This window comes from Blastopirellula retiformator (assembly GCF_007859755.1).
Classification (GTDB): Bacteria; Planctomycetota; Planctomycetia; order Pirellulales; family Pirellulaceae; genus Blastopirellula; species Blastopirellula retiformator.
Map to the genome: position 1 here is coordinate 115,343 of NZ_SJPF01000005.1, position 57,671 is coordinate 173,013.

The window sequence follows — 57,671 nt, forward strand, 5'->3', positions numbered from 1 at the left end:
TGGCAGGGAAAAGGGAGCGGTTACGATCTGAGAGAGGCCTACGCTTGGGCGACCAATAGTTTCGCCAGGGTTGCGGCGAGTTTTTCCAGGGCGCTGTCGTCAGGAAGCGTAAACCGGACTTGCAATCGCCCCGCCTCGTCACGATCGGCGCATTGAGCCAAACCAGATCGAATTTGCTGAGCGACTTGCGGATCAGCCGCCTGGCCGTTTTCGACCAGCTCGCCGACCAGGTTCATCGCAGCGCCCAGCAGTTCTCCGGCCGCGGCCGCGACTTTGTCGCGGCGACCGGCGACCTGTTTCGCCTCGGTTTCGACTGCGGTTTGCATCGAGACGTCGACCGGAGCGGCCGGTTTCTCGCCGAGCAGCTGTTCTAAGCGGCGTTTGAGTTCATCCATGCCGCTACGAAGTTCTACCTCACTCACTTCAGAGTCGACGTCCAGGGCGGCTAGTGCCAAGTCGTGCTTGGCCGAAAGGGTGGCCAGCATCCGCTCTTCAATCGTGTCTTCCGTCACCAGCAGATAGACTTGAACCGAACGCTTTTGCCCCATACGGTGTGCTCGGGCGACGCGTTGTTCCAGCACCGCCGGATTCCAGGGGAGATCGACGTTGATCACGGTGTTGGCGGCTTGAAGATTGAGGCCCGTGCTGCCGGCGTTGCTCATGATGATGGCCCGGCAATCGTCATCGTGCTGGAATCGATGCACCAATTGCTGCCGTTTCTTCTGCGGCACGCTGCCGTCGAGCCGTACGAAATCGATTCCGCATTTGTTTAGCAAATCCTCAATCAGCCCGAGCATCGTCGTCCATTCGCTGAACAAGACGATTTTTCGATCTTCCTCGGCCGCCAACTGTTCGAGCAGTTCGGCCAGGGTCGCCAGTTTGCTGCTATAGGCCGGCTCTTCTCTATTCACCAGGAAGGTGCTGTCGCACGCCATGCGGGCCATCAGCAAGAACTTTTGCAGGCGAATCAGGTCCATCTCGGTGAGGTACTTCTTGGCGGCGATTTTTGCGGCTTGCTGGACGTACTCCTCGCTCATGAAGAGCTGTTCTTTGGTCGGCTGAATGCGAACCACTTCGGTGGTGCGCTCCGGCAGATCGCGCATCACGCTGCCGCGCGTGCGCCGCAAAAGAATCGGCTTCAGCGTTTCTCGTAGTTCATCCAGATTTCGGTAGCCTTTGACTTTGCCCCGATCATCCACAATGCGATGTCGGTGCAGGAAGCGATAAGCGGGCCCCAGGCGCCGGTCATCGACAAAGCTGGCGACCGTAAAAAGCTCTTCCAGACGGTTTTCTAGCGGCGTGCCGGTCAGCACCAACGCGAAACGAGACTGGAGTGCGGTGATGATGCGCGAGGTTTTCGATTCCCAGTTTTTAATTCGCTGACCTTCGTCCAAGATGATCAGATCCCAGGCGACTCGTTCGACCGTTGGATGGTCGCGCAGGATTTGCTCGTAATTGCAGATGGTGAAAAAGGCGTCGCTAGCGTATTGCTCGGCCCGTTCGGCGCCTCGGCCGATTACCAGTTGGCTGCTGCGTCCACAGAATCGGTTGATTTCGTTTCGCCATTGGCTTTTTACGGACGCCGGGCAGATGACCAGCACCCGGCGAATGTCTGAGTGCTGGGCGAGCAACTCGGCGACGCCGATACCCTGGATCGTTTTACCCAGTCCCATGTCATCGGCCAGAATCGCTCGTCCTGCACCGACGGCGAAGGCGATGCCGTCCATTTGATAAGGGAGCAGTTCGGCGTTGAGAAGTTCCTTCCGCAGAGGATGACTGCCGGGATCTTTGCGGATTTCGGCTGCGATGTCGAACAACCGACGCTGCAACAGACCTTGTTCGATGAACTCTTCCGCATCAGGATAGACGTGGACCGAGTGCCCGGCTCGCTCCAGCTTTCGTATGACGGCGACGGCCTTGTCGACCTCGTCGAACGTGCGATCGCGCAGCGGCCCCAGAATTCGTTTGGCCTGGGCGTCGAGATGGTGCGGCAAGTTAAATCGCAGTCCCAACTCGGCGCCATAGTCGAGTCGTAGCGATAGATTCCGTCGCTTATAAGGTTGACGGAGCCGTCTCTGCGAGAACCGCTTCCTGATTTTGGTCTGCGCATGCAAGATATGTTTGCAGACGCCAAGATGATTCACTCGAAAGTCTGGGCAGCTGCAATACGATTGGCCCGGCTCAAAGCCGCGCAGCGACACGCGATACGATTTGCCCGATTGTCGGCTGGTGATGGTATAGTCGGCCCAAGGTTGCTCGGGATCGAGCGACTTGAGAGTCATCTTCTCCGATACGGCCCGCTGCTCTCGATCGGCCAGCGCGCGGCGAAACAACTCTTCTTCGGTTAAGTTCTCGATCGGTTCCGCCGGGTCTGGCGGCGCCGACAAGCCGAGCGACAGTTTTTCTTCCAGTACCATGCCGAGCGCCGCGGCGAGATGATCGCACTTGGTCTCGCAGGCGTCGCAGTGGAGATGGAGGCCGCTTGGCTTGTTGGTCTTTTCGACGATCGTTACGATCGGAGTGCCAGCGGAATGCTCCGCATCGGGGACATTCACACGCAACATGTCGCCGCCAAGATAGACGTCGCGCGCCAGCTCGATTTCAAATCGCCCACCGCGACGCAGACGGACATCGCCATCTTCGTCTCCCAGCAAGCGACAGGCGGCGCGATACGTAAGCTGGCCTAAGCGATCTCGAATACCAATCCGGCGGTTGCGGCGTCCACTTTTCGACACGGTCAGGCTCCATCCCTTGGAAAACGGAGAGTTCAACGTTGGGGGGCGTTGCGAAACCTACCATTCTCACCCTTTTCATCGTTCCAGCAAGCCAAGCACCCTGGGGGAGCGGCGAGAATACATCCCTGCGAAGAATTTTCAACCTCGCCACGCTCAGAGCGTAGCTCTTCGCGGCTCGCAAAATAGCTACTTACGTCGCTATTTAGGGATCGCATCCCTGCGATCACGCAGTCCGTCGAGAAAATCAACGGACCGCTATGCTTCCGCCAAGCGAAAAATGGTAGAATACCACCAAGCCTTACGAATGAATTTCTATCGCCGCAACTGCGTCCCATGATTGTTCGTCTGACCCAAAAGCTGGGCAAAAAAATCGACGCCTCACCAAAGAAGTCGTATCCGCTAGATGACAATCCGCTGGCGGATTGGAGTGCGCATCTATTTACGGTTTCTCGAACGCAATTCATCCTGGTCACGAACACCGCCACGCTCTACTCGGCGGTACTGTATGGGCGAGGCATACCGGATGGCGGGCGGTTTCTGGACGCAATGCTGAGTACGATTCGCGAGGTCTTGGATGATGACGGTCTGAGTATTGCGTACCAGAAGCTCATCGCCCCAGCGACGGCGACGGTGTACTTTTCGAAGGCGTTCAGCCGCTCGGTGACTGGCTCGATGAATGACCATATCATGGGGGCCAAGATCTATCTGGGTGAAGCCGATCTTTCGCCGCATGAAACGTCGTTTAAGTTGAACTGTACGCCACTGTCGGCGATCGATTATGAGAATCCAAGGAAGGTGATGCAGGCGCTTTGTGCCGATCGGGTTAACGAGCGATAGGGGGAGCGGGGAAAAGGAGGGGCGACGTGTGCCGCTATCGTCCGCGATAGTCTCTTTCGGCAGAGCCTCAGTTCGGCGCGATATCGCTTCGCCCGTGGGAAGTCAAAAAAATCGCACGGTGGTAGATTTCTGAAATCGGTCACAGTCGACATTGGCGCAGTCGCGAATCTTCTAGTCCAAACAGCCACGCTTCAATCTCTTCCTGGCCGGGTCAGAAAGAACGCCAGCCAAGGCCCGGGCTGACGCCGCGGACGATCAGCTCTTCGCGAGCAAGCGTGGTCAGATGCATCCTGTTTGCCTGCGACCAGATGGGCGGTGGATGACGAGCAGGCACAAAAAAAGCCTGGCGAAATCGCCAGGCTTTGGAAGGCTCCCCGTGCAAAATGCTATTCGTAACAGTTCTCTGTTTGTTCTGAGCGAGTAACTGGGTGGGCCAAAGGGATTTAGGAATTCAGAGTGCCTTGCGCCACAGCCGAGCTGGCCGAACAATTCTCGGAATTTTGGGAGGTTGGGAATACCAATACCTTCGTCGAGCGGTTTATCCAGACTGGGCAGGCGACCGTTACAAAACTGCCGTGACGCAAGGTCTTACCTACGCGAAATGGCGAATTACAGGTGTCTTTACGCTGGACTAATGGGGCGCACTTGCAAACGGAACAAGACGCATTCCCTCCGCGCAATTCTTGCAACGAGGATCGGCGTTATTTCGACACCAGTTTTAGCAAATCGCCGATATTTCGATGCGATTCAATCGGATGGCGAAGGCTACGGTCGAGAATGATCCGATAGGTGTTCTGTCGCCCGATTTTTTCCTTCACGAGGAAACCTTCTTCTTCCAGGTCGGCGATGATTCTTTGGACGGCGCGTTCGGTAATACCGACCTCCGTCGCCACATGCCGAAGCACCATGGTGGGATCGCGTGACAAGACGATTAGGACGTGGGAATGATTCGTCAGGAAAGTCCAGCGATTGACGGCAGGCGACGGCTCTGGGCTTTCCGCCTCTTTGACTGCTTTCGCTGGCGAAGGCTCACGGCTTGCTGCCGGAGCCTTTTTTCCACTTTTTTTTTCCGTCGCGTTCATTTGCGTATTGCGAAGACAGGGTCCTGCCCCAGGGCGTGAGGCTCAAGCCGTAAACCGAGTGCCCATAACGCTTTATTCTAGCTTTCGAGTCGGGAAGTCGCAATCCGGAATATTCTTTCCGGACTCTCGAGACGCATTTCAACTCAAGCCGTCCGCAGAATTTACCGAATTTAAAGGCGACGCACGATTGACGATAAAAATGTCGCGTATTAAATTTCACGAACTTGGTTTTGCGTGTTCGCGAATTCTCGAAACTCTTGGAATGGTGGCGTTCAATGGGATGTTATTCTGCGATCCTGACCTCAGCGATCTTGCTGCTGATAACGCCGGGGCTAATTCCGAGCGGCTGGGCGAATCGGCATGCCGTCGCTATGCGGCGAATGGCGATCTTTCTCGCAGCTACCTCGTTCACCTTGATTGTCTGCGGAGTAGCTCTGCTGCTCAAGTTTGGGCCCATGGAGAGGAACGCAGCGATCGAGTCGTCGACCAGTTTGCTGGGGAGCGGGTTCTATTGGGACGCGCTTTCGGCAACGATGGCGCTGCTGATTGGAGCGGTTGGCTGGACCATCCTCGGGTTCGCCTGTCGCAACTTGGATGGCGAGGCGACTCAGGGGAGATTTCTTCGCTGGACCCTATTTACTCTCGGCTCCGTTCTCATGCTCGTGGTCTCGGGCAATCTTCTTGTGGTGCTGTTCGCCTGGACCCTCACGAGCTTTGGCCTCCATCAACTGCTGCGACACTACGGCGACCGAAATTGGGCGGTCTGGACTGCTCGAAAGAAGTTCGTGATCAGCCGTCTCGGAGACCTGTTTCTGCTCGCAGCGATTTGGCTCACTTATCACGAGTTCGGTAGCTTTGGCTTCGCCGAAATCTTCGCATCCGCCGACCACGCCCGACGGATGGGAGACGCAACCTGGAGCATCACGATCATCAGTACGCTTTACGTATTGGGAGCGATGACGAAATCAGCGCAGTTTCCGTTCCATACCTGGCTGCCGGATACGCTTGAGACCCCGACGGCGGTTTCGGCCCTGATGCATGCGGGAATTATCAATGCTGGCGGGTTCCTGATCATTCGACTCAGTCCCGTCGTATCGCTGTCGCCGGTCGCGCTTGGGTTTCTGGCGTTCGTCGGCGGTTTCACCGCACTTCTAGGAGGCGTAATGATGCTGACGCAGTCCAGTATAAAACGTCAACTGGCTTACAGCACGATCGCTCAAATGGGCTTCATGATGCTGCAGTGCGGTCTCGGCGCGTTTTCGACAGCAATGCTGCACCTCGTCGCCCACTCAATTTACAAGGCCTATGCGTTTCTACGCTCCGGCAGCGCTCTCGAAGAGGCTGGGCGAACGGACCCGAAACTGTTGACCGACAGAAAGCTCTCCTTCCGTCTCGCCGCTACCGCGGGCGCTATCTTGGTGAGCGCCGTCATTTGCACGGCGATCGCCTGGTTGTTCCAACTGGATCTGACTCAAAAGAGCGGCGGCCTAGTGCTGGGAATCGTCCTGGTGCTGGCCTTGGCGACCTTACTGGTGCGGAGCTTCGCTACCGGATCGATGCAAATTTCATTGCAGTCGGTAGGAATCGCGACGCTCGTCGCCGGATGCTATTTCGCCGCGTTTATTGCGATGAACGCCTGGTTGGGGACTTCCGTCGCACATCCGTCGCCTGGAGATACGCTTACTCAGGCGTTCTCGATCGTTCCTCTTTCCATCGGCTTTGTCGGCTTGTTCGCACTGGAATCGATTCTTTCCTGGACGGAGCGAAATCGAATGCTGCAGATATTCTACGTGCACTCATTAAACGGCTTTTACCTCGACATTCCAGCTCGACGGCTGACAGGAATTTTCTGGGCGCGGTTCAATCCGGTCCCGTAATTCGACCAGCGATACGAAGCAAATCACATTCACGAAAAGGGATAGGTGCGATGGAAATGACCTTGAATGCGTCGTTAGGCGGAACGCGATCGAGCGAATCGATTTCGCAGCAAGTTGCGAATTCTCGCGCTCCCCATCTCAGCAGCCTATTGGCGGACGTCGAGAAAATGACGCCGCCGCTCTGGTCGCTGGCGGATTACGTGGCGGTCAATCCGTTTCTCGGACTCAGCGAAGAAAAGTTTCTGACCGCGCGGCGAATGATGGCGGAAGTGCGAGATTGCGAACTCCTACCTTCCATGGATACTTTTCGGAAACAGTTTCGAGAGAATGGATTCGAGCGGACTGATCTCGAACAGGCGCTAAAGCAAGCCGCACACGAATACCCAGAGTGGTATCAGCAGATCGATCTCGCCGAGATTGAAGTCATTCTGAACGGCAATGCCTCGCCAACGGAGGCCCCTGAACGAACCGCTTGGACAATTGCGGAACTTATTGATCAAAGTGAGGGGTCTGACTGGAACAGCCATATCATTAACGACATTTCTCGTAACGTCGCCAGCTACTTCGACCAAGGACAGGCGTCATGGACGAATCCCTGGAAAAGTGAGTCGCTGTTCACTGCCTGGCGAAACTCCGCCACGATAAGTCGACGCATGGAAATGTTAGGCGTCGCAGATTTTCGTCAGTTCGTCAAAGGGTTGCCCGCGAAGCCGAGCGAGGCGATTCTGCAACTTCTGACTCGACTGGGGGCGGCCCCTGCCCGATGGCGATGCGTGTTGTTGAGTGAGATCTTCTCTGTCGCAGGCTGGGCCTCGTTCATCAAAAACCAAGGGGGAAGTCGTCGACACGAGTCTCACGGCGAAGGCGATTTGATTGGGTTGTTGGCGATTCGCCTCGCTTATGACGCGGCCTTAGTTGAGCGTCAATTGCCAGCTGCGGCTTCAGCTTCGTACCACAGCGAGCGATGGAAGCATTTGTTGGAGCGTTCGGATTTGAGCCCCAACGCGCCCAGCGCTCCGGTCCTCGCCAGATACGTTTGCCAAACTGCCGTCGAGATAGCTTTCCGACGAAGACTTTGCGGGCAGCTGTCCGACGGGGAAAAGTCTCAAAGCGTTGCGACTCGCAAAGCGGCGCAGTTTGTCTTCTGCATCGACGTCCGTTCGGAAGTAATGCGACGCAATCTTGAGAAGGCTGCGGAAAACGTGGAATCGTTCGGCTTCGCAGGCTTCTTCGGGATTCCGATGCAGTACGTTTCGCTGGGTGGAGGAAAGGGCTCTGCTCAGTGCCCCGTGCTCCTTCAGCCCACATTCTCCGTCCACGAGATCGAATCGGGGGCGTCGGAAGCCGAACAGGCGGCGGACGGTCGACGACGGCTGGCGGCTAAGAATCAACGTGCGATTTGGAAGTCTTTTCAGTCTTCCGCCGCGTCCTGCTTCAGCTTTGTCGAAACGGTAGGAGCGTTCTTCGTAGCGAAGTTGCTGAAGGACTCGCTGAATTCGTTGCGGTTCTTCGCTTCCAGCAAATTCGCGACCGATGGACGGCTTACGCGTACTCAAAGTGGAGACGGCACATCGATCGAATTCGACTCGGAATTCTCGATCGAGAAGCGGTGCAGCATTGCGGAGAACGTTCTGCGAAACCTGGGGCTCACCGACAACTTCGCGCGGATCGTGGCATTTTGCGGTCATGGGGCCGAAGTCACGAATAATCCTTATCACGCTGGACTCGATTGTGGAGCGTGCGGCGGGCATTCCGGAGCGCCCAATGCTCGCGTCGCCACGAGGCTGTTGAATGACGACGTGGTTCGTCAGTACCTGCGCCTCCGTGGAATCGTCATCCCCGAGGATACCTGGTTTGTTCCGGCGTTGCACAAGACCACCACGGACGAGATTCAAATCCTCGACGTCGATCTGCTGCCGGATACTCATCGAGAGGAGTTGACGCAATTGCAGGAATCGATGCGAACCGCCAGCCAACTATGCCGCGAAGAACGGAGCGGTCGGATGGACGCATCTTCGCCGCAGGACCTAATCCGCCGCAGCCAAGACTGGGCGGAAACGAGACCTGAGTGGGGCCTGGCGGGCAACGCTGCATTTGTCATCGCGCCCCGCTGGCGAACCGCAGGTATTGATTTGGGCGGCCGAATCTTTATGCACAGCTATGACCCGGAGCGGGATGTCGAGGGAAAAGTCTTGGAGCTAATCCTGACCGCGCCAACGGTCGTCGCTAGCTGGATCAATCTTCAGTATTACGCCTCCACGGTCGACAACCAGGCGTTTGGAAGCGGCAATAAATTGCTTCACAACGTCGTCGGCAAGTTCGGCGTCTTCGAGGGGAACGGAGGCGATTTGAAGACCGGACTTCCCTGGCAGTCGGTACACGACGGATCCAAGCTTCAACATCAACCGCAAAGACTGCTCGTCCTCGTCGATGCGCCGCGAGAGCGGGTGGAAACGATTCTGCAGAACCATACGGGAGTACGGGATTTGGTCAGCAATGGCTGGGTGTCGCTCGTCGTGATGGAAAACGATGGCTACTACCGCTGGACGGAATCGCACGCTTGGCAGATCTGTCCGCCGACCGAGTGTTAACAGTCCGTTGATTTTCTCGACGGACTGGTGATCGCATGGATGCGATCCCAAAATAGCGACGTAAGTCGTTATTTTGCGAGCCGCGAAGAGCTACGCTCTGAGCCTGGCGAGGTTGGAAAATGCCACGATGGCATTTTTCAACAGGCAGTTAAGCCTGGCATTAAACGACTTTTTGGCGATCGGGAAACGCTATGACCAATACCTTGCGAGAAGTGACGGAACACGACGCCACAGAGAGCGTCTTGCCGAAAACCCACCTCCGGCAACTGGAGGCGGAGAGCATTTACATCATGCGGGAAATGGCGGAAGAGTTTGAAAACCCTGTTCTGCTCTACTCCATCGGCAAAGACTCGAGCGTCCTGCTCCATCTGGCCAGGAAGGCTTTCTTTCCCGAGAAGCCGCCGTTTCCGCTCCTGCACATCGACTCCACCTGGGAATTTCGGGAAATGATCGAGTTTCGCGAAAACTATGTGCGGAGTGAACTTGGTTTGGACGTATTGGTGGAGATCAATCAGGAAGGAGTTCGAGATCAGGTCAATCCCTTCGACCACGACGGTCGCATCTACACCGAAGTGATGCGAACGAAGCCTCTCAAGCAAGCCCTGACTCGGTATCGCTTTGATGCGGCGCTGGGAGGAGGGCGGCGCGAGGAGGAGCGTTCGCGGGCAAAGGAGCGGGTCTTCTCGTTTCGCGACCGCAATCATCGTTGGGACCCCAAGAATCAGCGTCCTGAGCTATGGAACCTTTACAACACTTGGATTCATCGTGGCGAAAGCATGCGAGTCTTTCCATTGTCCGACTGGACGGAACTCGATATCTGGCAATATATCCAGCTGGAGCAGATCCGCCTGGCGCCCCTCTATTTTGCGAAATCACGTCCTGTCGTCGAACGTGATGGAAGTCTCATCATGGTCGATGATGAGCGAATGCGATTGGCTCCGGGGGAAGAGCCGACGTATCGAAACGTCCGTTTTCGCACGTTGGGGTGTTACCCCGTAACGGGAGCGACCCTCTCAAACGCCGCTTCGGTCGCTGAGATTGTCGACGAGCTGCGGTTAACGCGAGATTCCGAACGAAACGGTCGAGCGGTCGATCGCGAAGAAGAGGCGGCGATGGAACGAAAGAAACGCGACGGTTATTTCTAGCGCCAAGTGCCCGCTCCGCTAAGTCGACGGTTTACGGAATTGTTCAACTGAGAATGCGTATGTTCCCATCTAGCGAAACCCTGGATTTGCTGCAGACTTCCCAGAATAGCTCGGCATTGACGTCAACGCGTACGCTGCTTCGCTTTATCACTTGCGGCAGCGTCGATGACGGCAAGAGTACGCTTATCGGACGGCTGCTGCTGGATTGCGGCGCCGTCTTCGATGATCAAATTGAATCGCTTAGGAGCGAATCCAAACGTTTCGGATCGACGAGCGAGGATATCGATCCAGCGTTGCTGGTTGACGGTCTCGAGGATGAGCGGGCTCAAGGAATTACGATCGACATCGCCTATCGCTACTTTCAAACGTCCCAGCGAAAATTCATCATCGCCGATTGCCCAGGGCATGAACAATACACCCGTAACATGGCGACGGCGGCGTCCAAAGCGGAGGCGGCGGTATTGGTTGTCGACGCGCGAAAAGGGTTACTGACCCAGACGCGTCGACATGCCGCCATCGCCTCGCTGATGGGCGTCCGAAAACTGATTCTGGCGATCAACAAGATGGACTTGGTTGGATGCGACCAGAAAGTCTTTGACGGCATTCGAGAGCAATTCGAGGCGGCCATCAGTAAGCTGACTGGCGCCTCGATCATCGCCATTCCGGTTTCCGGACTGCGCGGCGATAACGTCGTTAAATCGAGTCAAAACATGCCGTGGTACGACGGCGTCACCCTCTTACAGGCCCTGGAAGAGTGCCCGGCGAATTCCGAGCGGAACGACGCCCCTTTGCGGTTTGCCGTGCAACGCGTCACGCGGCCAGATTCGGAGTTCCGAGGTTACAGCGGATCCGTTTTTTCGGGAACGCTACGAGTTGGCGACGCAGTTCAAGTCGTTCCAGGGGGGCAGATGAGTCGCGTTCGTTCGATTGTCACGTTTCTCGGTCAGCAGACCGCTGCTGTAGAGGGCGAAGCGGTCACCTTGACGCTGGAGGACGAGATCGATATTTCGCGAGGGGATTGGCTCGTTCATCCCACCTCGCCTCCCCAAGTGAGTCATTATTTTGATGCGCACTTGATTTGGATGTCGCAAGAGGCGCTGGCGCCGGGCAAATCGTATTGGTTGAAACAATCAACCCTTCGCACCAGCGCTGAAGTGGAAGACGTCTTCTCCCGTCTCGACTTCAATACGAGCGAAAGCATCCCAGTCAATACGCTCCAGCTTAATGACATTGGGCGCTGTAGAATCCACGCCCATCGTCCGATCCCCTATGACCCTTACTGCGAAAATCGAAAGACTGGCTCGTTTATTCTGGTCGATCGCGTCTCGCACGAAACCGTGGCGGGAGGGTTAATCCTACCTAGCGAAGGAGACTCCTTCGCAAGCGGCGCAGACAAGCGTCGCAGAAATGGCCAGGGCTTAACCTTGACCGCCAGCCGCGTATCGCAAGTGTCACGCCGACGACGCTCGGGGCATGACGTGGCGACCGTGCTGCTCAGCGGTCTCAGCGGTTCGGGAAAGACGACGATTGCGTACGAACTGGAACAGCGCTTGTTTTCCAAAGGGATGGGGGTCGCGGTGCTCGATGGCGAGAACTTGCGATTCGGGATCTGCCGCGACTTGGGGTTCTCAGCGGAAGAACGCTCCGAGAATCTGCGGCGCGCCGCAGAAATCGCGAGAATTCTAAATGACGCTGGCGTGGTCTGTTTGGCCGCATTCGTGGCGCCAGAAGAGCGTACGCGATCCCAAGCCAAGGAACTGATCGGTCCGCAGAGATTCTTGCATGTTCATTTAAAGTCCACCGTCGAAACTTGTCGTCAGCGCGACTCTTCGGGACGCTACGCCGCTGCGGAACGTGGAGTAATCCGTAACTTTCCCGGCGTAACAAGCCCGTATCTGGAGCCTACGGACGCCGATTTGATTGTCCCAACGGACGTTTGGACGTGGGAACAGTGCGTTGACGAGATTGAACGTTGGATCTTAGCGCGAATCGACGTTACCTAACCGAACGACAAGTTTGAAATTTTCTCAGCAAGTCTAACTAGGACGAAAGGCATGATTCACGAAACCAGAGGTCCGGGCTACTTCATGATGCAAGACTTGGAGCGACAGTACGACCAGTTGGCGGGACGCAGAGGTGCGCTCCGACTTTGGATCGCATCGTCCGATCCGGCAATCGACCGTGCGATGGAACGAGTCGGCGACTCTTTCGCAAACCTGGTCTTGCGAGTGCCGACCGAGCATCTGATGAAGGCGCCCGTCGATGGATCTCCGGTCTTAAGAGTACTCGACTTTTCGATTGAGCGATTCAGGCTCCGCGGAATCGTCGTTTGTGGGCACGCATCAGAAGACGTAATTTCGACGCGTTCGCAAGTTCCAAGGCCCGATTTCGCTGGGGCTTCCGGCGATAAACTGCTTCAAGGCGCTCGCGAACGAATGGCGAAAAATCGCTTGTGGAAGAGCCGCACCTTGAATTATGCCGCTGCCCTAAAGAACTCTAGGCTCATTACCGAACGGCGGGAGCGAGACCTTCTTGAAGTCACGACTGTTTTCTACCTGAAAGAGACTGGCGTCTTTAGCGTTTACAAAGACGCGAGCAAAGAATTTGAGGCAAACTTCGGGGAGACAATATTCCAATGAATGACGTTTTGAAGCCGCGAGTAGGTGTTGTCATGGGAAGTCGGTCCGACTGGGAAACGATGCGACGTGCGGTAGAAGTTCTCGAGCATTTTCGGATTCCGCACGAATGTCGCGTCGTTTCCGCGCACCGAACTCCGCAGTGGATGTTTGAGTATGGGGAGTCCGCGGAAAGGCGCGGCTTGAGAGTTATCATCGCCGGCGCTGGAGGGGCTGCTCACTTACCCGGGATGTTGTCGTCATTAACAATGTTGCCCGTACTTGCGGTACCGGTCCAATCGAGGGCTTTGTCAGGCTTGGATTCATTGCTATCGATCGTACAAATGCCCGGCGGCGTTCCCGTAGCGACATTCGCAATTGGTGAAGCGGGGGCAAAAAACGCCGGGCTGATGGCCGTGCGGATTCTATCGAACAATCATCCGGAACTCCGCTCACGTCTGAGAGACTTCGTGAAAGCGGAAGAACTCAAAGTAATGGAGACTTCAGTATTATGACGCCGATCATTTCCCCCGGCGCAACAATCGGGGTCTTAGGAAGCGGTCAGTTAGGTCGAATGTTTACGCTGGCCGCTCGCCGCCTTGGCTATCATGTACACGTGTTTTCGCCCAGCAAGAATACCCCGGCAGGCCAATTGGCGGACTTGGAAATTCAAGCCCCGTATGATGACTTTGAAGCGATTGAAAGCTTTGCCCGGCATGTCGACGTCGTTACCATCGAGTTTGAAAACGTCAACGTTGAAGCAATTGAAGTCATTCAACGTTTCGTTCCAGTGCGCCCCGGCTGTCGAGTCTTGAGAACGACGCAACGACGAGACAATGAAAAAGCGTTTTTAGCCGGAATCGGCGTTCCCGTCGCCCCCTACGCGTCGATTCGCAATCTCGCGGAATTGCAATCGACTTCCCCGGAACTTTTTCCTGGGATCCTCAAGACCGCTGGCTGGGGATATGACGGCAAAGGACAAGTACGATTATCATCAATCGCGGACGCGCAGTTAGGCTGGCGGTCGCTCGGCGTTCAAGCTGCGGTATTGGAGAAACTGATCGACTTCGCGTTGGAGTTCTCAGTAATTGTCGCTCGCGGAGCCAATGGCGAGATGGCTCACTACGATCCGATCCTGAATCGCCATGAAAACCACATTCTCAGCGTATCAGTTTCTCCTAGCGGATTGACTCTGAAGATCGTGAAAGAAGCGGTCGAAATTGCTCACTCGATCGCAGAACAATTGGATGTCGTCGGAGTGCTTTGCGTCGAGTTCTTTCTCACCAAAGACGCGAGGGTGATCGTCAATGAACTGGCGCCGCGTCCACACAATTCTGGCCACTTGACGATTGAGGCGCATGCGACCTGTCAATTTGAACAACAAGTCCGAGCCGTTTGCGGATTGCCTCTAGGGAGCACGGCGCAACTCCGGCCGGCGGCGATGGCTAATCTGCTGGGAGATTTGTGGATGGATGGAGAACCGCGATGGGAAGTTATGCATTTGATGAAGAACGTAAAGGTTCATCTGTACGGTAAATCCGAGTGGCGCGAGGGAAGAAAAATGGGGCACCTTACGGCTCAAGCTGAGAGCGCGACCGCTGCAGAGGAATTAGTCAGCATAGCGCGCCAATCTTTGGTGAGCAGGCGAAATGAAAGTTGCCCCAGCCCAGGACTGGTGGACGCTGAAGGTTCGATAATTTTACGCGGTCAGGCCTGAATTGCGCCGAGCCTCGAACTCGTTCGGCGTTAGGTAGCCGAGCGTTTGGTGAATTCGCTCGTTGTTGTGGAACGTTTCAATGTAGCGGAAGACGCTGAGCCGCGCTTCCTCGATATCTGCGAACTCTTCAACCTTCGTCCATTCGTGTTTCAGCGACCAGAAAAATCGCTCCATCACGGCGTTGTCGTAACAGCAACCGGTGCGGCTCATCGAGCAGGTGATTCCCAATGTTCGCAACGTCTGCTGATACTCGTCGCTCGTGTACTGACAGCCGCGGTCGCTGTGATGCAACAGCCGCTGCGTATCGGGCCTCCGCAACTCAATCGCTTGACGCAGCGCGGCGCTAACCAGCGATGTCGCCAGGCTGGTCGACAGTTCCCACCTCCCCGTGCAAAACCCTCTTCGTGAAAAGTTCTCTACTGCCCAAATGACGGAAAGCGAACGGTTGCAATAGGTTACGAATTCCGAGTCCTTTTCGGTCCCTTCGGAGCGAACCGAACCCTTTACGAACAGAGAACTTTTGCCATGACCCGACTAGGCGTTACGACCAGCGATCGAATCACAATGAAATGAATCGTACGGGAATTTTGAGCAGTGCCGAGCGTGCTGCGGGGTGCAGAAAAGAAGATATCTCCAGTATCATCAACGACTTCGGCATCTTAGCACGATGAAGAACATTTACCACCAATTGCTGCTCCTGATCGCCGGATCGACCCAAAAAGAGCTGGCTGCTCAGATCCGATATCTCAAGGTCGAGAATGAGGTGCTGCGGTCCAAATTGCCGAGACGGATCTCGGTCACCGCTCAAGAGAAGAACCGGCTGGTCAAGTTTGGAGCGAAGCTGGGGCAGGCGGTTCACGAGATCGTCACCATTGTGGGGCCAAGTACAATTCTCCGTTGGATTCGCGAATCGAAGAAGCCGGGCGGCGTCAAGCAAGTTCGAAAAGGACGCCCCCGAACCAAAGAGGAAATCCGCGAACTCATTCTCCGTTTCGCCCGTGAAAACGACTGGGGGTACACGCGGATCATGGGTGAACTGAAGAAGCTCGGCATCAAGCCGCCGTCACGCAACACGGTCAAAAACATTTTGAAAGAGAATGGGCTCGAGCCAGGTCCCAATCGCGGGGAAGGAACGTGGGACGAGTTCCTCAAGATGCATGCGGCGACGCTCTGGCAATGCGACTTCTATTCGAAGAAGGTGCTGACGCTGAAGGGCTGGCGGGATCTGTATTTGCTGATTTTCCTGCATGTCGAATCCCGCCAGGTCTACATCGCGCCGTCAACGTTTCATCCCAATGAAGAGTGGGCCATGCAGCAAGCTGAAGCGTTCCTGGAGCACGTGAAGTCAGTTGACCTACCCATCGACACCTTGATGCATGATCGGGATAAGAAGCTCACGGCCAAGGTTGACGCCACGTTCCAGGCCGCGGACATTCGGGTCGTGAAATCGGCCTACCGATCACCTAACACCAACGCCTTCGTCGAACGGTTCATCCAGACGCTGCAGCGCGAATGCCTGGATCATTTTGTGGTGTTTGGCGAGCAGCATATGGACTACTTGGTGAAAGAATTTGTCGGTTTCTATCACGCGGAACGGCCGCATCAGGGAAAGGAAAATGAACTGCTGACGCCCGGAGAGCCGCAGCCCGATGTGCTATCGATCGGTTCTATCACCTGTCACGAACGACTGGGCGGTGTGCTGAAACACTATCATCGTCAGGCGGCGTGAAGTTGTTCGCCACATTCTCTTCTTCTTCGACCGTCAATCTTCCAACGGTAATCGCTCTTCTGCGCTCATGCTCCAACAAATGATCGAAATACTGGAGCACGACCGAAAACCCTCGCAGGGACATCGATTCGTCGGCCATTGCATCGCTGGTTCTTGGACTACTCAAGTCGATCAAATATCGCGAATTTACTTTTTGCACAGGACGGGGTGCTCTCGCTCAGGGGGTGGCGGGATCTGTACTTACTGATCTTTCTACACGTTGAATCCCGTCAAGTCTATATCGCCCCATCGACGTTTCATCCCAACGAATCGTGGGTAGTGGAGCAAGCCCAGGCATTTCAAGAGCACGCCAAGTCGGAGGGTCTAGCTGTTGGAACGCTCATACGGGATCGGGACACCAAATTCCAGCCAGCGTTTGATGCGGCGATTGAAGCAGATGGCGCCGAGGTGAAAGTTGGCGCGTTCCGTTCACCGAATACCAATGCCTTTGTGGAGCGGTTCATCCAGACAATTCAGCAGGAATGTTTGGACAAGTTCGTTGTGTTTGGCGAGCCGCACATGGACTACTTGGTGAATGAGTTCCTCGACTTCTATCACGAGGAACGGCCGCATCAGGGGAAAGGCAATTCTCCGCTGACGCCGTCGAATTCAATAGCGCCGGAGGTCGTCTCGATCGGTTCAGTCGCGTGTCGCGAACGACTCGGCGGTGTGCTTAAGCACTATCATCGTCAAGCGGCGTGAACACGTCGGACGCCTCTTCTTTATTTGGCGACGGAGCCATTCATCGTGCCGCATCTTGCTGCGCTCATGCGTGAACTAACCATCGGAAGATTAATGGGCAGGTGCAAATCCCCGTGGTGAGCTTCTTTTGCTGCCGTTGCCTGCTTGAATTTGGCGCTTCTCAGCCTACAGTCTTAGAGGTTCCCGCGTCCGCACAAGTCTAGGCCACCTCACCGAACAGAATTTTCCCCCCTTTGCTCCTCCGTTCCGTCTTCCTTAACGTTGCCACCCTGAAGCCGCTAACGAACTCGGACGCTATCCGAGAATTTTCGCAACATCGGTCGCTGAAACGCCACTCCAACCTTGTCGCTCAGGCCCAAGAACTTGAACGATGATTCCCATCGCCTCGTTCTTAGCGATTTGTAGTACTTCACGTCCTTTCAGTTCGACAAATACCGAATCTGGTTCGACGGAACTGAGCCAAGCAACATTGGCGAGAACCAGCAGCATCGCTTCCCCGCTTGGCAAGGTAGCGATGGGAATTCGCAAGTCGCTCGATGGCATTGTGACATAGTCACCGCTGGGGACAGCGCCCAATTCCTGCGGGATTTTTATTCCAACGCGTCCATTTTGCAGCTCTTGAAAAAACGTTCGTTGGTTTTCTTTATTCGGCGAATCGGCAAGTAGCAATACTTGTTTCGCCAATTTAGTGTTGCGATGATCGACGTCAGTTTCGTTCATTGCTTTTTTCCAATTCATGAAAGTCGACTGCGGACGTAGCGATAAAAGCAAAGTTTACCCTAGTGCATGAATTTAACCAACTTCTTGCGATTCGTAATTGTCCATAAACGACTCGCAATAGATCATGGGGCCTCAGGATTGACCTTCACCCCAACGGACTCGAGTGATTCAATCTCTTCCACGCATGCTGACCACTTTACGTTGCCTTGGTTGGGTCTCAAAAAGCTGCTTAAGTTATATGGTCGGGTCACGGTTGTAGGATTGCCCTGGATGTGCAAGCCGCTAGGCGGCGTCAGCGTGTAGTTTGGCATCTGTGCACCTGGGAGATACGTTTGAGCACCGTAGATTTCGTAGTAGTCAGGTGTAAGCCCTTGGTCTACCTTGCCTCCCACGTCATCAAAAATTGTGTTGCCGTGATTTGTATATACAGTCACCGAGGTGCCTTCCGGGACTTTTACGGTGCCATTTCCTGGTAGGAATACGCCGTGTCCACTCAGAATATTTGGATCATGAATTGGCTTCCCATCTGCTCCAAGCAGAGGTTTATAAGTGTCATTCAGTGAAGGACCAGACAATGGCTTTCCATCAGGACCTAGTAGACTTGATCTTGTTCCCGAATTGCGACGTTGTTGGCCAGCATAGAAGTCTTCGATATCATCAGCAAGCGAGGTACTTGCGGAGCGGACGCCACTCCGAAGAAGCTGTTGCTCCCACGTGAAATGAAATAATGCTGGATCACGTTGCATGTCGGTGCAATAGGAATTAAGAGCTCCATTGTGACCACCTGCTTCTTCGTATCGGTAGTAGTAGTCGAGGCCCGCGAGTGCTCCCCCCCCAGCTGTGATCAACGCTTTTCCAGTAGTGGTGGATGCCGCGGAACTTCCATAAATATATGCCGAAGTTGTTGCGCTATTTAGGCTCGTCATTGCGGAAGAACCTGCAGAGGTCGCTGCAGGAATGGCGCCGGCGGCGACCGCTGCTGCACCTCCTGCAATAACGGCTGGAACGACAAATGATGATATTACGACATGAGGTGAATGAATTCCCTTTTCGACATCTTCTGTGATCATGGTGCCGCCATAGTAGCGGCTGCCACGTACTGGCCAAGCTGGTACAAGGCCCGATGGATCTACCCAACTCAGATGCCCATTCCCTACATACCGATAAAGATTCGCATCCCCCGCTTCAAACTCAATCGGATCCTGGCTCATCCACCGCGCCGTGGCGGGGTCGTACCAGCGGTTGAGATTGTACTGCAGCCCAGTCAGCGGATCGACGTATTTGCCGGTGTAGCGGAAGCGGAAGGCGTCGAGGCTGCCGTTGGTTTCACTAGCGACTTTGCCGACCGCGTCGTAGGCGATGTGGTTGACGATTGACGTTACGTCGGTTGAGTCGTCGTACTCGACGTAGTCGCGGACCGTGTTTTGGTTGTCGGTCAGCGCCCAGAAGAGGTCGCCAGCCCCGTTTTCGTCGGCCAGCAGTTGATCGACCTGTGGCCCCCAGAGCGTTCGATGCTCCACGTCGCCAGTGTCGTCTAGCACCAGCACGATCTGGCCATTGTCGATGATGAAGTAGCCTGACTGATCAACCGTGCCGTCGCCGTTGGTGTCGGCCTCGCGGCTGACGAGTTGGTTGAACGCGTCGTAGCCGTAGTCAACTTTCCACTGCTTGACGTCGGAGTCGTCGTACTTCGTGACGCTTTCTAAACGATCGCGATGGTCGTACTCAAAAACCTCGTAGTCGCCGGTCGAGATGTTCGTTCTCGTCAGGCGATTTCCTTCGGCGTCGTAGGTGTAATTGTACGTCCCGTCGGAGAGAAGCTGGTTGTTGTCGCCGGTACTGTAGCCGGTGTTGGTGCGGTTGCCGTTGTCGTCGTAGGTGTACGACTCGTCGTTCGCCGTGCCGGTGTAGTCGGCGCCTTCCAGCTGGTTAGTGTCGTCGTAGTTGTAGGTCGCATCTTCGGCGGAATGACCGTAGACCGTGAAGCCAGTGACTCGATTGGCCGAATCATAGCTCCAGGTGTAGCCAGCCAATGTGCTGCTGCCGCTGTCAACATAGGTCAGACTGGTCAGGCGATCGGCGAAGTCGTAGCCGTAGGTGCTGGTTGCGATCGTATCGGTTCCGGCCAGATCGGCGTAGCGCGTGATCGACGTGAACTGGTATTTGTCGTCGGCGTCGTAAGTGAAGTCGACTCGCTTTTCGGCAACCGTATTGCCGCCGACTTGGCCTGCCTGGTTGACCTGCGTTAGACGGTTCAGGAAGTCATAGGCGTATTCATTCTTAAAATCGTCCGTGCCGTCGATTTCGGCCGCCAGGCTGATGCGGCGGTTGAGCGCGTCGTACGCTTGATCGAGAACCACGTCGTAGCCGAGCGCCGCCAGGTCGACTTCAGTGCTGGTGATGCGGCCGAGGCGATCGTACGTAAAATCGTAGGCGGCGGTGGAATCGGCGACCGACACGAGCTGCGACGCGGCGTCATAACCGTAGGTGATCGTGTTGACCGTGGTCACCCCGTCGAGCCACGTTTCACTGATGCGCCGCTGTAAATTATCGTATTCGTACTCAATCACCCGGCCGTTGCGGTCGGTGTATTCGACCAAGTTTCCGGCGGCGTCGTACTCGTAATAACGCGTGTCGTTCAGCTCATTCGTATTGGTGAGCATCCGATTCAATAGATCGTACGTCCAGGTGGTCGTGTTCTCTTCCGGATCGGTCAGCGTCAGGCGATTGCCGTTGGCGTCGTAGGTGTATTCCGTTTCGCCTCCCTCGGCGTCGGTCTTTTTGATGAGGCGGCCGAGGTTGTCGTAGTCGTAGCTGGTCTCGTGGCCTAGGCGATCAGTTTCGCTGACGGTTCGCCCCAACGCGTCATATTCGTAGATGGTCCAAGCAGCGAGCAGCGAACCGCCCCCGTCTGGATCGGGCATCGTCACCTTTACGGTGCGGCCGAGATCATCGTACTCGTAGCTGGTCGTCCCTTCGCTGGTCGACATCGATTCCAACTGACCGTCGTCGTTGTAAGCGTAGGTCGTCACCGGCGCCGAAAGCGGGCCGGCGCCATCGGGGTCAGGCTCGGTGGTCGAAATCGTACGCCCCAACGCATCGTAGGCGTAGGTCGTGACGCCGCGGGGATCGGTCATCGTGGCGACTTGGCCGGCGGAAGTGTAGGTGTAGCTGACCGTTTGGCCTTCGGTATCGATGGTGCTGGTCAGGCGACCGTCGCTGCCGTAGGTGTATGACGTGTACGGGACAGTGAGCGGCCCGGCCTCGTCAGGGTCGGGAAGCGTTTCCACAAGCAGCCGCCCCATCGCATCGTAGGTGTAACTAGTCTTCCGGCCGAGCGGATCGGTTTCGCTGGTCAGTTGCCCGGCCGCATCGAAGACGTAGCTGGTGATGGGAGCAGTCTGGCCGCCGGGGCCATCGGGATCGGCGGCGGTGATTTTGATCAACCGGCCGAGGGCGTCGTAGTCGTACGTGGTGATGTTGCCTAGTTCGTCGGTCACGCTGTAGAGCTGCCCGGCGGCGTCGTAGGCGTATTCGATCTCCGGCGAGACGAGGGCGCCAGCGCCATCGGGATCGGCGAGAATCTCTTTCACCAGACGGCCGAGATCGTCGTAGTCATAACTGGTTACGCCGCCGTTGGGGTCGGTCATGCTGACGAGTTGGCCATACTCGTCATATTCGTAGCTGGTGACGGGGGAAGTAAGCGGGCCGGCGTCATCGGGATCAGGGGAGGTAACTTCGATTTGTCGATTTAGCGCATCGTAGTCGTAGCTAGTTATCCGGCCGAGCGCGTCGGTTTCGGTCAACAGATTGCCGGCGTCGTCGTAGGTGTAGCTGGTAACCGGCGCGGTCTGCGATCCAGCGCCGTCCGGATCTGGTAGCGTTACGCTGGTGCGACGGCGGCGATTGTCATAGGCGTAGCTGGTGACGCCGCTGGAGGTGGTGACCGAAGCGAGCATGCCGACGGCGTTATAGGCGTAGATGGTGACGAACGCGGACAGAGCGCCAGCGCCATCGGGATCGGCGGAGGTTTCCTTAACCAGGCGATTTAGCTCATCGTATTCGTAGGTGGTCGTGCCGAGCGGCGTCGTCTCCGTTAGTAAATTTCCTTCGTGGTCGTAAGTGTAGCTGGTCGTGACGCCGTAGATATCGGTGATGCTGGCGATTCGCCCCATCACGTCGTACGTCGTCGTTTCGCTGAGCGACTGGAGCGTGACGACGGCGCCGTCGGGGTCGGGCAGCGTCGCTTCGATCAGGCGGCCGAGGTCGTCGTATGTATACGTCGTGACCCGGCCGAGCGGATCGGTCTCCGTGAGAATCTGACCGTTGTCGTTATAGGTGAAGGTGGTGACCGGTGAAGATTGCGGGCCGGCGCCATCGGGATCTGCCTCGGTGATCGAGGTGAGCAGCCCATCGGTATAGCCGTAGGTGGTGACGGCGCCAAGCGGATCGGTGATCGTCAGAACGTTGCCGTGGCTATCGTAGGTATAGCTGGTCACCGGCGCGGTAAGCGGCCCGGCGTCGTCGGGATCTTCTTCGGTCACCGAAGTGAGCGTGCCGCTCGAATTGTAAGCATAGGTCGTCGTGCGACTGTTAAGCGTTTCGGTCGCAATAAATCCCATCGCGTTGTAGGTATAGCTGATCACGCTCGCAACCTGCGGTCCCGCGCCATCGGGATCGGCCGATGTCATCGACGTCACTCGACTGAGAGCGTCGTAGGTATAGGTCGTCACGTTGCCCAGTTCGTCGGTCTCCGTCAGCATATTGCCGGCCGAATCGTAGGTCGCCGTCGTGTAGGCTTCGTCCGCCGTCCCGGCTGCGAAGGTGGTCTTGGTCAGATTGCCGTCTTCGTCGTATTCGTATTCGGTAACGACGCCATCCGGAGCGGTCATCGAAGCCAAGAGCCCGATCGGCGCGTCGCCGGTTGTGGTGGGAGCAGGCGTGTAGGTGTACGTGTACGTGAGATCGTCCGTTTCGAGATTCACCAGATCATCGATCACGCCAACAACAGCCGTTTCGGACAGCAGCCACTTGTGGGTTGAGTCGTACGCGTAAAGCGAGATATTGCCGTTGGCATCGGTGTATTGAACCGGCTTGTTCCAGGTCGTGTGGTAAACCCAAGTTCGTACTGACGCGTCAGGGAGCGTTTCGGTCAGCATGTTGCCGCGGCTGTCATAGGTGTATTCGAACACCGATGAAGTCAGCGGTCCTGCGTCATCGGGATCAGCGTAGGTGATCTTGGTCGCCAAGCCATTGGCGTCGCGCTCGTAGATCGTTTCGTTCCCTTCGCCATCGATTTCACGAATCACGTTGCCGAGCGAGTCGTACTCGTATTGCATCGTGATTCCCTGACTGTCGGTGATCGTCTCGATCGACGTACCGTTGTCGACCAACGACTTCGTGGCGGAACTATACGTCGTGACCGATCCATCCGGCTCGGTCACCGTGGCGACTCGCCCCGTTGAATCGTAGGTGTACGAAGTGACCAGGCCGCCGGGCTTGGTGATCGACGTGATCTGGCCGCCGGAATTGTAGGCATAGGTTGTAACCGGAGCCGCGAGAGGCCCGGCGCCATCAGGATCTTCACGCGTGATCGTCTCGAGCAGTCCGTTGGTATCGTACGTCATCGACATCAACCAACCCTTGGTATTGGTGATGCTGGTCAGTTTTCCGCTGGTGTAAGCGTAGGTAAACGTATCTTCGGCCCCGGAAATGCCGGCCAAGACTTTTTTGCCGCCGCTGGTCGTATAGCTGTAGGTCGTTTCGTGACCGTCCGCCTGCGTCCGACTGGTCTGATAGCCATCGGAGTCAAAAACGTAAGTATGGCCGTAACGACTGGTGTATTGATAGCCGCCGCCCGACAGCGCCCCAAACGATCCAAACTCCCCTTCCGGCATGTCGTATCCGCCCAATCCATCGCTGGCCAGGTAGATGGACCTCCCGTTGCCGAGGTTGAGGTCGATCCCATTGGTACGAACATTGGCTTTCATGACGCCATTGGTGGCGACGCCGCCTGTGCCAATATCGACTTGCCCCGTTTCTTCGTGTGGGCCATCTTCTAGCCAGTCGTTTGCGCTGGTCAGGGTGACCGTATAGTCGATGTTACCATCGCCACTTAGTGCGCTGCGAGCAATCGTAAACACCACCTTCCCCAGCAGATTCTCCGAGCGACTGCCGCTCAAATTGAAAGCGCTGGTGTCGCTGGTCGTCATTGCGACGCCGCCAATGCTGGCCGTGACGGTCAATGTATCGCTAATCTGCAGCGCAGGGTCGACCGACACTTCGACGACGAGTTGCACGGTATCCGCGGTGACCGTGTTTTGTACGTTGACGTCCAGATCGGTTCCCGAATCGCATCCGCACGAACAATTGCAGACATTGGGATCAGTGCTCTCGGTATCTTGGTTGGCGATGGGATCTTGATCGTCCTCAGGACTGACCGAGGCAGCGTAGCCGGTTACCTCCCCGCTAATCGTGAAGTTGAAGGGATTCTCGTCGCTGTCGTTGGTGGTGAAAGAAAGCGTGCCAGAGAAAGTCCCGACCGCTGCGGCGTTCATTTGAACTTGGAAAGTCGTGCTGGAATTGGCTGCGACGGTTAGCGTCGTACTCGAGTTATTGTCAGAGTAGGCGCCAGGCGTCGTATCGCCGAAGTCTTTGAGCAGCGAAAAACCGGTCGGCAGATTGATCTGATCCAATACGAGGTTGGCATTGCCGGTGTTGTTGACCGTAAACGTCTTGTAGACCGGTGTGCCTACCGTCGTATTTCCAAAAGATACGGAACCCGTATTGTCGGAAATATTCCCTGTCCCGCTTGTGCTGACGGCGATTTCGGGAACGTCGTAGACGGTTGCCGTTACGTAGAAGTTGAAGGGATTTTCGCCGTCCGTGTTATCATTTGTGCCGAAGGAAATCTCGCCGGCGAACGTTCCGGAAACCGAAGTATCGAGTTCGATTTCAAACGTCGTTGTTGTATTGGGCGCCAAACTCGTGCTGGTGAAATCATGTAACAGCGAGTACCCACTGGGCAAATTGATCGAATTAAGCGAGAGCACGCCTGTCCCGGTATTTCGGACCAGGAATTTTTTCGTCACCGTTGCCCCGGTCGGCGACGAGCCGAGCGAAATCACGTCGACGTTGTCGTCAATTTCGTCACCCGTCGCGGTCAGGTTAGGAAAGACCGCGATTTCCGGCACGCCCGCCACGCTTCCGCTAATCGTGAAGTTGAAGGGATTCTCGTCGCTGTCGTTGGTGGTGAAAGAAAGCGTGCCAGAGAAAGTCCCGACCGCTGCGGCGTTCATTTGAACTTGGAAAGTCGTGCTGGAATTGGCTGCGACGGTTAGCGTCGTACTCGAGTTATTGTCAGAGTAGGCGCCAGGCGTCGTATCGCCGAAGTCTTTGAGCAGCGAAAAACCGGTCGGCAGATTGATCTGATCCAATACGAGGTTGGCATTGCCGGTGTTGTTGACCGTAAACGTCTTGTAGACCGGTGTGCCTACCGTCGTACTTCCAAAAGATACCGAACCCGTATTGTCGGGAATATTCCCTGTCCCGCTTGTGCTGACGGCGATTTCGGGGGCTGGGCTGGGAGCCACGTAGGATAAAGTCACTACTCCGAAATCCCGACCATATAGAACAGGGCCAGTAGCATTGCTGGTAACGGCGTCCCATGTCAGTGTTGCATCACTAAAAGAAACGGAGGGATCGAAGTACAGGCGATGGCTCCATTGAGTTCCCGCTGCCATGGAGGTGTACTGATCAGATTCCTGAGAAACTCCGTCTAAAGTAAACCCTTCCACACCGACTCCGACACTATTAGCAACTTCTCCGGCAGTACTACTGTTCACCACTTCAAAAGTGATATAGCTACCGTTCGCGTCCGATTGGATATCCGATTGGGTAATGGTGTAGCTGGCCTCTGTGTTCGATACTTGAACTAGACCAGGGCCTGCTGGTGTGGTTGGAGGAATAAAGTTACCAGCAACATATGTACTTATATCAAATGCCAGTAGATCACGCCGGTCGAGCGTCTCGACCGCATGGTTTCGTTTGGTCGTGCCGATATGGCTCTTGCGGGACGCCCGAGGAGCTTCCACGAACTGAGAAATAGCCTGCTTCCACGAAGATTTCTTACGCTGACGCATGGGAGAAAGAAGCTCCAGAGAAGGATGCCGCAATTGTGTCCTGTTTTCCGCTCAGTGAGGCTATAAGCTATCGAACGAATGTAGCGATTTCAATTGCCAAGTGGGGAAGTATTTTTTACCATTGCCCGGTTTTTTTGTGGCCCCACGAAGAAGGAGATCTGGGCGGCTGGAAAAACGCTGTCTCACCGAAGAATCGAAAGAGACACGGCAGGATTCATGCCGTTTTACGAATGCGATATCACCTAGAAATTAACGAAAATCGCCTGTTGGCGTATCTGGCACGGCGATTGCGCCATGATGGGCAATCTGCGATAATCCGGCAAGTACGTCTTGGCGTTTTTGCGATGTCCGTTTCGCCGCCAGGCGTTCGCTTTGCAGGGAGGTCTTCCGCATGTCTTCTTCTTCGGCCGCTTCGATTCAACAGCACTTTGCCGACCTGACCGATCCGCGCACGCGGAAGGTGACTTATCCGCTGGTCAACATCGTCACGATGTCGCTCTGCGCGGTGCTCGGCGGGGCGGATGATTTTGTCGCGATCGCCGATTGGGCGGAGGATAAGAAGGAGTGGCTTTCGAAGTTTCTCGACATGAGCACCGGCGTCCCTTCGCATGATCGTTTCAACGCGATTCTGGGCGCGCTGAAGCCGGCCGAATTCGAGAAGTGTTTGCTGAGTTGGATCACGGCTCTGCAAGAGATCACTGACGGACAAATCATCGCGATCGACGGCAAGACGTTGCGGCACAGTTTCGACGCCGCCAGCAGCAAGGCGGCCATTCACATGGTCAGCGCTTGGGCGACCGCCAACCATGTCAGCCTCGGTCAAGTCGCGACCGACGCCAAGAGTAACGAGATCACGGCGATTCCGAAATTGCTCGAAATCATCGAGGTTTCCGGCTGTTTGGTGACGATCGACGCGATGGGTTGTCAGAAAGAGATCGCCGCCAAGATCGTCGATGCAGGCGGCGATTATTGCCTGGCGATCAAAGGAAATCAGCGATACCTGCATCAAGCGATTCGCGATCACTTCGTCGCCGCGATGGAAGTCGACTTCAAGAAGCTGAAAGTTCATCGTCACGAAACGCATGAGAAAGGGCATGGCCGCGAGGAGTCGCGCTACTATTATCTCTGCCCGATCGATGCGGAGGACTTTCCGTACGCGAGCAAGTGGAAGAATTTGAAAGCGATCGGCATGACGATCAACATCGTGACGCAAAACGGGAAAGAGACAAGCGACGTCCGTTACTATATTGTGAGCAAATACCTCACGGGCAAACGCTTCGCCGAAGCGGTGCGTGGTCACTGGAGCATCGAGAATTCGCTCCACTGGCAACTCGACGTAACGTTCGGCGAAGACCAAAGCCGCATCCGCAAAGGACACGCAGATATTAACTTCAGCCTGCTGCGAAGAACGAGCTTGAGCCTCTTGAAGAACAACAAAACGGCGAAGGTGGGCGTGAAGAACAAGCGGCTAAAAGCGGGGCGGAACGACGCCTATCTGCTGGAAGGGTTGCTGGCGACGTGATTTATGGTGCGATCGCCGTGGGGAGGGTACCGGCCACACGTTCAGACAGTATCACCCAGACCAGCTTTCGGTCCGCGTTCCGGAATAGGTCGATGATGCTTCAGAAATACAAGCTGTCCAGCGGGTACAGAACTGATACAGAATAGGTACGAAACGAGCAAAATCAGGGAAATCTGGAAGTCACAAACATGCAAAAATCCCCGCATAATCGAGTAGGCCAGGCAGGACTCGAACCCGCGACCAAGGGATTATGAGTCCCCTGCTCTAACCGACTGAGCTACTGGCCCAAAGTGCTTGTGTGCAATGAGTTGTAGCGGATCGTGGATCGCCAGGAATTCTCGTTTGACACCATGCTTGACACCGATTCACCATCTAGGCACACTGTTTAGGACAGTTTTCGACTTGTCCAATTCGCCTCTTCTGTCGGGTGTCAGGTGTCTAAGTCTAAAGGCGAAAAGCCATCTAAGCCATACCCCGAATTCCCTCTTTTCGCGCACGCATCTGGCCGGTGGTGCAAGAAGATCAACGGCAAGTTTCACTACTTCGGCCCCTGGCGCGATCATGAAGCGGCTCTGGCGCGATATCTGGAGCAGGTAGACTACCTCAAGGCCGGTCGTAAGCCACCAAACCCGGAAGCCAAGGGGCTGCGTCTGTGGGGATTATGCAATGTTTTTTGCGAAACTCAGGACTACAAGCTTTCAGTTGGGGAAATCGTTCGGTCAACACATCAAGACTACGTTGAGACATGCGAGCGGATAGTCAAGTTTTTCGGCCGAGACACGATCGTCGAACACCTGCAAGCGGCCGACTTTCAGCAACTGCGCGAGGAGATGGCGAAGACATTGGGGCTGCGAACTATCGGCAACGAGATCAACCGGATTCGCATTGTTCTCAAATACGCCTATGACGAGGGGCTTATCGCTCATCCAGTTCGATTCGGCAACCAGTTCAAGCGGCCGCCAAAGTCTGCACTACGGCGCCAGAAGCAAGCCAAGGGACCGCAGATGTTCACGGTCGAACAGGCTCGAGAATTGATACGTCGTGCAACTCCACCGATGCGGGCAATGCTGCTGCTGGCGGCAAATTGCGGATTTGGCAACAACGACTGTGCGAGCCTGACGTTTCAATATCTCGATCTCAAAGGCGGCTGGCACACACTCCCGCGACCAAAGACAGGGATTGAACGCCGGTGTCCATTGTGGCCTGAGACAGTAGCGGCGATCGAGGCATATCTGCCGAGGCGCCCTAATCCGCAGCATGAAGAGGACCAGGACTTGGTTTTCATCACGAAGTACGGACTGCGATATGTTCGCGATTCTGAAAACGCAGTCAGCAAGGAGTTCGCAAAGATACGAGGATTTGCCGGCACAAAAGGTACGTTTTACTGGATGCGGCACACGTTCGAAACAATCGGCGGGGAGAGCCGTGATCAGGTCGCCGTCGACCATATCATGGGCCACGCGAAAGAGACAATGGCGACCGAATACCGAGAATGGATCGGTCCAGAACGGCTAGAGAGCGTCGTCAGCTTTGTGCGAGAATGGCTCTATCCAGTGCCTAGAATCGTCGTTTTGCCTTAGCTATTCGCTCGTCAACCACACTTCGATGCGATCGAGCCGGCGACTTTTCTTGCTTGCGGTTGCGTCGCAATTCTTCAAACGCCTCCCAGTCCGAGGCGCGAATCTTCCATCGCGGCTTTGTTGATCCGCGCCGAGCGACGTTAGTTGCCCGAAGCTCACCACTTCGAATCCACTCGTGAACCTTGTGTTCGTGTACGCCATAAGATTTAGCAACTTCGGCGGGCGTGAATCGGCGCTCGGCTATATCTCGCATAATGCACTCCTTGGGTGAAGTGCATTTAATAGTAAGATTACTTCTCAGGCAACTAGCTTTCGTGGATTTCTCCGAAATCGCTAGGCGCAAATTCTAATTCTAGGTCGATATTCCTGGCTAAATGGACGGCCCGTTCCTCGCCAGCGTCTTTTACAACGTCGCGAATATGCTTCGAGATCGTGTTTTTGAGTTCCTTCGGCTTTGATTCCAAGCTGGCGACGATCCCAAGAACGACATCTATGTCCGCACGGTCCATGTCCTTGGCTATTTCGTCCAGGGCAACCGACAGTTTGCGTAGATTCTTTGACCACCGGCGCACGTCTGCGCTAGTAAAAGGCCATCGCTCATTCGGCTTTCGCTTCTTTGGTTGCTGTTTTTCAGAACTTTTTTTGACCATACAAAACTCTTTCGCGGCAAAGACTTGCGAACTGTACATGGTCAATTCTCTCGGAAAGTAAAAGCACTTCGAGTAGCACAACTCTTGACACAATCCAGTCTGGATGTACAAATGGCTCAACAAGCGGACGAACAAGTAAAGTTACTTTGGAGGCAGGGATGGTCAAGCGAATAGCCGCCCCAAGATTGGATACAAAGAAACGGCCAGGGCACCCCGAAGTTTACGACTGGGATAAGTGGTGCGAGGGCGGTTGGTATACGGCCACGCTCGGAAAAGACATCGACGCCACCAACCCAGCAGCATTCCGGCAATCAATCAAGCGACAGGCGGGCAAGCGCGGTCTTGCGTTTGAATACAACCACGATGGCAAGGTTGTCGAATTCCGCTTCTTCAAGCCCGACGCCACCAAATAACCAAGACACCTGGATGTGGCCGCGAATGGAACGCGGCTTTCAAGGAAGGTCGCCTCACGCGATCGACGACGATCGCGATGAGGCATGGAACACCATCGGAGGGCCGGCATGATCAGCCGGAAAAGTGATGCAGCCGGCCCCGCGTTGGGACTGGCACAACGGAATTCATGAGGAGCAACCATTGCTAGTTCTAACACGCAAACCGGGCGAAACCATTCGCATCGGCGATGACATTGTGATCACGATCAATCAGCTAAGAGGTGGCCGCGTTCGCGTTGGCATCGACGCCCCAAAGCATGTTTCGGTCGCATGCGGTGAACTTGATCCGCCGTCGCAACAGCAGTTGCCACCGACGCCAACGGGGGCCTTTCAGCCGCCGCAGATCATGGGGTTCGCTGGCGCGGCCTAACGCCGCAAGACAATTAGATTTCGCACGGGAAGCGACAGTCAAGAGGCAGCCTCCCGTGCAATTTGTACGTGAGGCTTTTTTATTAGCACCGCCGCGTAGAGCAGTCTGGTTAGCTCGCTTGGCTCATAACCAAGAGGTCGCAGGTTCAAATCCTGCCGCGGCAATTCCAGCTCGTTGCTGGTCCCGATGGGTCTTAAGTCGGCCCATCAACCGCCCTGGAGGTGGTCAGTGTCGATAGCTGGCCACCTCTTTTTACCCTCAACGCAAGGATGCAAACCATGTTTCTCGTTTTGTCGCGGCATGTAAATGAGCCGATCGTCTTCGATTTCGACAAGGTGATCCGCCTGATCGACACCAACCCCGAAGAAGCCAAGGAGTCGCTTCGCCGTGTGTCGGTCATGCCTTTCGCGATCCGCGGAGACAAGGTTCGGTTTAGCATCGACGCCCACAAGAACGTCAGCGTGCACCGCCAGGAAGTGATGGATGCGATCGATCGAGAGAACAAGCAGAAACAGGACCAGGCGGAAGTTTAACGAACGAACGGACGCTGCGGCTCATGCGAGCAACGGCCAGTGGGATGCTGGTCGGCGGTTGGACGCGATGGAACGCCGGCGAGAAACGGATCGCTCGCCGGCCTTTACGAAAAAGGTGAATTGCGATGATCGTGTTTGATATTGAGACCGGGCCAGCTCCCGAAGAGACGCTACGGAAGTTTCTACCTGATTTGCCGGCCGCTCAGCATCCGGGTGATTTCGACCCGTCTTCGGTGAAGCTTGGTAACACCAAGGACCAGGCGAAGATCGACGCCAAGTATCGCGATGCCGCGGCCAAGCATGCCGAAGCGGTTGCCAAATTCGAGGAGGACCAAAAGACGGCGGCCGACGACCACTGGGCGAAGTTTATCGATAAAGCGGCGCTTTCGCCCATCACTGGCCAGGTGGTCGCGATCGGCTACTACTCGGCCAACAATGGGGCGTTCGTTCATCAGGACATTACGCAGAAGTCCGAGCGGGAAATGATAACCACCTTCTGGTCGCAATTCAGCAAGAACGAGCATTCGCACCGCAGTATGGTTGGCCACAATATCTTCGAGTTCGACCTGCCGTTTCTGGTTCGCCGTAGCTGGGCACTCGATATCGCGGTTCCGCCGAACGCTCGCAAGGGCCGCTACTGGTCGGACCTCTTCGTCGACACGCTCGACTATTGGAACCTTGGCCAGCGAATGAACAAGCCGGCGGCTAACTTCGACGCCCTGGCCGCGTTCTTCAAAACCGCCGGGAAGCCGGAAGGAACCGACGGTTCGCAGTTTTACGACATGCTGACGACCGACTACGACCGGGCGATCGCCTACCTGAAGTCGGACGTCGAGCAGCCGGCCGCGTGGATCGACGCGATGGGCATCACGCTTTAGCCCTTCCTGGCCGATTCTCTTTCGCTCCAATTCCATCGTTTCCAAGAGGTCAATATGTCCACAGCTACCGACGTCGCGGTCATGAAACAGCAGGCGAGCGACGTAGCGAAGCGAATGAATGCCGTCGAAATGCGGGAGTTCATTGAATATTACGGCTCCCAGGTCGCACAGTCGCGGATGTTTGGCTGTGCAAATGAAGCCCAGGGCAAGGTTCTCGCCGGCATGTCGCTGCTAGAAGGCATTCCGATGATGGAGGTGATGCGATCGTACCACTTCCTCGACGGCAAGTTGTCGATGCGAGCCGACGCCATGCTGGCCGATTTTCATTCCCGTCACGGCGGCAAGTCGTTCATCGTGCGGCGAGACGCTGAAGCGGCGACGATCGAGCTTGAACGCGACGGCCGGAAGCAGGAGTTCACCTTCACTTGGGCAGAAGCCGAGCAAGAGCCGTTCGTTCGCGACAAGAACGGCGGCATCAAGAAGAACTACGCAACGCCCCGCGCTCGGATGCAGATGTTGTGGGCTCGCTGTGTCAGTGATGCCGTTCGGGCCTTTTGTCCGGAAGTCAATTCCGGCGCGTACACGCCGGAAGAGATCAGCGATTTTCGCGACGATGCGGTCGACGTGCCGTACGTGGTTTATCCAGCGAGCGGCGAGACGCAGCAAGCGGCGACGGAAACCGCACCGCAACCGCAGCAATCACAGCCGTCGAACGAACCGCTGGTCAGCGAGAAGGACGTGATCGCAATCACGAACGTCGCTCGCCAAATCGAAACCTACGAACCCGGCTGGCTCGAAGGCAAGCTGAAACCGCTGCTCGCCAGCATGGGCAAACGTCTGGCCGAGCTGACCGCCGCCGAAGCGATCAGCCTCAAAGAAAAAATGGCCGCCAAGGCCAAGCAACTCTGGAACGAAGACGTTCCGTTTTAACCAAATCACGTTTCTGTTTTTCCATCGCAACACGTTAGAAGGATTTTAGACCATGGTTTCTTTCACCGCTCCGCAAAACATGGAAGTCTCCTCGTTTCTGGAACATGCCGGCCGCTATCACTTCCTGGTGACCGCTGTCGACGAAAACCCGGTCTCGAAGGATGGCAGCCAGATCAGCGCCATCAAGCTGGAATGCAAAGTGCTGGCCGGCGACGATCCGACGCAAAACGGCAAGCAGTGGACCTGCTACCTGAACCTGCCGAATATGTCGCACAAAGACGGCGGCGAGTTCGCGTCGAAGGTTTTGTGCCGCGCCGCAAAGGCGCTGTGCGTTCTGCCCCAAGTGGCGCCGGGTCAACCGGTCAACATCGACTTCAACCTGGCTGTCGGTCGAACGTTTCTGGCGACGATCGAAAAGCGAGACGATCGAACCAGTCTCAAGGGCGGCGACATCTTTGCTCCGAATGATCCGGAAGCCAAGGAATACCCGAGAAACCAGCAGGTTCTCAGTCAGCAAGCGTCAGCCCAATCGCAAGCCGCTCCGGTCCAAGCTGCTCAGCCGGCGGCGTCCGCTCCGCAGCAGACTCAGCCGACTCAAGTCGCCCAGCAACCGGTTGGCGCCGGCGCTACGGCGGATCCGTTCAGCACGCTGTAAGGCGTGTTGCATCCGAGCCCCATCGGATTGAACCCTCTGCGGTTCGTGAAACGGGCGAGCTTAGCGGGGATTGCTTGCACGGTCATGCGTTGCGAAAGCACGTATGCCGAACTGGCCGGACGCCAGAGACGGCCGAGAGAGAACGGCGGACGCGGAAAGGGTAGCGGCCGAGTCGGCTGCAGCGGGTTCAAGTCCCGCGCCGCGTCTTTTGCAATTTGGCCCGAGGGAAAACCGATGTCGCGTCAAAAACTCGAAATCGTCGCCACCTACCTTAACGAGCAATTTCGGTTCGAGAATGCCAGTGGCGCCACAATTATCGGCAACATCAAGCTGGAAGGGGAAGCCCAAGCTGAACTGATCCCCGGCGCCGACCTGCAGATCAAAGGGGAAGCTGACGACGACCTGGTTGCCGGCATGACCTACCGCTTCTACGGCCGCTGGGATTCCTATGAGAACAAGCGAACCGGCCGAAAATCGAACCAGTTTATCTTCACCACGTACACGCCAGCGACGCCCCTCTCGCGTCCGGGCGTGGTCCGATACCTGCAGCAGATCAAAGGAATCGGACCCAAGACCGCCGCCCAGTTGTGGACGAAGTTCGGGCCGAAGTCGATCCGGACGCTGCGAGAAGACCCCGAAGCGGCGGCGATCGCTTGCAGCCTGCTTCCCGGCGACATCGCGGCCGAGGCTTCCACCTGGTTGCGAGAGAACCAGAAGTTGGAGGAACTGACCGTTCACTTGATGGGCCTGTTCGATGGCCGAGGTTTTCCGAAATCGATCGCTCGCCTCTGCATCAAGGAATGGGGCAACACGGCGGCCGACGTCATCCAGGAGAACCCGTACAAACTGATGGCGTTTCGCGGCTGCGGCTTCAAGCGTTGCGACGCCCTCTGGTTGGATCTCGGTCTTCCCCGCGACGCTCTGGAACGGCAAATCTATTGTGCCTGGCACGCGATGGCCGAGGACAGCAACGGCCACACCTGGTTCCCGCTGCCGTTCGTGCTACAAAAGCTCGCCCGCGAAATCGGACCAAACCGCAACGACGCCGAAGCGTTGGCCGAGGCTCGCGACCAGGGGCTGATTGCTATCCAGCGGTATGAAAACGGGCAACTGGTCGACCAGGGTGGGGCCATCTTCCTGGCCGAAGCGAAGTATGCGAACCAAGAGCAGCGCGTTGCCGACGTGATCCAGGAGCTGGAATCGAATCCCGTTCCCGCGATCTGGCCAAACCTATCCCTGGCCGAGTCGATCTCCGACCACCAGTGCGAACGGGCCTCCCTCGCTCTAACAGGCCGGCTCTGCATTCTCGGCGGTGGTCCTGGTACCGGAAAAACCTACGTGTCGGCCAACATCGTCAAGCTGCTGGAGTCGGATCTATCGGCGTCGATCGCCGTGGCCGCTCCGACTGGTAAGGCGGCGAACCGCGTCAGCGAAGCGATGGCGAGCTATGGCATCAACTTACGGGCGTCGACGATTCACAGCTTGCTCGGCATCCGGGCCAGCACGCTGGGGAGTTTCGAGTTTGAATACAACGCCCTAAATCGCCTGCCGTTTAAATACGTGCTGGTTGACGAAGCTTCGATGGTCAGCACCGATCTGATGGCATCATTGCTTTCGGCGCTGGCGTCGGATGCTCACCTGCTGTTGGTTGGCGATGTGAACCAGTTGCCGCCGGTTGGACATGGCGCCCCGCTGCGAGATCTGATCGCCGCCAACATGCCATACGGTCAGTTGGAAGAAATCCGCCGCAACTCGGGGACGATCGTCACGGCGTGTCATGAACTACGAACCACGGGCTGGTTTAATCACGATCGCGGCGTCGACATTGAGAACGGCAAAAATTTACGCGTCGTTCGCTGCGATGACAATGATACGATCCGCCAAAAACTACTGGCCGGCATCGACATCGCCAAGGACAAAAACCTCGATCCGATCTGGGACGTGCAGGTTCTGACCGCGCTGAACGACAAGTCGGACGTTAGCCGTCAGCCGCTCAACAAGTTTCTACAGCAACATCTATCGCCTTCTCCAGTCGTCGAAGGTTCGGTATTTCGTCCCGGCGACAAGGCGGTCTGCCTGAAGAACGGCGTCTACACGCTGCACGGCGATGACCAGGGCGAGACGTTTGTCGCCAATGGCGAACTGGCCGAGGTGGTGGCGATCGAGCCGAAGTTCTTCGTGATGCGGCTGCTGACGCCAGAGCGAACGGTTCGCGTCCCCCGCGGCAAGCAAGAGGCGGACGGCGAAGGTGGCAAAAGCAAGAGCGGCGCCGGCTGCGACTGGGATCTCGGCTACGTGCTGAGCGTCCACAAATCGCAGGGCTCCGAGTGGCCGTTCGTCTTCACGGTTGTTGACGACGCCGGCGCCCGCGTGGCTAGTCGCGAGTGGGTTTACACCGCCATGAGCCGAGCGAAAAAGCTGCACCTGTTTTTCGGCAAGGAAGAGACGCTGAGGCGGTTCTGCCGGCGGGTGGCGATCGGCAAGCGAAACACGTTTTTGAAAGAGCGGATTTTGGCCAACCAAACGCAGGGAGTGACGGCATGAGCGGATTCACCGAAGGCAAGTGGGAACTCGGTAGCGAAGGGTTTTCCGGCGGCTACTGCAATATCTACGCGGATGGCGAAAGCAAGTTCATCGGAACGGTATCGGCGGAAGATGTCGGACCGGAAGAAGCCGAGGCGAACGCTCTGCTGATTGTGCAGGCCAAAGACCTGTACAAGATCGTCCAGGAACTTGCGAGCGAATTCAACTTTCGCGTTGGCGCCGTTGGATTTGATGAACCTCCCCATCCCGATCACGACAAGCTCTGCAGGCTTCAAGCGATTCTTGCTCCTATAAACCTACGCGAAAACGGAAAGTGAATCCGTGAACACCCACGTCCGCTGGATGATCCGCCGCGACATGCCGGAAGTTCTCGAAATCGAGCGAACTAGCTTCGAGTTCGCCTGGACCGAGTACGACTTTATCAACCGCCTGAAAGAACGGAACGTGATCGGCATAGTTGCGGAATCCCAGATGGCGCCCGGCAAGCGTGATCGCGTGGTCGGCTTCATGATCTACGAGCTTCAGCGGAATCACCTTCATCTATTGAAATTCGCAGTTCATCCGGACTATCGCCGCCGCGGTGTTGGCCATCAGTTAGTCACGAAGCTGACCAGGAAGCTTGCTTCACGGCGGTCGCATGTTCTAACCGAAGTCCGCGAAACGAACCTCGACGCCCAGCGATTCTTCCGGTCCAAGGGGTTTCGGGCGATCTCGGTGCTACGGGATTTTTACGACGACGCGGAAGAAGACGCGTACCTGATGCAGTTTCGGGCAAGACAAACGGAGGCAGTAGGGTGACGGAACACCAAGACAACCAGCGTCTTCGCACGATGAAGCAATGCCTGCTACTTTGCTCGGTCGCCCAATGCTTTCACAGTGGATTCACCGTCCAAGAACTAGTCGATCGGTTTCAGCAAAAGGTTGGCTACATTCACTACCGAACCGCGATGCGATACGCAAACAACCTCGAAATGTGTGGACTGATCGAGGAAGTCGAGGGAAAGCCAAACAAGCGAGGAAAAGCCTCTCGGCGATTCAAGTGGGCTGGATGGCCCGAACCGCTTCACTAAAGGAATAGCCCAATGACCATGAAACCCCTCATTAACCCGTATACCATCCTGATCGATTCGGCCGAGCAGGCGCCATTCTCTTTTCAAGGGATGACGGCCGATTCCAATCGCGGCTACCGGCCGATCGTCATCAACTGGGGTCAAAACCTGCGGCGGGAATGCCTGGGCCGCTACCCCGATTCGCGAGGCGACTACTCGGTCGAAGGGTTGGAGCAGTTGGTTGGCGTCGAACGGAAGTCGATGGAAGACATCCAGGGGACGATTCTCGGCTTTGAGAAGACCGACCGGGGCGTTGTCGTCGATACCGGCCGTCGCGAGCGGTTCGAACAGGAGCTTTCCAATCTGGCGGCACTGCCATTCGCGTGCGTGATCGTCGAAGCGAACTTAGACGCGGTCGTCACCAACGTGCCGGAGTGGGGGAGCAAGCCGCCGGAGGTGAACGGCAAGATCCTGTTTCGCTCGATCCTCAGTTTTCAAAACACCTACCGCGTGCCGTGGTTCTTCTGCGGTTGCCGTCGCCTGGCCGAAATCACCGCGTTTCGTTTCCTCGATCGTGCGGTCCGCAAGATCAAAGAGCAGCAGGCACGCGAGCGGAAAGCGGCGCGGATGGCGAGGAATGTTTCCGCTGGCATTCAGTCGGCGATCGAGATCCAAGAGGAAATTCCGTTCTACCACACCCCCCCCGCAAGGAAGCCCGCATGAAAGTCATCGACCACCCAACCATTTGGTGCTGCGGAGCCTGCTACGTCGGCTGGCCCGCCAGAACGCATCCATGCCCGCGCTGCGGATGCACCGAGTTTTCTTTGTCCCTATTTTTAAGGATATGCCAGTGACTATTCTCACAATGCCCAGCGACCTACAAACCGAGCCGGCCGCCGACCTGACTACGGCGCCGGTGACCGAGGCGCAACCGACCAATGAGCAGTCAGCTGACGATCCGTTGGCGGCGTTGGATGCGGAGCCGGTTGCCGCTGACGAAGAACCAGCCGGCACTTCCCTGGCCGCCGATGACGAGCCGACTGACGCCGACGATGTCCCGCTTGCCCAGGTCCGCCTGCTGGTCGATCTGGTCGAAGAAGCCACGAACGTCAATATCCCCAAGGGCACAATCCTCGCTCCCGCCCACTTCGATGAAAGCGACGCTGCGTGCGTGATCGTCGAAGGCTCGACCTACGAAGACGGAGAACTGTGGATTGAGTCCGACGAATACGAGATGGTGGATGACACACCAGCCGAAGCAACCAGCGAAGATGCCTCCCCCGAACCACCGACCGCCGAGCAACCCGCCAAGACGCCGCTGTCGACCGAGGAAATGCTGCTCAAATGGAAGGAAGATATCAACCGCGTGACTTGCCGCGTTGAGATCGCCGCCGCCGAGGTCGAACGCTGCAAAGAAGAATCGAAGGCCGCCAAAAAAGAACTTGAACTCGCCTACGACCAGCTGCATCAAATCTGCAAACGCGACCCGCTGCAGCGAAGCTTGTTCGCCGCTTCGATTGCCACCGCACCCAAGCCGGCCGACGACATTGACACCGAAGAACCTGACGAGACCGAAACCGACGATGAACCGACCGATGATCCAGGGCAAACCGAAGCCGCTGACGCTGATGGCGAGACCGCACCCTTTTGCGAAAGCTCCGTTGACCCGCCGACCGCTGACGACTGGCGAGCAGCTACCCTGGCTTCTGTCGGCCTTACGGCAAAGCAATGCGAAAAGCTTGCCGAAGAAGGCGTCGTGAACATGGGCCAGCTGGCAGACTGGCAGAACAACGGCGGCCAACTCGGCGACATCAAGGGCTTTGGCGAAAAGGCGATCGACAAGATGCAGTCGCTCTTCGACGCGTTCTGGGACCAGCGGAACAAGCAAGCGGGCTGAGTCGATCGCGGCGTTTTTTCGGTTTCGATACCTAGCTCGCCGTCGGTTTGGCGGCGGGCTTTTCTTCTTTTGACTGCATGGAAGCTGCAACATGTACGACGTCTCGCTCGTCAAGTCCGCCGCATCGGGTCGCTGGTCGGAAATCTTTCAGTCGCTCGGGATCTCGGCCGATTGTCTGACCGGTCAGCACACCGCTTGCCCGAAATGCGGCGGCCACGATCGATTCCGCCTCCTGGACGAAAACGATGGCGCCCTAATCTGCAACCAGTGTTTTCGCGAAAAGAACGGGGACGGGATCGCCGCGGCCCAATGGTTCCTCGGCTGCAATTTTCAAGACGCCATCACCCGTATCGCTGATTATCTCGGCATCGCCCCCGAAGCGAAATCGACCAGGAAGAAGGCTGACCCGGAAGAGCATCTGGAATTCCTCGACTGGAACGACGGACTGGCGAACTACTGGTGCCAGTTCGTCAAGCCGGGCGTTACCCTGGAGGGTCTTCGCCGGATCGGCGCCGAGCGGGTTCGCTACCGCAATCAATACATCTGCCTGGCGATCCCGGTCTATGGCGAAAAGCTGCTCGCCGCCAAGCCGGTCGGCTGGTGCCTCTACCCGATGAGTTGCGACAAGTTGCCGGTCTACTCCAAGGGAAAAGGCCAGCCGACTTGGGAAAAGGTGAAACTGACTGCCGGCTCAGGCCGTGGCGTCGTCGGCAAGTTCACCGCCGAGAACATCGGCCAGGCGTCGACCATCTACAAAGTCGAAGGAGTGACCGACCTACTGACGATCCTCTCCCAGGACGGCCTCGCCACCAGCGAGTGCCCGATCACCAACGCCAGCGGCGCGGGGGAAAAGTGGAAACCCTGGATGCTCGAACTGCTGCGGGATAAAGAATTGGTCGTGATCCACGATTGCGATAAACCGGGCCAAGATGGCGCCGAGTCGCTGCTGGGCATGTCGGCCGCGTATGTCGCTAGCGGGAAGAACGTCATTCCTCCCTACCCCATCAAGCCCGATCACGGCGAAGATTTGCGGGACTGGTTCGGATCATCCGGCAACCTGGAAGTTCTGCGTCGTTGGGCGGCTGAAGCGAAAACCGTCGACGCCGATAAGATCGATTTTGACGACGGGACCGAGGCCGATGACGACCCGTTCCGAATCGCCCGTTGGATCGTGCGAAAAAAATTCACCGTCGACGGCGTTCAGACGTTGGTCAACTGGCGGGAAGAATGGTTCCTCTGGGAGGGGAAACGCTACCGCAATATCTCTCGCCACGAATTCGAGTCGGACCTCTGCGGCTGGGTCAAAGAAGAAATCGACCGCATCTATCAGCAAAACGGCGATCGTGAAAAGAAGAAAATCAAGGTCACCCGTAACCTGATCAGCAACGTGATGGCGGCCGTTCGGCACCACGCGAAAATTTCTGAGCAGATCGAAATCGGCAGCTGGTACGACGGCCGGCGGTGGGAAAAACGCAACCTGGTCGCACTCGAAAATGGCATTCTCGATGTCGACAAGGTTTTGGCGGAAGAGGACGGCGAATTCTCCCCGCACTCGCCACACTGGTTTTCGCCGGTCTGCTTGCCGTATGCCTACAATCCCGACGCAACTTGTCCCACCTGGCTAGCGTTCCTACAAAAAAACCTCGAAGGGGATCGCCAGCGAATCAACTTACTGCAGGAGTGGGCCGGCTATTTACTGACTCCCGACACCAGTCGGCAAAAATTTTTGCTGCTCGAAGGCGAAGGGGCGAACGGAAAATCGGTCTACCTGGCCGGGCTCCAGGCGATGTTAGGCGAAGAAAACGTCTCTCACGTCCCGCTCGAACTTTTCGGCGAACGGTTCCAGCTCACCGCGACGCTGGGCAAGCTCGCGAACGTCGCGGCCGACTGCGGCGAAATCGATCGAGTCGCTGAGGGACATCTAAAAACGTTCACTTCGGGCGACGTCATCCAGTTCGATCGAAAAAATCGCGACCCGATTTCCGCTCTGCCGACCGCTCGCCTGATGGTCGCCACGAACAACCGGCCGCGGTTCAACGACAAGTCAGACGGCGTCTGGCGTCGCATGATGCTCGTTCCCTGGCTCTATCAGGTTCCCGAGCATGAACGCGTCAACGGCATGGATCGCACGCAGTGGTGGAAGGACCGCGGCGAGCTTCCGGGAATGCTCGCCTGGGCGATTTTGGGACTGCGTCGCCTCCGCGCTCAAAACGGATTCACGACATCACAAGTCGGATCTAATGCGATTGAAGATTACAAGCTGGAATCGAATCCAGCCCGCGCGTACCTCTTTGAAGTTCTCGTTGCAGATGAAAATTCCGACGTTGAATCGGACGAAATATACGCCTCGTACAAAAAATATTGCGAACAAAACGGGTATAAGCCGTTCGGAAATCGGATCTTTTTCAAGGAGTTCAATCGGGCCTTCCCAAATACCCAAAGAGTGCGTTTGTCCCATGAAGGAAGGCCCTGGGCGTACCGGGGGGTACGGTTCGAGAGCCAACAACCGAATGGCCAGTACGACACAGGGGAACTCTATTGAGGGGGTCTGTCCTATGAAAACCAGAATTTGTCCGATGTAAAAAAACAATGGGACATTCGTAAGTCCTTTTGTACCAACGGTTGTCCTGTCTGTCCCATTTGTCTTATTTAAATCTACTACTGAATAAAAATAGAAATATAGAGAGTAAGGGGATAAGGGTGAGTAACGGGAGTAAGGAATTAACAGGACAAACGGGACGCAACGGGACAGACCAATTTCTCGACGCGTCGCCCGATGATTTTTTGCCGTGCCTCAGCTGTACGGAAAATGAAAATTTTCTCGGCCGCGTTTTCTGGGTCGACCCGTACGGAAAAATTTTCTGCCGGCACTGCTCGCCGCCGTTCGATCCGATCGTGGTTCGGCGGATTCTGATTTTGGAACTCAACGAAAATTTCGAGTGGGCGTTTCGTCAAACTTTTCCGGCGATCGATTTTTCTCAAGCACCGCCGTCACCAACCGAGCCGGTTTATCGCCTGGTCGATGCGGAAAAATATTTCGCGGGGCTCGCGATCGTGAAACGCTATTTGGAATTCGGACGCGGAATTCGGTAACAAAAAATTTTGCAGGGAGCACACGCAATGACGCGGCCAAAAATTTCGAAGGAAACCGTCGACGAAATCTGGAAGCGATTCGAGGAAGGAGCTTCGCTGCGACAAGTCGAAGAAGAATTCCGTGTCGGTCGCTGGACGTCAAAGCAAATTCGCGAAGGCACGCACCCCCACCAGCAGACCGGTGACCTGAAGCGATGCAAGACTTGCGGTGGAATGGTGGTCATGCCCTGCATGGTCTGTTCAAGCCAAGAGTTGCGAAGGTTGTATGGACAAAAGCCGTGAGGCGTGCCCACGATGCGGGCTAACCTAGCGGCCGAGTGATGGTTCGCGGCTTTGTTTGGTCTGGCTGAACGCTAAGGCCGAACGCAGCGCGACAATGTCAGCGGCCGGTGATCGTACGCCCTGGCGAAAGCCTACCCATCTTACGGAGCCTGACCGATGTCAACCGTACCAGCCACCTCCGCTTTTTCGTCGAAGCTTGGCGAGCTATTGCGAAACGCCAAAGATCAGCTCAGCGGGCAATTCAGCTGGTCACTATTTGCTCACGTCGTGCTGACCTTCATCTGGGGCGCGATGATCGCGGCCAAGGAGGAACTAACCAACTCCGGCGCTGTCAAAAAAGAGGCGGTTCTGAAGTGGGTCCAGTCGCTTCTCAAATACGCGGTCCCTCGCATTCCGCGGCCGTGGTGGCTGTTCTGGATGAAGAACCAGTCAGTGATCGATGTCCTGATGATGGTCGCCAGTGCGGCGATCGAGGTCTTCTACACGCAGAGTACTGAGAAATTCAAGGGGTCGCCCGATGTTGCTTAACATCCTCTTCGGCCTAATGATCTTCCTGTTTGTCGGCGGTGGGCTTCTGGCGTTTGTCGTTATCGCGGTTGTGGCGTTCAGGTCGTTCGCTCAGTCGCCGACTCGGCCGATCGAGGTCACCACCGACCCGACGGCCGGGATGTCGCTGAAGCTGAAGAATCCGCCGCCCGATCACCCCGATCGCGAGAAACACTTTCGCGGATTGGCGGCCATGGTCGAAACTCTACATGGTCTCGGTCGATCGAAGGAAGATATTCGCGAAGTCGCCGAGCCAGTCGCCAAGGACGTTGTTGCCAAGCTGTTGGAGGGCCTACCCGATGAAGCTTAGCACCCTCGGTTTTCTGCTGTCTGGCCTGATGATGGTCGGTGGTTGCACGGCGGGTTCCGCCTATCTGGCGATCAGTCTCGCTGGCGTCACGGCCGAAGAACAGTTGCCGAACCCTGGTGAGCCTGACCTGCGCCCTGCGTTTGAGCAAGCCGACCATGAGAAGCTCGCCGAAACCATCCAAGACGCCATCGACTTCGCCGACGTCAATGACGAGGTCGCCAAGATCCTGGAGGCAGACGGCAACAGCACCGAACCGCAGTTCACGACTGGTATCGCGGCCAGCAACCTCCGCAAGCTGACGATCTTTTGGGAACGCGGCGAAAGCTTCTACCGCTACGACTACCCGAAGCTGAAGGACATCTGCGGCGGCTACCTCAACAAGAAGTTCCAGGGCGATCAAGGTAAGCTGCTGCCGGAACATCGCGCCCAGCTGGTCGAAGCCCACCGTCAAATCGCCAAGTCCGCCCGGTTCGCCGCCCAAGAATTGAGTCAATGAGCAACATCGCGAAACTTCTGATTGCCGGCTCCGTAGCCCTGATCATTGCGCTGATCGCGGGGGCTACGGCTTTCCTCGCTATGTCCGGCCACGATGGCCCCGTACGCGTCGCGCCTGTTGCGCAGGACGTTGCTCAGGCCGACGCGGGGCCATCTTCTGATGTGCTGCCCGACAAGGACCAGCCGGCTGCAGCACTGTTCGGCTACAAGCCACAGCCGAACGCAACTCGGCAGTTCTTGGCAACGCTCGAGAAGCCGACGCTACGACAAGCGGCTCCTGATTTATTCAAAGCGCGTGGTCCGCCAACGAAAGCGGTGTTGCTCTACCGGGCTCTCTACAAGGCCCACCACGACACGTTCAAGACCGACTGGGTTTGTCCACGACAGGGCATAGGTGATTGCGTAAGCTTCGGTTGGGCGCACGGCGCCGACATCCACCTGGCGGTCATGTACCTCCGCGGCGACTCGGCCGAGTGGAAGCCCGTTGCGACCGAAAGCATCTACGGCGGTTCGCGAGTCGAGGCTCGTAATCGTGATCGCGGAGGATACTCCGACGGCAGCTATGGCGGCGCTGCGGCGAAGTGGGTTCGTGACCATGGCCTGATCTTTCGCGATGAATACGATGTCGATGGGCTCAAGGTTGACCTAACGACCTATTCGTCGGCTCGCGCCAAAGACTGGGGCAACTACGGCAACGGTGGTCGCGACGATAACGGTCGACTCGATCGAGAAGCGAAGAAGAGCCCGGTTCGCGATGTGGCGTTGGTTCGCAACTTCGAGGAAGCGGCGGCCGCGATTGAGAGCGGCTACCCAATTCCGGTCTGTAGCGGCCAAGGCTTCAGCAGTCGACGAGACGATCAGGGATTTAGCCGAGCAGCCGGCAGCTGGTCGCACTGCATGTGCTTTACGGCGGTTCGTTACGATCGTCGCGGCTTGCTTTGCCAAAACAGCTGGGGACCTGGCTGGGTCGACGGGCCAAAGTGGCCGGATGATCAACCTGACGGCTCCTTCTGGGTCGATGAGGCTACGGTCAACCACATGCTGCGCGGCCAAGACTCCTTCTCGGTCAGCGGCTATGGCGGCTTCCCGTTCAAGCCAATTAACAACACCGACTGGGTGAGGGCTCACCAGCCGGAGGAAACTATTTACGCTCTTGCTCCATAGGTGATGCGATGAAATGGCTGATTGCTGGCTTGATTACTTGCGTGCTGGTTATGTCTTTGCTGACGCTGTCGCTGGGCGCCTATATCGTCGTCGACGCTGGCCGCGACACGGTCAATGAACTGAAGGATGGGCACGCGGACGATACGCTGATCGGCGGCTTGGGTCGCGTGATTCTCAACCGGATCTACACCCGCATGGGTCGCGATCGCAAGAGTGAGTCACCTGAGTCACCTGAGCCACAGCCCGCACTTGTCGAGCAGCACCGAAACGCGCAGCACTACGGCTACACGATGAAGCCGCACGAGTTTTTGCAGAACGAAAACGAACCGATCGACTTTAAGGAGGGCTGGTAACGTGGGCGAATACTGGAAAAGCAAATTCGACGCCGCCATTGTCGCGATCGCGATCGCGTCGGGCGCTGCTGGCGGTCGCATGACCGTGGAAAATCCGCAACCTCAACCCGTGAAGTGCGAGTGCTGCCGATGCTGCCACGAAACGACCGACGCCAAGCCCGAAAAAGGGCAAGAAGGAACCAACGTTGGACAGCGCCCGATCGATCCGCTTCCCGACGTCGACAAGCCGTTCATCGACGCCAAGTCCCCGACTACGGGGCAATAATTCGGGCACTGGTTATTGTCGCGATCACGATTGTCGGCACTGTTGCCGGCCTTCTTTATTTCTCTCCTCCGATAGGACCGAAGTAGATGAGACCCATTGCCCTGCTGATCCTGGCCCTGATCGCCACCACCGCCAACGCTGACCCAGTTCGCTCTCACGCGGCCGGCTTGATGGCACAGGCAGCCACGCTTGCGGCGACCGGAGCCCCTGACCTGGTGATCCCAGCCGAACCTGAAATCCAGCCCGTCAGCCTCGTCAGCTACGCAGAAGCCTACAAGCTCTACAAGAGCGAGCGGAAACCGATGGTGGTGATGGTGGGCGCCGCGTGGTGCCGCTACTGCCCAGCGGTCAAAGCCGAGTTGATGCGGATGCTAAAGCAAGGCGAGTTTGACGACGCTTCGCTGGTGCTACTGGACTGGGACGCGAATCGGCGAGACGCAACGTCGGTGGCGGGAAGACGGCCCGGCTTGCCCTATTTGCGAGTCTACTACACTCGCGACGGGCGGCCGAAATCCGCCAAGGCTGGATCGACCAAAGAAATCGGCGGTCTGCTGAAGCAATCGAACCGGCTCGATGCGCCGCCGAAGAAAGCCGCTCGAGTCGAGCCGGTTCGCCAGGCGGTTTATTGTCGTTCGTGTAGCCGGTGACCGCCTTTGCCCAATTCCTGCTAGGCGTCAAGCTCGCAGCGTTGATGGCGGTCGCAGGGAGATTGTGAAATGACTGAATCGCAGATTTTTTGCACAGCCTTTGTTTACCTCTGGATTACCGTCGCGGTTGGCTGGCGTTACTTGGCGCGCAATGCCAAATATATGCTCAACACGTTCGATCCTTTTGTTGCCGTAGCTGTAGCCTTGTTCTGGCCAGTCACCGTCACGGTCGTTTATTTTTTCGACGAAACGAAGCGAGTCCAGTAGGTGCTAATCATTCCCACGCGTCGGTTTTTTGTCACTGCTGTTATTGCGGGGCTCATGTGATGCTCACCACCCTAGCCATCGTCACCGGGTTCGTAACCCTTGCAGTTGCCTCACTCACCAGATGGGTGTGGCTCCTGCATCGCGAAAATACGCAGTTGATCCAAGTTGTCCGCCAGCAGCGACACAGCATCATGCGCTTAGAGACGGAGCGTGAGTGGAAGTCGAAGGAGATCTAGATGGCCAATAGCAAGGAATGGGACAAGTTCGTATGGCTGGCTGTGATCGCCGCGATTGTCGGCCTATGCGTATTTGGCGGCCTCACCTGTGCAATCGTCAGCGCCGCCGAAACGCACACTCCAGCCGTCCATGACCGCGTCGACCTGATCGAAGTTAACCACCTCTACGACTGCGGCGGCCGGCATGTGCTCGACCAGATTATTTTCTGGGACTGGGACCGCGATCGCTTCACCGTGCGTGCCTGGCGGTTGATCAAAGACGGTAACTGTTTGCCGCGCCGTAACCGTAACGGCGTGTACGTCAGTTACTGGCGTGATATGTACACCATGCGTAAGGTGGTGGCGCCACGAAAGCGTGAGACGTGGACGAACTACGATCCGGAGGTTGCGGATCGGGAAGTTTTGCCGATGGATTGTCGGTGGGGGTTGGTTCGATGCGCGGACTAGGAATGGGAGTTGGGCTGACGAAGAAGCGGAGCGGCACGGCATTTGATCCGCTCTCGCTAAGCGGCTTGGCGTGCTTGTGCGACGACCAGTCGGTGCGAGCCACTCAGGCCGATGGCACGGTTCCGGTGACTGCCGATGGTCAGTATGTGCGCTATTGGCAAGATCGCAGCGGCAATGACCGAAGCCCCAACGCCACTGGTTTTTTTCCAAGCAGCTTGACGATTGGAACGACGCCAGCGATCAGGTTTGGTGGGATACATAGGCTGAGCGCCGATTGGACTCCTGGCGACCTGAACGACTTCTCGACTCACTGGCTGGCGAAAAGCACACGAGTCAACTGGAACGCCGGCTTGAATCTGCGCAACACTAGCACATCCGCCACAGCTGCCCACTACCCAGACGTGTTAGACCGAATGCGTTTTGGGACATCGAATAACGGCCACTTACGCTACACGTCTGGAGTGGAACCGCATTTATTTTCGGTAGTGCGAGAAAGCGAGGTGATTAAGTTTTACTTCGATGGCATTTTGTTTCATACGGCTGCCAACACGGACACTGTCACACCACAAACAATCCGTTTTCCGCAAGAACCATCTAGCGGAACTGGCCAATGGGATTTGTTGATGCTGGCGGTGGCGACCGCAGCGCACAGCCAGGCCGACATCACGTCCATGGTCAGCTACTACCGCGCACAAATGGATGCCTACGCCAGACCAGCAGTTGGCGCGATCTGGTTGAGTAATTCGTTGGGCACGGCGATCTATACCATTACGACCGGCAGTCTGCCCTATCTTGTGCAGTTAGAGACAACAGGCGTTGACGACGTTACGAACTATTCACTCACCGGTAAAAAGACGCCGGAGATGATCGCTGACTTTGATGAGGTCGCAACCAAGCTGATCGCGATTCCAGAGCAGGCGGTCGTTGTTGTTTTCGAAGGCACGAATGACATTCGGGTCAATGGCATAAGTGGTGCTACGGCTGCTGCGAACCTGTTTAGTCTCTGCGATACTATACGGGCAGCCCATCCGGCGGCCAAGATCGTGTTAGTTACTTTGATTGACAGATACGACGTAGATCACAGCATTTTGACCGCCTGTAATGACATTCTGAAGGCGGACTGGCCTGACCATGCCGATGCACTAGCCGACCTGACTGGCATAGCGGCGGTATCGGCCGAAAACGCGGCGTCGGACCCGACCAATTTTGTCGACGGTATTCATTTGAGTGAGATTGGGCAGCTAACAATCACGGGCACGATTGCCGCTGCGATTGAGTCTGCGCTGGCGAGCTAGAGGCCAAACACGAGGCCCCAGAGGCAGTAGATCATGAGCGGCACAGAGAATAGTAAGCCGATGACCGCAGGCCAGAAGTTGTTTGGCGGTGGTTCGGGTCTCTGTTTTTACAGCAGCCATATCGTGGGGCTGGTATTGACCCAAAGGGGTGGCGGTAAAAACGCTTGGTTTGTTGGAATTTATTGGGTTTGGCAAAGGTTTTTTTGGAGACGACATGCCAGGGGTACAGAACACGATCGGGAAGAACTTCTACACCTACCCGGTCACGCTTTCGACGACACCGACGAAATTGGCGACTTTGCTGAACATCACCAAGTTGCCAGACAACCAACTCCTTGGCGACGTCAAGCAGGTAACCTTCAGCGACGCCCAGGCAGGCTGCCAGCTTGGCGACTCGCGCGGAACGGCCTATGTCTCGATTCCGGAAGCGGGCCAGACGCTCGACGTGCCGGTCCTGAACGCCCTGGAGAAGGTTTACCTGAAGTCGTCGAGCGGCGAGCCCACGTTGGTTGTGATGGTCTACGCGTAATGCGGTGGCAACGCAACGCACAAGGCAAGACGCTCGATCCAAGGCGACGTCGGCGCATTCGTCAGTGGCTCAACGAGGGCTACAAGAATCCAGAGTCGCGGCTGTTCGCCAACCCGACCGAGTACCAGAAAGACATGGAAATGGTCATGCGAGTAGTGAGAAAAAAGGGCTACCACATTCCGCAGCGAGCCTTTGACCTGGTGATCAATGTTCCGATGGACATCGCCGAAGACAAGCTCAAAGACAGTGAAGGCGGTCACGTTCCGGTAGAGGTGCAGCATCGCTTGCGAGCGTTGAACCTGCTTCGCATGGTGGTTAAGGACGCCCAGGAAATCGAGCTAATTGACGCCGAGCTTGAACTCCTACGGAAAGAGAGTAAGCCAGAAGTTTTCGTGCGAGAAGACGAAGAATTTTTCGGAAACGAAGCCCATGCGAAGGCCGAGCGCGAAAGCGAAGGAAGCGTTCAAAGCGAAGAACCGGCGGCGGGAGATCGTGCTGCCGAAAGCCCTACCGCACCAGAAGGAGGTTCTCCGGGATCCGCACCGGCATAAGCGAGTCGTTTGCGGCCGACGTTGGGGCAAGACCGGCGCCGGGCTTCCGGCGGTCGTTAAAGGTCACGGCGACCCCAACCCGGCCAGTCGTCAGCACCTCAAGGGAGCGATCGACGGCGGCAATATCTGGTGGGTCGCGCCCACGTTCACGGTTGCCAAAAAGATCGAACGCGATCTTCGCCAGGCGTTTCGGTTTTCGGGCTACGAGTACATCAAGAGCGAGTGTCGCATCGACCTTCCGGGCGGCGGCTCGATCACGATTAAAACGGCCGCCAGCCCGGCCAGCTTGCGCGGCGACGGTCTCGACGGCATCACGATTGACGAAGCGGCATTCGTGGAAGAAGCGGTCTGGAAAGAAGCGCTGCGGCCGGCATTGTCCGATAAGCAGGGGTGGTCGCTCTTTCTAACAACACCGAACGGGCTCAACTGGGTGAAAGATCAATTCGACCTGGCCGAAGTCGATCCTGATTTCGCCTCCTGGCAACTGCCGTCGTCGCAAAATCCGCTGATGACCCCAGAGGAATTGCAGTCGGCCAAGCTGGACGTCGGCGAACGGGCCTACTCCCAGGAATATCTCGCTCAGTTCGTCGACACGGTCGGCGCCGAGTTTTCGGGCTACTATTTCCAGTTCCCCGACTTCTGGTTCGACGAGTGGCCGCACGAAAGCGACGTCTATCTCCGCGTGCTGGCCCTCGATCCCTCCAAGGGGAAGAGCGACAAGAGCGACTACTCCGCGTTCGTGCTGGCGACCCTGACCAACAGCGGTCACGTCTACCTCGACGCCGACCTGGAGCGCCGCGACGTTACCCGCATCGCTGCCAAGGCAGTCGAGATCGGATTGGCGTACCGGCCGCATGGCATGGTGGTCGAAACCAACCAGTTCCAGGAGCTTCTGGCCCACTTGATCCGACCGCTTGCCGCTGAAGCCGGCCTCAACTTCAAGGTTTTCGAGGCGAACAACACGGCGAACAAAACGGCCCGCATTCGCTCTGGCCTGACGCCCTACCTGTCGCGCGGCGAGCTCCATTTCAAACGCGATTCACCAGGGGCTCGGATGCTGGTCAAGCAGCTGCAGGAATTTCCGACCGGCGACTATGACGATGGCCCGGACGGTCTCGAGATGGGGATTCGACTTCTGGCCCACATCCTCAACGGTGGAGCCGGCAAGCTATGAACGGGATCGACCGCCGCTACATCGATCACGCGAAAGTGCTGAAAATCCAGCGACTCTTGCAGGCTGGGGTATCGATGCGGCAAGTCGCCGACATGGTGGGAGTCTGCTTCGAGACGGTCGCTCGCTACAAGGCGATGCTGGAAGAAGCGGCCAGCGCGTCGGAAAAAATCTGAAAAAAATCTCCACCTGCGTCTGTAATACCTGAGCGCTTTTCGGCCAGACTTCCCCACATGGCCAAAACCACCAACAACCCGACCGACTACGTCCGCGAAGCCCAACAGCTTCAAGCGCGGCTGCAGGTGCATTACCTGGAGCAAGAGGTCGCGTTGCTCGAGCAAGACGCGTCGCGCCCGCAGCGAGTCGTCCACGAATCCTACGTCGACATGGCGCCGGTTCGTCAGGGATTTACCGAATTGCCGCACGGCCAGGCCGGGCCGGTCATGCCCGACATCGCCAGCGATCGGGCCAACGGCGACTTCTGGCCGACGTTCAACACCGAGTGGGCGCTATCGGAACTTCGCGGCGCCGCCCGTGCACTGGCTCAAACGTCCTACGGTTCGGGCATTCTTGGCTCACTCAAGAGCTACATTATCCGGACCGGGTTCGATTACGCGGCGACGGCGATACGCGGACAAAATACGCCTGATCGTCTGGTCGCCGAGGTCCAGCGCATCGTCGACGAACTGTTGAGCGACAACCGCTGGGAGCTTGATTTTGAACAAGAGCTATGCGAGGCCGAGCGTACCGACGGCGAAATCATCCTCGCCCTAGAGCAAGACGGCGGCCAGGTCCGGATTCGTCGCGCCGAGCCTTCCTGGCTGACCGAGCCGGCTGACAAGGAATACCTTGAGCGGCGCATGGGCGTTGCGTCGCAACTCAACTGGCGATACGGAATCGCGACCGACGCCGACGACGCTTCGCGGGTCCATGGTTATTTCATCCAGTGGAACGCCGACGCATCGGCATGGAACCTTTACCCGTCGAGCCGGATCGTCCACATCAAGGGCAACACGCCGCGGCACGTGAAACGTGGGCTGACCGACTTTTACCCGGTGATCGTTGATTTAGCTGACGCGATCGCGCTCAATCGACGCATGAGCAAGGGGGCCGCGATTCAGGCGTCAATCGCGATGATCATCGAAGCGGTTTCCGGGTCGGGAGGACTAGGGATTGGCGGCGACTCGCCTGTTGGCGGCTCACTTACCCGCAACGATGGCGGAACCGGCACTCGAATCACCTCCAGCGGCCAGTACGTCTCGGAACGACGCAGCGATTGGCATGAAGGGATGGTGATCGATACCAAGAACAAGAAGTTCCAGGCGGGCCCGATGGGCGGAACCCAGGCCGCGAACTTCGTTCAGGTGCTGCAAGCTGGCTTGCGATCGATCGGGGTTCGCTGGCAGATGCCCGAATACATGATCAGCGGCGACGCTAGCAATAACAACTACGCGTCGATCCTGGAAGCCGGCAGTCCGTTCGTCTGCCGCATCGAAGGCGAGCAGGAAAAGCTCTGCAAGGCGTATGAGCGGATGCTGTGGGCCGTGGTCAGAATCGCCTGCGAGACCGGCCGCCTGAACCTGCACCGCTACGGCATGACCTGGAAAGACTTGCGGCGATGCGTCAACCTCATCGTTAGCGCGACAAGCCCGGTGATTCGCAAACGCGGCGAAGATTTTACTGTCGATGAAAAGTTGTACGACAAGGGGCTGATGTCGGGCGACACGCTGGCCGCGAAGTACGACCTCGACCCCGAGGAGGAGCGGGAGAAGGGGGCGAAGCCGCAGCCGGCCGCATTGCCGTTTGGCCAGCCAGCCGCCACGGAAGTCGATCCGCGAATCTCCCAAGCTCGAGCCGCCGCCCAAGAAGCCTTGCGTCTCTACGGCAACGGAAAGGGGGTTCACGACTAATGGACCTCCCGAACCGCACCGACTACGAACGCCAACTCCCCGCCGCACTGACTGGCCAGGGTCAGCAGCACGCGGCCGAACTTGCGAGCGCGTTAAAGCGCGATCCGCTTGCCGACCCTGGCCAAGCCTACTGGGAAAGAGTCGAGAGCGATCGCAACGCCACCCCGGCCGCAATCCTGATCCTGCTGTTTATGTCGTCGGCGACTGCCCACGGCGCCAGCCAAGATCAAGCGTCGCAGCTGGCCGCCGGCATGGTTCCCGAACGAGCCGCCGCAGTGGCCGAGGTTTCGACCCGCACGCTTCGTGATCGCCTTGCCGCCAAGCAAACCGAATGGCGGTCTCAGGCGGCCACGCTCGAACCATCGATTCCGATCCTGACGCCGGCCGAAATCGACGAATTGTGCGACCAGCTCGTCAACAGCCAGGTCAACTCCATGGCGATCACGGAAGTCAGCAACGGGATCACCGACGCCAGCGAGATCGTCATCAACGATCTTGGCCTGAAATCGGCGTTCGACACATGGCAAACCGAGCGCGACGCCAAGGTCTGCCCGATCTGCAGCCCGCTGGGTGGGGCAAATCGCGACACCTGGAACCAGCAATTCCCCAGCGGCCCCCCGGCCCATCCGAACTGCCGCTGCTACATCCGCTACGTCAACCTGGACGAATAGCACATGAGCAAAATCACCGAAGCCGTTCAGCAACCCGCATCCCTCAAGGTCGACGCCGAAGCCGGCGTGATTCGTGGCGTGAAGGTCTGCGGTAATCGCTCCAAAAACGGCCGACTCTATCCCGTCGACGTTCTGGAAGCCGCGATACCGCTTTACGAAAACACGTCGATCTACCTCGATCATGGCTATGAGCCGGGGGACGAACGGGAACTCGGCGACCACTTTGGTTGTCTGCAATCGCTCCGCATCATCGAGGGGGAATTGTACGGCGACCTTCACTATTTGAAATCGCATCCGCAAGCCGGGCCGATCGTCGAACGTGCCGAGCGGTTTCCCCGCAACTTTGGCCTGTCGCACGATGCCGAGATCGAGGCGGTCCAGGAAGGCGACGTTCAGCGAGTTACGAGAATCACGGGCGTCAACAGCGTGGATCTAGTCACGCGGCCCGCTACCAATAACGGAATTTTCGAACAGGAGAAAAAGCCCGTGAGCAAAAAGAAGCTGACCTACAAGCAGGTCTTAGAAAGCCTGTCGGTCAAGAAGTTCCCCGGCAAACACCGCGTGCTGGAAGAGATGGAAATGTCGGACGACCCGATGCTTTCTCAGCCGATCGAAGTGGCCGAAGACGACATGGCCGGCGACAGCTCTGGCGCCATCGCGTCGGCGTTTGAACAGGCGCTAATCGCGATCGCCAAGGATTCGTCGCTCGATACGGCCGCCAAGAAGAAGAAGGTCGGCGAGCTGTTGACGATGCAAGACAAGTTGACCAACGACGCGCCGGTCGCCCCCGCCGTCGAGGAAGAAGAGACCGACGACGAAGAAGTGGTCGCCGAAGAAGAAACCGGCGACGAACCGAAAAAGAAGACCGCCACCGAGGTGTGGAAGAAACGAGCCCTGGCGGCCGAAAGCAAGCTGAAGGTTTCCGCCAAGGATCAGGTCATTGAATCGGTCTGCAAAGAGCAGAAGGTGACCGCGACCGAAAGCCTCAAGCGGATCCTGCGCGGCGTCACGACTCGCGAAGAAATGGTCGAGTACCTGGACGGCGGAGACGTTGGCTACGGCGTGATCGAAAGCCAGGGCCGCCCGATCCGCGCCGTCGAAAGTGACGGCCTGACCGACTACAAACCGCCGAAGGATCGCGACGAGCTGCTCGCTCGCCTTCGATAGCGACGCCATACCGCCCCGGCGGCATTCACCAACGACAGAAACGCAAATTCAATTTTTCATAGCGAGTTAACACAATGACTGCTTTCACTCCCAAGGCGAACCTGGCCATGAAAGCCTGGAAAACGGTCGCCGAATACTTCACTCACTTTCTCGTCGATCCGGTCGAGCTGGTCGTGACCGGCACTGACGCCAATGCGGCGATCACGATCAAAGACGCGGCCGGCGGCGGCTATGGCGTCTTGACCAGTGGCGGCGACAGCGTCGGCGACAACGACGGCGTGATCCTGAAAACGCCGGGTGAAATCTTCAAGTTCGACGACAACGGGTTTGCGATTCGCTCGCAGATCGCCTTCACGCCGAGTGGCGGCAACGTCGACAACATCATGCCCGTGGGGGTCATGAGCGGCGTCACGCATCTGACCTTCCTCGGCGACGACGGCGCTGGACCCCCGGCCGACTACTGGGGCGCCGCGATCTACAAGGTGGACGGCGGAACCACCTGGATCTGCGAGGTCAGCAACGGCACGAACCAGCAAACGCTCGACACCGGCATCGCGGCGGACGGGACCGAAGCGACGTTCGAGATCGAGTACAAGCCGGCGGTTGGGGCTCCCGCCTATGGCGAGGTGGCGTTCCGGATCAACGGCGAACTGATCCGCCAGCCCGGCACGTTTGCTCGCGAACACTTCAAGCCGGAATTCAGCCTCACCAGCGCGACCGAAATGCTCGGCTTGATTGGCGTGAAGTGCGGCTCGGCGGCCGAAAAGTCGATCGACATTAACGCGTTCGGGTTCGCGATCGGGCTCGACAACTAAGAGAACAGCGGCGGCCGGCTTCGTTGGCGCGAGACCGGCCGCCTCAATCGCCCTGAGATAGAGCGACTGTCGAAAACGCCAGTCTATCTCAGGTTTTCACCAACACAAATTTGAAAACTTTGAGGAGTGGACCGAGATGGTAAGTCTCAACGGACTATTGAACTGGCAAGCCGTCGGCCGCGAATTGGCCGCCGGTGACCGTGATCGCAAGAAGACGGCCCGTCGTCAAGGCATTCACGAATCGCAGGCGCCGAACCGAGCGGAACGCGAGCTTTGCCTGGCGATCCTCGAAGGGCAAGTCGCCGCGAACGAATATTCCCTGGCCCGCGCCTTTGAAAGCTTGGTGCCGAATGGCCATGAGATCTTGCGCAGCTGGCAAGGCTCGATGGCGGGTCGACCGCAGGGCGTCAACCTGGTGAAGGAAAGCATCAACACCAGCGCGTTCGCCCACATCAACCAGGCGTTCATGTACCAGAAGTTGATGGAGCAATTTAACAAACCGGAGCTGATCGCCCAGCAGCTGGTCACCATCGAGCCGACCACGAAGAAGTGGGAACGCAAGCCTGGCGTCGGTCAGCTCGGCGACGGCGCCCGGAAGGTCGCGGAGGGTGACGACTACCCGCGCGTGACCTTGAACGAAGACTGGGTCGAAACCCAGGAAACCGAGAAGCGCGGCTTCATCGTGGAAGTGACGAAGGAAGCGATCCTCTTCGACGAAACCGGCATGGTGCTGTCGATGGCCAGCAAAGGCGCCGAATGGTTGGCGGTCAACTGGGAAAAGCGGATTCTCGACACCGTCTTCGGCTTGGTCGACCGCTACCACCGCAAGGGTCGCGGCATTGTCGCCACCTACGGCAACAACAGCGGCGATCACGACTGGGACAACCTGCAGACCAACGCGCTGGTCGACTATGAGTCGATCGAGGCGGCCGACCTGCTGTTCGAGGATCTGACCGATCCCGACACTGGCGAACCGATCGTGATCGGGGCTCGCCAGATGGTGGTTCCCGGCGCGCTGTACCAGACCGCGCAGTCGATCATCAACGCAACCGAGATTCGTCGCAACACGCAAGCGACCGCCGACGTCGGGTTCGCGGCGAGCCGATCCTACAGCAATCCGTACAGCGGCTTGCCGGCTCCGATCACCAGCCCGTATGTGAAGGCCCGGACGTCGTCGAGCAGCAGCTGGTTCTACGGCGACTTCAAGAAGGCGTTCAAGTACATGCAGAACTGGGCGCCCGAAACCGTCACCGCCATCGCGGGCAACGAGGACGAATTCGAGCGCGACATCGCGTTCAAGTCGAAGTCGAGCGAGATGGGCCAGGTCGCGGTCGACGAACCTCGCTGCGTGCAGAAGAACACCGAGTAATCGGCTCGGCGGAAGTAACGAAACCAGGGCCGGCGGGCGTCGGCCCTTTTTCTACCACCAAAAACTCTGAGTACCTGAAATGAGCCAAAAAACCCAAAATAAGACGGGGCGACGCTTGACCCCGCCGGCCACTCCGCCGACCAACATCACCGAAGACGCCAACCTGGCCGCCCTGGATGCGCCGAAGCAAACCCCGCCGGCCACTCCGCCGGCTGACGGCAATTTAAATGACGGCGACGCCGGTTCGCCCGCGGCCGAACTCGCCAAGTTGCGCGAAGAACTGGCCGCCAAGGAAGCGGAACTGAAAGCCCGCGAAAAATCGCTCGCCCAGGAAGGGGAAGCCCTGAAGGAAATGCGGGCCAATATCGACGCCTCGCTGGCGAAGCGCCCCGCGCCCGATACCGGCGTCGGCGTCATGCTGGCCGATGTCGATCTGTCGAAAGCCCCCGAGGAGGTCCGCCGCGGCTTGCATCCGAAGGCGACCGGCGACGACAAGAAAGCCTACAGCAAGTGGATTCGCGAGCACTACAAGGGCAAGACGCCGCTGAAGACCTTCGATGTCGTGATCAAGAAAGCGAAGTCGGCCGACATCCCAATTCGCGGCATCAAGGCTGTGGACGAAGGAGACGCCAGTCGCCGCGCCTTTCAGCGCGCTAGCCTTGCCGGCAAGACCGAAGGCTACTGGACCAACGTCACGGCGGTCGGGTAGTCGCTGGCGTTAAACGAGTTCCGGTTTGGTGGGATCGCAGGGGGCCTGAAGGTGGTTAAGTCGCAAACGGAAGTTGTTGCCGATCTGTTAGCCCGGCGAGACGCGATTCTCACCGAGCTGGCCGCAATGGCGACAAGTGACGTCGGGGCCCTGCCGAACACTTCAGGCCCCGGCGATCACATCGACCACGTCGGCTACAAGAAATCGCTGTACGACGAACTCAAACAAATTAGCGACACGCTGGAGTTGATCCAGGGCCCAGCGGAATCCATTTCGCGAGGTCGCCTGACATGACGTTTTCGCAGGCCTACGAGCTTTACAAGAACACTTGGCAGGGCTTCATCGATGTTGAGGAAGTTGCCTACACCGACAGCGACGGCGACCAGGAA

Annotated in this window: 57 protein-coding genes and 2 tRNA genes (1 of these 59 cut by a window edge); 50 read left to right on the forward strand and 9 right to left on the reverse strand. The window is 57.1% G+C overall.

Annotated features, from left to right (window positions below; all coding sequences use genetic code 11):
- Positions 1-38 precede the first annotated feature (38 nt).
- Positions 39-2,735, reverse strand: coding sequence for a DEAD/DEAH box helicase (locus Enr8_RS20535; protein ID WP_222434919.1), 2,697 nt, complete (start codon positions 2,733-2,735; stop codon positions 39-41).
- A gap of 333 nt (positions 2,736-3,068) precedes the next feature.
- On the opposite strand from Enr8_RS20535, the gene Enr8_RS20540 reads away from it, so the two are divergent.
- Positions 3,069-3,572 (forward strand): DUF6933 domain-containing protein, encoded by a 504-nt coding sequence (locus Enr8_RS20540; protein WP_146435282.1) that lies wholly within the window; start codon positions 3,069-3,071, stop codon positions 3,570-3,572.
- Positions 3,573-4,273: 701 nt separating this feature from the next.
- Here Enr8_RS20540 and Enr8_RS20545 read toward each other — a convergent pair.
- The gene (locus tag Enr8_RS20545) at positions 4,274-4,654 is read right to left on the reverse strand and encodes a helix-turn-helix transcriptional regulator (protein WP_146435284.1); all 381 of its coding nucleotides are present in this window, start codon (positions 4,652-4,654) and stop codon (positions 4,274-4,276) included.
- A 380-nt stretch (positions 4,655-5,034) separates the two neighbouring features.
- Here Enr8_RS20545 and Enr8_RS20550 point away from each other — a divergent pair, with 380 nt between their 5' ends.
- The 7 genes from Enr8_RS20550 to Enr8_RS20580 all read left to right on the forward strand — a co-directional run bounded on the left by Enr8_RS20550 (position 5,035) and on the right by Enr8_RS20580 (position 14,599).
- The gene (locus Enr8_RS20550; protein WP_186767766.1) at positions 5,035-6,531 is read left to right on the forward strand and encodes a proton-conducting transporter transmembrane domain-containing protein; all 1,497 of its coding nucleotides are present in this window, start codon (positions 5,035-5,037) and stop codon (positions 6,529-6,531) included.
- Between the two features lie 50 nt (positions 6,532-6,581).
- Positions 6,582-9,122, forward strand: a complete 2,541-nt coding sequence (locus tag Enr8_RS20555) for a YbcC family protein (protein WP_186767767.1) — start codon at positions 6,582-6,584, stop codon at positions 9,120-9,122.
- A gap of 191 nt (positions 9,123-9,313) precedes the next feature.
- Positions 9,314-10,267: a sulfate adenylyltransferase subunit CysD gene (gene cysD, locus Enr8_RS20560; protein WP_146435290.1), complete on the forward strand. Its 954-nt coding sequence runs from the start codon at positions 9,314-9,316 to the stop codon at positions 10,265-10,267.
- 116 nt (positions 10,268-10,383) lie between these two features.
- Positions 10,384-12,270, forward strand: coding sequence for an adenylyl-sulfate kinase (gene cysC / locus Enr8_RS20565; protein ID WP_222434920.1), 1,887 nt, complete (start codon positions 10,384-10,386; stop codon positions 12,268-12,270).
- Between the two features lie 51 nt (positions 12,271-12,321).
- Positions 12,322-12,906 (forward strand): hypothetical protein, encoded by a 585-nt coding sequence (locus tag Enr8_RS20570; RefSeq protein ID WP_146435294.1) that lies wholly within the window; start codon positions 12,322-12,324, stop codon positions 12,904-12,906.
- A complete protein-coding gene (gene purE, locus Enr8_RS20575) occupies positions 12,903-13,397 on the forward strand; it encodes a 5-(carboxyamino)imidazole ribonucleotide mutase (protein ID WP_146435296.1) in 495 nt (164 codons plus the stop codon). The genes Enr8_RS20570 and purE overlap by 4 nt, the downstream gene beginning before the upstream one ends.
- On the forward strand, positions 13,394-14,599 hold the full coding sequence (locus tag Enr8_RS20580) for a 5-(carboxyamino)imidazole ribonucleotide synthase (protein WP_146435298.1): 1,206 nt from the start codon (positions 13,394-13,396) through the stop codon (positions 14,597-14,599). Before purE ends, Enr8_RS20580 begins: the two co-directional genes overlap by 4 nt.
- Here Enr8_RS20580 and Enr8_RS20585 read toward each other — a convergent pair.
- The gene (locus tag Enr8_RS20585) at positions 14,582-15,112 is read right to left on the reverse strand and encodes an IS3 family transposase (RefSeq protein ID WP_146435300.1); all 531 of its coding nucleotides are present in this window, start codon (positions 15,110-15,112) and stop codon (positions 14,582-14,584) included. The genes Enr8_RS20580 and Enr8_RS20585 overlap by 18 nt on opposite strands.
- Before the next feature lie 154 nt (positions 15,113-15,266).
- Between Enr8_RS20585 and Enr8_RS20590 the strand changes: the two genes are divergently transcribed.
- The gene (locus Enr8_RS20590; protein WP_146435302.1) at positions 15,267-16,328 is read left to right on the forward strand and encodes an integrase core domain-containing protein; all 1,062 of its coding nucleotides are present in this window, start codon (positions 15,267-15,269) and stop codon (positions 16,326-16,328) included.
- Positions 16,329-16,646: 318 nt separating this feature from the next.
- The gene (locus Enr8_RS20595) at positions 16,647-17,069 is read left to right on the forward strand and encodes an integrase core domain-containing protein (protein WP_222434921.1); all 423 of its coding nucleotides are present in this window, start codon (positions 16,647-16,649) and stop codon (positions 17,067-17,069) included.
- Positions 17,070-17,363: 294 nt separating this feature from the next.
- Here Enr8_RS20595 and Enr8_RS20600 read toward each other — a convergent pair whose 3' ends face one another.
- The 3 genes from Enr8_RS20600 to Enr8_RS25570 form a co-directional block, all read right to left on the reverse strand.
- Positions 17,364-17,789: an SseB family protein gene (locus tag Enr8_RS20600; protein WP_186767769.1), complete on the reverse strand. Its 426-nt coding sequence runs from the start codon at positions 17,787-17,789 to the stop codon at positions 17,364-17,366.
- A gap of 122 nt (positions 17,790-17,911) precedes the next feature.
- Positions 17,912-25,396: a choice-of-anchor D domain-containing protein gene (locus Enr8_RS20605; RefSeq protein ID WP_186767770.1), complete on the reverse strand. Its 7,485-nt coding sequence runs from the start codon at positions 25,394-25,396 to the stop codon at positions 17,912-17,914.
- A gap of 783 nt (positions 25,397-26,179) precedes the next feature.
- The gene (locus Enr8_RS25570) at positions 26,180-26,323 is read right to left on the reverse strand and encodes a hypothetical protein (protein WP_186767771.1); all 144 of its coding nucleotides are present in this window, start codon (positions 26,321-26,323) and stop codon (positions 26,180-26,182) included.
- Between Enr8_RS25570 and Enr8_RS20610 the strand changes: the two genes are divergently transcribed.
- A complete protein-coding gene (locus Enr8_RS20610; RefSeq protein ID WP_146435311.1) occupies positions 26,322-27,452 on the forward strand; it encodes an ISAs1 family transposase in 1,131 nt (376 codons plus the stop codon). The genes Enr8_RS25570 and Enr8_RS20610 overlap by 2 nt on opposite strands.
- 213 nt (positions 27,453-27,665) lie before the next feature.
- On the opposite strand, the gene Enr8_RS20615 is transcribed toward Enr8_RS20610, so the two are convergent.
- Positions 27,666-27,739: transfer RNA gene (locus Enr8_RS20615), tRNA-Ile, on the reverse strand.
- Between the two features lie 147 nt (positions 27,740-27,886).
- On the opposite strand from Enr8_RS20615, the gene Enr8_RS20620 reads away from it, so the two are divergent.
- Positions 27,887-29,032: a site-specific integrase gene (locus tag Enr8_RS20620; protein WP_146435313.1), complete on the forward strand. Its 1,146-nt coding sequence runs from the start codon at positions 27,887-27,889 to the stop codon at positions 29,030-29,032.
- Here Enr8_RS20620 and Enr8_RS26640 read toward each other — a convergent pair.
- Together Enr8_RS26640 and Enr8_RS20630 are read right to left on the reverse strand one after the other, a co-directional pair.
- A complete protein-coding gene (locus Enr8_RS26640; protein ID WP_146435315.1) occupies positions 29,010-29,285 on the reverse strand; it encodes a helix-turn-helix domain-containing protein in 276 nt (91 codons plus the stop codon). The two genes, Enr8_RS20620 and Enr8_RS26640, sit on opposite strands and share 23 nt — an antisense overlap.
- 52 nt (positions 29,286-29,337) lie before the next feature.
- Entirely contained in the window at positions 29,338-29,721 is a 384-nt protein-coding gene (locus Enr8_RS20630) for a hypothetical protein (protein ID WP_146435318.1), read from the reverse strand.
- Between the two features lie 119 nt (positions 29,722-29,840).
- Here Enr8_RS20630 and Enr8_RS20635 point away from each other — a divergent pair, with 119 nt between their 5' ends.
- From Enr8_RS20635 to Enr8_RS20815, 38 genes are all read left to right on the forward strand, one after another.
- Positions 29,841-30,095, forward strand: a complete 255-nt coding sequence (locus Enr8_RS20635; RefSeq protein ID WP_146435320.1) for a hypothetical protein — start codon at positions 29,841-29,843, stop codon at positions 30,093-30,095.
- A 181-nt stretch (positions 30,096-30,276) separates the two neighbouring features.
- Entirely contained in the window at positions 30,277-30,504 is a 228-nt protein-coding gene (locus tag Enr8_RS20640) for a carbon storage regulator (protein WP_146435322.1), read from the forward strand.
- An 89-nt stretch (positions 30,505-30,593) separates the two neighbouring features.
- Positions 30,594-30,668: transfer RNA gene (locus Enr8_RS20645), tRNA-Met, on the forward strand.
- Positions 30,669-30,782: 114 nt separating this feature from the next.
- On the forward strand, positions 30,783-31,037 hold the full coding sequence (locus Enr8_RS20650) for a carbon storage regulator (RefSeq protein WP_146435324.1): 255 nt from the start codon (positions 30,783-30,785) through the stop codon (positions 31,035-31,037).
- Positions 31,038-31,162: 125 nt separating this feature from the next.
- Positions 31,163-31,915 (forward strand): 3'-5' exonuclease family protein, encoded by a 753-nt coding sequence (locus tag Enr8_RS20655; protein ID WP_146435326.1) that lies wholly within the window; start codon positions 31,163-31,165, stop codon positions 31,913-31,915.
- A 54-nt stretch (positions 31,916-31,969) separates the two neighbouring features.
- Complete coding sequence (locus Enr8_RS20660) at positions 31,970-32,845, forward strand: recombinase RecT (RefSeq protein WP_146435328.1); 876 nt, start codon at positions 31,970-31,972, stop codon at positions 32,843-32,845.
- Between the two features lie 52 nt (positions 32,846-32,897).
- Positions 32,898-33,500, forward strand: a complete 603-nt coding sequence (locus Enr8_RS20665) for a hypothetical protein (RefSeq protein WP_146435330.1) — start codon at positions 32,898-32,900, stop codon at positions 33,498-33,500.
- A gap of 234 nt (positions 33,501-33,734) precedes the next feature.
- Entirely contained in the window at positions 33,735-36,044 is a 2,310-nt protein-coding gene (locus tag Enr8_RS20670; RefSeq protein WP_186767772.1) for an AAA family ATPase, read from the forward strand.
- Positions 36,041-36,361, forward strand: a complete 321-nt coding sequence (locus tag Enr8_RS20675) for a hypothetical protein (RefSeq protein ID WP_146435335.1) — start codon at positions 36,041-36,043, stop codon at positions 36,359-36,361. Before Enr8_RS20670 ends, Enr8_RS20675 begins: the two co-directional genes overlap by 4 nt.
- 4 nt (positions 36,362-36,365) lie before the next feature.
- Complete coding sequence (gene rimI, locus Enr8_RS20680) at positions 36,366-36,842, forward strand: ribosomal protein S18-alanine N-acetyltransferase (RefSeq protein WP_246120184.1); 477 nt, start codon at positions 36,366-36,368, stop codon at positions 36,840-36,842.
- On the forward strand, positions 36,839-37,114 hold the full coding sequence (locus Enr8_RS20685) for a hypothetical protein (RefSeq protein ID WP_146435337.1): 276 nt from the start codon (positions 36,839-36,841) through the stop codon (positions 37,112-37,114). Before rimI ends, Enr8_RS20685 begins: the two co-directional genes overlap by 4 nt.
- A gap of 12 nt (positions 37,115-37,126) precedes the next feature.
- Positions 37,127-37,816, forward strand: coding sequence for a hypothetical protein (locus Enr8_RS20690; protein WP_146435339.1), 690 nt, complete (start codon positions 37,127-37,129; stop codon positions 37,814-37,816).
- 127 nt (positions 37,817-37,943) lie between these two features.
- On the forward strand, positions 37,944-38,990 hold the full coding sequence (locus Enr8_RS20695) for a hypothetical protein (RefSeq protein WP_146435341.1): 1,047 nt from the start codon (positions 37,944-37,946) through the stop codon (positions 38,988-38,990).
- A 91-nt stretch (positions 38,991-39,081) separates the two neighbouring features.
- Positions 39,082-41,532 (forward strand): phage/plasmid primase, P4 family, encoded by a 2,451-nt coding sequence (locus Enr8_RS20700; RefSeq protein ID WP_146435343.1) that lies wholly within the window; start codon positions 39,082-39,084, stop codon positions 41,530-41,532.
- A gap of 158 nt (positions 41,533-41,690) precedes the next feature.
- Entirely contained in the window at positions 41,691-42,083 is a 393-nt protein-coding gene (locus Enr8_RS20705; RefSeq protein ID WP_146435345.1) for a hypothetical protein, read from the forward strand.
- 27 nt (positions 42,084-42,110) lie between these two features.
- Positions 42,111-42,365, forward strand: coding sequence for a helix-turn-helix domain-containing protein (locus Enr8_RS20710; protein WP_146435347.1), 255 nt, complete (start codon positions 42,111-42,113; stop codon positions 42,363-42,365).
- Between the two features lie 156 nt (positions 42,366-42,521).
- Positions 42,522-42,893 carry a hypothetical protein gene (locus Enr8_RS20715; protein ID WP_146435349.1) on the forward strand — a complete coding sequence of 124 codons (372 nt, stop codon included), beginning with the start codon at positions 42,522-42,524 and terminating at the stop codon, positions 42,891-42,893.
- On the forward strand, positions 42,883-43,221 hold the full coding sequence (locus Enr8_RS20720) for a hypothetical protein (protein ID WP_146435351.1): 339 nt from the start codon (positions 42,883-42,885) through the stop codon (positions 43,219-43,221). The genes Enr8_RS20715 and Enr8_RS20720 overlap by 11 nt, the downstream gene beginning before the upstream one ends.
- Entirely contained in the window at positions 43,211-43,717 is a 507-nt protein-coding gene (locus Enr8_RS20725; RefSeq protein WP_146435353.1) for a hypothetical protein, read from the forward strand. Before Enr8_RS20720 ends, Enr8_RS20725 begins: the two co-directional genes overlap by 11 nt.
- An 80-nt stretch (positions 43,718-43,797) precedes the next feature.
- Entirely contained in the window at positions 43,798-44,880 is a 1,083-nt protein-coding gene (locus Enr8_RS20730; protein WP_146435355.1) for a C1 family peptidase, read from the forward strand.
- A gap of 8 nt (positions 44,881-44,888) precedes the next feature.
- Positions 44,889-45,233 carry a hypothetical protein gene (locus Enr8_RS20735; RefSeq protein ID WP_146435357.1) on the forward strand — a complete coding sequence of 115 codons (345 nt, stop codon included), beginning with the start codon at positions 44,889-44,891 and terminating at the stop codon, positions 45,231-45,233.
- A 1-nt stretch (position 45,234) separates the two neighbouring features.
- Positions 45,235-45,498, forward strand: coding sequence for a hypothetical protein (locus Enr8_RS20740; RefSeq protein WP_146435359.1), 264 nt, complete (start codon positions 45,235-45,237; stop codon positions 45,496-45,498).
- Positions 45,499-45,584: 86 nt separating this feature from the next.
- Positions 45,585-46,145, forward strand: a complete 561-nt coding sequence (locus Enr8_RS20745; protein ID WP_146435361.1) for a thioredoxin domain-containing protein — start codon at positions 45,585-45,587, stop codon at positions 46,143-46,145.
- Between the two features lie 69 nt (positions 46,146-46,214).
- The gene (locus tag Enr8_RS20750; protein ID WP_146435363.1) at positions 46,215-46,412 is read left to right on the forward strand and encodes a hypothetical protein; all 198 of its coding nucleotides are present in this window, start codon (positions 46,215-46,217) and stop codon (positions 46,410-46,412) included.
- 236 nt (positions 46,413-46,648) lie between these two features.
- On the forward strand, positions 46,649-47,095 hold the full coding sequence (locus Enr8_RS20755) for a hypothetical protein (RefSeq protein WP_246120185.1): 447 nt from the start codon (positions 46,649-46,651) through the stop codon (positions 47,093-47,095).
- Positions 47,011-48,390, forward strand: coding sequence for an SGNH/GDSL hydrolase family protein (locus Enr8_RS20760; RefSeq protein ID WP_146435365.1), 1,380 nt, complete (start codon positions 47,011-47,013; stop codon positions 48,388-48,390). Before Enr8_RS20755 ends, Enr8_RS20760 begins: the two co-directional genes overlap by 85 nt.
- Before the next feature lie 214 nt (positions 48,391-48,604).
- Complete coding sequence (locus tag Enr8_RS20765; protein ID WP_146435367.1) at positions 48,605-48,919, forward strand: hypothetical protein; 315 nt, start codon at positions 48,605-48,607, stop codon at positions 48,917-48,919.
- Positions 48,920-49,053: 134 nt separating this feature from the next.
- Positions 49,054-49,470, forward strand: a complete 417-nt coding sequence (locus Enr8_RS25575) for a hypothetical protein (RefSeq protein ID WP_186767773.1) — start codon at positions 49,054-49,056, stop codon at positions 49,468-49,470.
- On the forward strand, positions 49,412-50,644 hold the full coding sequence (locus Enr8_RS20770; protein WP_186767774.1) for a terminase large subunit domain-containing protein: 1,233 nt from the start codon (positions 49,412-49,414) through the stop codon (positions 50,642-50,644). The genes Enr8_RS25575 and Enr8_RS20770 overlap by 59 nt, the downstream gene beginning before the upstream one ends.
- Complete coding sequence (locus Enr8_RS20775; RefSeq protein WP_146435371.1) at positions 50,641-50,817, forward strand: helix-turn-helix domain-containing protein; 177 nt, start codon at positions 50,641-50,643, stop codon at positions 50,815-50,817. The genes Enr8_RS20770 and Enr8_RS20775 overlap by 4 nt, the downstream gene beginning before the upstream one ends.
- A gap of 57 nt (positions 50,818-50,874) precedes the next feature.
- On the forward strand, positions 50,875-52,551 hold the full coding sequence (locus tag Enr8_RS20780) for a phage portal protein (protein ID WP_146435373.1): 1,677 nt from the start codon (positions 50,875-50,877) through the stop codon (positions 52,549-52,551).
- Positions 52,551-53,222, forward strand: a complete 672-nt coding sequence (locus tag Enr8_RS20785) for a hypothetical protein (protein WP_146435375.1) — start codon at positions 52,551-52,553, stop codon at positions 53,220-53,222. The genes Enr8_RS20780 and Enr8_RS20785 overlap by 1 nt, the downstream gene beginning before the upstream one ends.
- A 3-nt stretch (positions 53,223-53,225) precedes the next feature.
- On the forward strand, positions 53,226-54,389 hold the full coding sequence (locus Enr8_RS20790) for a hypothetical protein (protein ID WP_146435377.1): 1,164 nt from the start codon (positions 53,226-53,228) through the stop codon (positions 54,387-54,389).
- A 74-nt stretch (positions 54,390-54,463) separates the two neighbouring features.
- Positions 54,464-55,204 (forward strand): hypothetical protein, encoded by a 741-nt coding sequence (locus tag Enr8_RS20795; RefSeq protein WP_146435379.1) that lies wholly within the window; start codon positions 54,464-54,466, stop codon positions 55,202-55,204.
- Between the two features lie 136 nt (positions 55,205-55,340).
- A complete protein-coding gene (locus tag Enr8_RS20800; protein WP_146435381.1) occupies positions 55,341-56,573 on the forward strand; it encodes a phage major capsid protein in 1,233 nt (410 codons plus the stop codon).
- A 79-nt stretch (positions 56,574-56,652) separates the two neighbouring features.
- Complete coding sequence (locus tag Enr8_RS20805; protein WP_146435383.1) at positions 56,653-57,282, forward strand: hypothetical protein; 630 nt, start codon at positions 56,653-56,655, stop codon at positions 57,280-57,282.
- Positions 57,283-57,333: 51 nt separating this feature from the next.
- Positions 57,334-57,576, forward strand: coding sequence for a hypothetical protein (locus Enr8_RS20810; RefSeq protein WP_146435385.1), 243 nt, complete (start codon positions 57,334-57,336; stop codon positions 57,574-57,576).
- Positions 57,573-57,671: the 5' end (the start) of a hypothetical protein gene (locus Enr8_RS20815; RefSeq protein WP_146435387.1), read on the forward strand. 240 nt of this gene lie beyond the right edge of the window; only the first 99 of its 339 coding nucleotides appear in the window; the start codon lies at positions 57,573-57,575; its stop codon lies off the right edge, out of view. The genes Enr8_RS20810 and Enr8_RS20815 overlap by 4 nt, the downstream gene beginning before the upstream one ends.

Excerpts from the sequence above, each read along its gene's own strand:
- Enr8_RS20540 (WP_146435282.1), top strand. The coding sequence starts at position 3,069 with ATGATTGTTCGTCTGACCCAAAAGCTGGGCAAAAAAATCGACGCCTCA.
- Enr8_RS20545 (WP_146435284.1), bottom strand. The coding sequence starts at position 4,654 with ATGAACGCGACGGAAAAAAAAAGTGGAAAAAAGGCTCCGGCAGCAAGC.
- Enr8_RS20550 (WP_186767766.1), top strand. The coding sequence starts at position 5,035 with ATGGCGATCTTTCTCGCAGCTACCTCGTTCACCTTGATTGTCTGCGGA.
- Enr8_RS20555 (WP_186767767.1), top strand. The coding sequence starts at position 6,582 with ATGGAAATGACCTTGAATGCGTCGTTAGGCGGAACGCGATCGAGCGAA.
- cysD (WP_146435290.1), top strand. The coding sequence starts at position 9,314 with ATGACCAATACCTTGCGAGAAGTGACGGAACACGACGCCACAGAGAGC.
- Enr8_RS20570 (WP_146435294.1), top strand. The coding sequence starts at position 12,322 with ATGATTCACGAAACCAGAGGTCCGGGCTACTTCATGATGCAAGACTTG.
- purE (WP_146435296.1), top strand. The coding sequence starts at position 12,903 with ATGAATGACGTTTTGAAGCCGCGAGTAGGTGTTGTCATGGGAAGTCGG.
- Enr8_RS20580 (WP_146435298.1), top strand. The coding sequence starts at position 13,394 with ATGACGCCGATCATTTCCCCCGGCGCAACAATCGGGGTCTTAGGAAGC.
- Enr8_RS20590 (WP_146435302.1), top strand. The coding sequence starts at position 15,267 with ATGAAGAACATTTACCACCAATTGCTGCTCCTGATCGCCGGATCGACC.
- Enr8_RS20600 (WP_186767769.1), bottom strand. The coding sequence starts at position 17,789 with ATGAACGAAACTGACGTCGATCATCGCAACACTAAATTGGCGAAACAA.
- Enr8_RS20610 (WP_146435311.1), top strand. The coding sequence starts at position 26,322 with ATGTCTTCTTCTTCGGCCGCTTCGATTCAACAGCACTTTGCCGACCTG.
- Enr8_RS25570 (WP_186767771.1), bottom strand. The coding sequence starts at position 26,323 with ATGCGGAAGACCTCCCTGCAAAGCGAACGCCTGGCGGCGAAACGGACA.
- Enr8_RS26640 (WP_146435315.1), bottom strand. The coding sequence starts at position 29,285 with ATGCGAGATATAGCCGAGCGCCGATTCACGCCCGCCGAAGTTGCTAAA.
- Enr8_RS20630 (WP_146435318.1), bottom strand. The coding sequence starts at position 29,721 with ATGTACAGTTCGCAAGTCTTTGCCGCGAAAGAGTTTTGTATGGTCAAA.
- Enr8_RS20635 (WP_146435320.1), top strand. The coding sequence starts at position 29,841 with ATGGTCAAGCGAATAGCCGCCCCAAGATTGGATACAAAGAAACGGCCA.
- Enr8_RS20650 (WP_146435324.1), top strand. The coding sequence starts at position 30,783 with ATGTTTCTCGTTTTGTCGCGGCATGTAAATGAGCCGATCGTCTTCGAT.
- Enr8_RS20655 (WP_146435326.1), top strand. The coding sequence starts at position 31,163 with ATGATCGTGTTTGATATTGAGACCGGGCCAGCTCCCGAAGAGACGCTA.
- Enr8_RS20660 (WP_146435328.1), top strand. The coding sequence starts at position 31,970 with ATGTCCACAGCTACCGACGTCGCGGTCATGAAACAGCAGGCGAGCGAC.
- Enr8_RS20665 (WP_146435330.1), top strand. The coding sequence starts at position 32,898 with ATGGTTTCTTTCACCGCTCCGCAAAACATGGAAGTCTCCTCGTTTCTG.
- Enr8_RS20670 (WP_186767772.1), top strand. The coding sequence starts at position 33,735 with ATGTCGCGTCAAAAACTCGAAATCGTCGCCACCTACCTTAACGAGCAA.
- Enr8_RS20675 (WP_146435335.1), top strand. The coding sequence starts at position 36,041 with ATGAGCGGATTCACCGAAGGCAAGTGGGAACTCGGTAGCGAAGGGTTT.
- Enr8_RS20690 (WP_146435339.1), top strand. The coding sequence starts at position 37,127 with ATGACCATGAAACCCCTCATTAACCCGTATACCATCCTGATCGATTCG.
- Enr8_RS20700 (WP_146435343.1), top strand. The coding sequence starts at position 39,082 with ATGTACGACGTCTCGCTCGTCAAGTCCGCCGCATCGGGTCGCTGGTCG.
- Enr8_RS20710 (WP_146435347.1), top strand. The coding sequence starts at position 42,111 with ATGACGCGGCCAAAAATTTCGAAGGAAACCGTCGACGAAATCTGGAAG.
- Enr8_RS20715 (WP_146435349.1), top strand. The coding sequence starts at position 42,522 with ATGTCAACCGTACCAGCCACCTCCGCTTTTTCGTCGAAGCTTGGCGAG.
- Enr8_RS20720 (WP_146435351.1), top strand. The coding sequence starts at position 42,883 with ATGTTGCTTAACATCCTCTTCGGCCTAATGATCTTCCTGTTTGTCGGC.
- Enr8_RS20725 (WP_146435353.1), top strand. The coding sequence starts at position 43,211 with ATGAAGCTTAGCACCCTCGGTTTTCTGCTGTCTGGCCTGATGATGGTC.
- Enr8_RS20730 (WP_146435355.1), top strand. The coding sequence starts at position 43,798 with ATGTCCGGCCACGATGGCCCCGTACGCGTCGCGCCTGTTGCGCAGGAC.
- Enr8_RS20735 (WP_146435357.1), top strand. The coding sequence starts at position 44,889 with ATGAAATGGCTGATTGCTGGCTTGATTACTTGCGTGCTGGTTATGTCT.
- Enr8_RS20745 (WP_146435361.1), top strand. The coding sequence starts at position 45,585 with ATGAGACCCATTGCCCTGCTGATCCTGGCCCTGATCGCCACCACCGCC.
- Enr8_RS20750 (WP_146435363.1), top strand. The coding sequence starts at position 46,215 with ATGACTGAATCGCAGATTTTTTGCACAGCCTTTGTTTACCTCTGGATT.
- Enr8_RS20755 (WP_246120185.1), top strand. The coding sequence starts at position 46,649 with ATGGCCAATAGCAAGGAATGGGACAAGTTCGTATGGCTGGCTGTGATC.
- Enr8_RS20765 (WP_146435367.1), top strand. The coding sequence starts at position 48,605 with ATGCCAGGGGTACAGAACACGATCGGGAAGAACTTCTACACCTACCCG.
- Enr8_RS25575 (WP_186767773.1), top strand. The coding sequence starts at position 49,054 with ATGGAAATGGTCATGCGAGTAGTGAGAAAAAAGGGCTACCACATTCCG.
- Enr8_RS20775 (WP_146435371.1), top strand. The coding sequence starts at position 50,641 with ATGAACGGGATCGACCGCCGCTACATCGATCACGCGAAAGTGCTGAAA.
- Enr8_RS20780 (WP_146435373.1), top strand. The coding sequence starts at position 50,875 with ATGGCCAAAACCACCAACAACCCGACCGACTACGTCCGCGAAGCCCAA.
- Enr8_RS20785 (WP_146435375.1), top strand. The coding sequence starts at position 52,551 with ATGGACCTCCCGAACCGCACCGACTACGAACGCCAACTCCCCGCCGCA.
- Enr8_RS20790 (WP_146435377.1), top strand. The coding sequence starts at position 53,226 with ATGAGCAAAATCACCGAAGCCGTTCAGCAACCCGCATCCCTCAAGGTC.
- Enr8_RS20795 (WP_146435379.1), top strand. The coding sequence starts at position 54,464 with ATGACTGCTTTCACTCCCAAGGCGAACCTGGCCATGAAAGCCTGGAAA.
- Enr8_RS20800 (WP_146435381.1), top strand. The coding sequence starts at position 55,341 with ATGGTAAGTCTCAACGGACTATTGAACTGGCAAGCCGTCGGCCGCGAA.
- Enr8_RS20805 (WP_146435383.1), top strand. The coding sequence starts at position 56,653 with ATGAGCCAAAAAACCCAAAATAAGACGGGGCGACGCTTGACCCCGCCG.